This window comes from Klebsiella sp. PK18 (assembly GCF_057784655.1).
The window spans coordinates 112,588-168,829 of record NZ_CM173493.1 but is presented as its reverse complement, the minus strand read 5'-3'; the positions used below and the strand labels follow the sequence as shown (position 1 = coordinate 168,829).

Here is a 56,242-nt window from a genome sequence, read left to right as displayed (position 1 = left end):
GTGCAGCGCCGTCACCAGGTCGGCCTGCAGACGGTCGACCCGCGCCTGATAGCGTGCCGGGTCAATGGTAAAAAGCACCTCACCCTTTTTGACGCGCTGATTCGCTTTGTCGGTGACGCTGTTAACCACTCCGGTAACCTGCGGCGTAATAGGAATAGATATCACCGCCTTTTGCGCCAGAAAGGTGTAAGGGTGGTTATAGTTCATTAATAAAATAAGCGCGCTAACAATAAATACGCCCCCCAGCGCCGCGGTAGGTACCGTCCATTTATTTACCGGTATTTTGAAGATTTTAAATATCGACCAGGCGATGGCCACGTAGGTCAAAATTATCAACAGATCCATAGATTATTTCTCCGCCGCAGAGGTGGACTGCGGCCGCTGGATGGCCGCCACCTGGTGTTCAAGGTCGCTCAGTCGTTGGCGAAGCTGTTGTATATCGGTCTCTTTTTCAGGTTCATCAGGGGCCGTATTCGCCTTATGCTGCATGCCCCAGCCGCGCTCAGGCTGGTACAACGTGGCCCAAATCCATAAAAACGGCCAGATGACGTGGAGAGTAAAAAGACTGACCCATCCGGCGACATGAATAGCATCGGAATGAGGGTGGTTGCGTTTTTTGGCGATCAAATATGGAATATCGTGAATAATGATAATCCCATAAAAAATGACCAGAAAAACGAAGATCAGAACGCCCAGCGCAAAATAATTGAGAAACATAATTCCCTCGGCTTTACGCTAATAATTTATATGAATTTTATTCACGACCCACTGACATTCGGGCCGCTATTTTGAGCATAATTCACGCCTTTCATTTTTGCCATCCGGCGTAAAAAAGTTATTCGGCAGTTAAGGTTGCTTAGTTACAGAGCCACCTCGCCCTGGCCGCAAAACCGGGCCGAGATCACAGCGGCAAAAATCCACCGTGAAATTCTTTGTGATCAAAATCACAAACAAACAACAAAACCACGAAACAAAATTGTGACAAATATCACACAAAAAGGCAGATCAGCGGCTAAAAAGGCGCTGTGTTGTTTTTTTACACAGGAATTATGTGATCAACATCACTACAAAAAGCGCTTTGCCCCCTATATTCATGTGATCCGTATCACACAAAAGGGCGCTGGCTGGACAGCTAAACGATTCAGTGCCAGATTTCGCACTATCAATCAGGGCCCGGCTACCTCTGCCGCCACATTAACAACAAACCTCGGGCTTTAAGCCTGCGCGATACGCAAAACAGAAGAAGGGGTGTTTTATGTCATCCGATATCAAGATCAAGGTGCAAAGCTTTGGTCGTTTCCTCAGCAATATGGTGATGCCGAATATCGGCGCGTTTATCGCGTGGGGTATCATCACCGCGCTTTTCATTCCGACAGGGTGGTTGCCAAACGAAACGCTGGCGAAGCTGGTCGGTCCGATGATCACCTACCTGCTGCCGCTGCTGATCGGTTACACCGGCGGTAAATTAGTCGGCGGCGAACGTGGTGGCGTGGTCGGGGCGATCACCACCATGGGCGTTATCGTCGGCGCGGATATGCCGATGTTCCTCGGCTCAATGATTGCCGGCCCGCTGGGCGGCTACTGCATCAAGAAGTTCGATAACTGGGTAGACGGTAAGATCAAATCCGGTTTTGAAATGCTAGTGAATAACTTCTCCGCTGGCATCATCGGGATGATCCTCGCCATTCTGGCCTTCCTCGGCATTGGCCCGGCGGTTGAAGTTCTGTCGAAAATTCTGGCGGCTGGCGTTAACTTTATGGTGGCGCACGACATGCTGCCGCTGGCGTCTATCTTCGTGGAACCGGCAAAAATCCTGTTCCTCAATAACGCCATTAACCACGGTATCTTCTCGCCGCTGGGTATTCAGCAGTCCCACGAGCTGGGTAAATCTATCTTCTTCCTGATTGAAGCTAACCCGGGTCCGGGGATGGGCGTTCTGCTGGCGTACATGTTCTTTGGTCGCGGCAGCGCAAAACAGTCAGCAGGCGGGGCGGCTATCATCCACTTCCTGGGGGGTATCCATGAAATCTACTTCCCGTACGTGCTGATGAACCCACGTCTGATCCTGGCCGTTATCCTCGGCGGGATGACCGGTGTCTTCACCCTGACCATCCTCAATGGCGGTCTGGTCTCTCCGGCTTCCCCTGGCTCTATCCTGGCGGTGCTGGCGATGACGCCGAAAGGCGCCTACTTCGCTAACATCGCCGCGATTATCGCAGCGATGGCGGTCTCCTTCGTGGTCTCTGCGGTTCTGCTGAAGACCAGCAAGGTAAAAGAAGAAGACGATATCGAAGCCGCAACGCGTCGTATGCATGACATGAAAGCGGAATCCAAAGGCGCCAGCCCGCTGGCGGCCGGTAATGTCACCAACGACCTGAGCCATGTGCGTAAAATCATCGTCGCCTGCGACGCCGGGATGGGTTCCAGCGCCATGGGCGCCGGGGTACTGCGCAAGAAAGTGCAGGATGCCGGACTGAGTAACATCTCGGTTACCAACAGCGCGATCAATAACCTGCCGCCGGATGTTGACCTGGTCATCACTCACCGTGACCTGACCGAGCGGGCGATGCGCCAGGTACCACAGGCGCAGCATATTTCGCTGACCAACTTCCTCGACAGCGGTCTGTACACCAGCCTGACTGAGCGTCTGGTCGCGGCCCAGCGCCACATCGAGAATGAAGTGAAAGTTACCGATAGCCTGAAAGACAGCTTTGATGATGGCGACAAAAACCTGTTCCAGTTGGGTGCGGATAACATATTCCTCGGGCGCAAAGCAGCCACCAAAGAAGAAGCCATTCGCTTCGCCGGCGAGCAGCTGGTGAAAGGCGGCTACGTCGAGCCGGAATATGTGCAGGCGATGCTGGACCGCGAAAAACTGACCTCGACCTATCTCGGCGAGTCCATCGCGGTACCGCACGGCACCATCGAAGCGAAAGACCGTGTGCTGAAAACCGGCGTCGTCTTCTGCCAGTACCCGGAAGGCGTGCGCTTTGGGGAAGATGAAGACGATGTCGCCCGTCTGGTCATCGGCATCGCGGCCCGCAACAACGAGCATATTCAGGTTATCACCAGCCTGACTAACGCCCTGGATGACGAAACCGTGATTGAGCGCCTGGCGAAAACCACCAGCGTCGACGAAGTTCTGGCACTGTTGAATAAATAACCAAAACGGTCCATTCCCTCTCCCTTTGGGAGAGGGTTTGGGTGAGGGGAAAAGCCTCACCCCAGCCCTCTCAGGTAAAAACATTAATTGAAGGTTAATACTATGAAAGCATTACATTTTGGCGCAGGTAATATCGGACGTGGCTTTATCGGTAAATTGCTGGCCGACGCGGGCATTGAACTGACGTTCGCCGATGTCAATCAGACCGTACTTGATGCCCTGAATGCCCGTCATAGCTATCAGGTTCACGTCGTCGGTGAGAACGAGCAAGTGGATACTGTCTCCGGCGTCAATGCCGTCAGCAGCATCGGCGATGAGGTTGTAGACCTGATCGCTGAGGTGGATCTGGTCACCACCGCCGTCGGTCCCGTCGTACTTGAGCGCATCGCCCCGGCCATCGCCAAAGGGCTGGCGAAGCGCAAAGCGCAGGGCAGCGAACGTCCGCTGAACATTATCGCCTGCGAAAATATGGTGCGCGGCACCACGCAGTTAAAAGGCCACGTGTTTAACGCGCTGGCGGAAGAAGATAAAGCGTGGGTTGAAGCCCATATCGGCTTTGTCGACTCCGCCGTTGACCGTATTGTGCCGCCATCGGCTTCCGCCACCCATGACCCGCTGGAAGTCACCGTGGAAACCTTCAGCGAGTGGATTGTCGATAAGACGCAGTTCAAGGGCGCGCTGCCGACTATCCCGGGAATGGAATTAACTGATAACCTGATGGCATTTGTCGAACGCAAGCTCTTCACCTTGAACACCGGGCATGCTATAACCGCCTACCTCGGAAAACTGGCGGGCCACCAGACGATTCGCGACGCGATCCTCGACGAGAAAATTCGTGCCGTCGTGCAGGGCGCGATGGAAGAGAGCGGCGCGGTGCTGATCAAACGTTACGCCTTTGACCCGCAGAAACACGCGGCTTATATCCAGAAAATTCTTGGACGTTTCGAGAACCCGTACCTGAAAGACGATGTTGAGCGCGTTGGCCGTCAGCCGCTGCGCAAACTGAGCGCTGGCGACCGTTTAATTAAGCCGCTGCTGGGTACCCTGGAATACGGTCTGCCGCACCGCAACCTGGTGAAAGGGATTGCAGCGGCGATGCATTTCCGTAGCGAAGACGATCCGCAGGCGCAGGAGCTGGCGGCACTGATCGCCGACAAGGGGCCGCAGGCCGCGCTGGCGCAGATTTCCGGCCTGGATGCCGCAAGTGATGTCGTCGCGGAGGCCGTTAACGACTACAACGCGGAAAAATGATGCACAACCTGGCGCGACCAACGTCGCGCCCATTACGACTCCTGTCAGATATGCAGGCAATGATGGAAGAAACACAAGCATTTGAAAACCGTGTGCTTGAGCGTCTGAATGCTGGCAAAACCGTACGAAGCTTCCTGATCGCCACCGTCGAACTGTTAACGGAAGCGGTCAATATTCTGGTGCTTCAGGTGTTCCGTAAAGACGACTACGCGGTGAAATACGCCGTCGAGCCCTTGCTGGAGGGCAGCGGGCCGCTCGGCGATCTCTCTGTACGCCTGAAGCTGATTTATGGCCTTGGGGTGATAAGTCGTGCCGAATATGAAGACGCCGAACTGCTGATGGCCCTGCGCGAAGAGCTTAACCACGACGGCAATGAGTACAGCTTTACCGACGACGAAATTATCGGGCCGTTCGGCGAGCTGCACTGCGTCGCCGCCCTGCCGCCAACGCCGCAGTTTGATGATAGCGATGCCGAACTGCTGGCAATGCAGAAGCTGCGTTACCAGCAGATGGTGCGCTCAACAATGGTGTTGTCCCTGACTGAGCTGATTTCGCGAATCAGCTTAAAAAAAGCCTTCCAGAAATCAACGCTCTGACTCCGGCTCCGTCTGGTCGCAGGTCGGCCGGTAAAGCTGACGATAATATTCCAGACGCTGCAGAAACAACGCTTCCTTATCCTGGGGAATATCTCGCGGTATATGCTGCAGACGCGGAGATTTTTTCAAATACTCCATAAACGCCTGACTGGAAGCCATAAAATCAACCGCTTTATCGATTAAACGTGGTACGCCGTCGCCGATCTTTGCCATCACGTCCTCCTTTTGGGAATAATCTGATTAAGCATTAGCCAAATCACCGGCGCGGGTTAAGGAAAACGTGCTTATCTTCCGACGGGCTTCACAGAAATGAAATTAGAACGGGTATTAGGCGGAATATTAATAAAATTCAAATTATTAGCGAGCGCTGGTATAGCATTCTGCGGGCGATAAACGGCGAATTTTTGATAAATAGCTATCAACAATGACGGTCACAGCACATACTATAGGCGAATGAAGCCCCTTTATTAACAGATTAAGTCATCATGAAAGAAGTCGAAAAAAATGAAATCAAGCGCCTGAGCGACCGTCTCGACGCCATCCGCCATCAGCAGGCCGAGCTGTCGCTGGTGGAAGCCGCCGACAAATACGCCGAGCTGGAAAAAGAAAAAGCCACCCTGGAAGCGGAGATTGAACGTCTGCGTTCCGTCCAGAGCCAGAAGCTGAGCAAAGAGGCGCAAAAACTAATGAGCCTGCCGTTCCGCCGCGCGATCACCAAAAAAGAGCAGGCCGATATGGGCAAGCTGAAGAAAAGCGTTCGCGGTCTGGTGGTCGTCCATCCGATGACCGCCCTGGGCCGGGAAATGGGTCTGAAAGAGATGACCGGTTTCGCCCGCAGCGAATTCTGATCCCCTGCCCTCTCCGCCCGGAGAGGGTCATTCTGTCTTCACTTCCCACATTTTTACCCTCAGCCAGGTCGATTGGTCCTACCAATAATTTCATCTACCCCCCAGCAGTTCACAAATCCATCAAAATACATCACAAATACGTTGCTTAAGAGCAACATATGATTAACCATTCGTTGTCATCAACCCTGATACCCTTAATTGGCCGGGCCAATTTTACCTACGATGGGATCGGCAATGAGCGCAGACTCAGCCCTCCTCTCCTGGCGGCCCGATGGAGACCCTGCATGAATCTCTGGCAACAAAACTACGATCCCGCCGGTAATATCTGGTTATCCAGTCTTATCGCATCGCTACCGATTCTGTTTTTCTTTTTTGCGCTGATTAAGCTCAAACTGAAAGGCTACCTCGCAGCCACCTGGACCGTCGCTATTGCGCTGGCCGTCGCCTTGCTGTTCTATAAAATGCCGGTGGACCGCGCCTTAGCCTCGGTGGTCTACGGCTTCTTCTACGGCCTGTGGCCTATCGCGTGGATTATTATCGCCGCGGTCTTCGTCTATAAAATCTCGGTGAAGACCGGGCAGTTCGACATCATCCGCTCATCGATTCTGTCGATTACGCCGGACCAGCGCCTGCAGATGCTGATCGTCGGCTTCTCGTTCGGCGCCTTTCTCGAAGGGGCGGCGGGTTTCGGCGCGCCGGTGGCGATTACCGCCGCGCTGCTGGTCGGCCTTGGGTTTAACCCGCTGTATGCGGCTGGCCTGTGCCTGATCGTCAACACCGCGCCGGTGGCCTTCGGCGCGATGGGCATCCCGATCCTGGTCGCCGGCCAGGTGACCGGTATCGACAGCTTTGCTATCGGCCAGATGGTGGGCCGTCAGCTGCCGTTCCTGACCATTATCGTCCTGTTCTGGATCATGGCCATCATGGATGGCTGGCGCGGCATCAAAGAGACCTGGCCGGCGGTGATGGTGGCAGGCGGTTCGTTCGCTATTGCCCAGTACCTCAGCTCTAACTTCCTTGGCCCGGAGCTGCCGGACATCATCTCGTCGCTGGTCTCCCTGGTCTGTCTGACCCTGTTCCTCAAACGCTGGCAGCCGGTACGCATCTTCCGCTTCGGCGATATCGGCGCCTCGCAGGTGGATATGACGCTGGCCCGCACCCGCTACACGGCGGGACAAGTGATCCGCGCCTGGTCGCCGTTCCTGTTCCTGACCGCCACCGTGACCCTGTGGAGCGTACCGCCGTTTAAAGCGCTGTTCGCACCGGGCGGCGCAATGTATGACTTCGTCATCAATATTTCGGTGCCGTTCCTCGACAAAATGGTTGCCCGTATGCCGCCGGTAGTTAGCGCCGCGACGCCATACGCCGCGGTGTATAAATTCGACTGGCTGTCGGCAACCGGCACCGCCATTCTGTTCGCCGCCCTGCTGTCCATCGTCTGGCTGCGCATGAAGCCAAAAGACGCGCTGACCACCTTCGCCGGGACGCTGAAGGATCTGGCGCTGCCGATCTACTCTATCGGCATGGTGCTGGCGTTCGCCTTTATCTCCAACTACTCCGGGCTGTCGTCGACCCTGGCCCTGGCGCTGGCGCATACCGGCCACGCGTTTACCTTCTTCTCGCCGTTCCTTGGCTGGCTGGGGGTATTCCTGACCGGTTCGGACACCTCGTCTAACGCCCTGTTCGCCGCACTGCAGGCAACGGCCGCGCAGCAGATTGGCGTCTCCGATATTCTGCTGGTCGCGGCCAACACCACCGGCGGTGTCACCGGCAAGATGATTTCCCCTCAGTCGATCGCCATCGCCTGCGCAGCGGTAGGCCTGGTGGGTAAAGAGTCGGATCTGTTCCGCTTTACCGTCAAACACAGCCTGATCTTCACCTGCATGGTGGGCCTGATCACCACGCTGCAGGCCTACGTTTTAACCTGGATGATCCCGTGATAGTGATGCCTAAACGCCTGGCCGACGACGTGGCGCGTCGCGTCCGGGCGCTGATTGAAGAACAACAGCTGGAGGCGGGCATGCGACTGCCCGCTGAACGCCAGCTCGCCGCCCAGCTCGGCGTCTCGCGCAATTCCCTGCGCGAAGCGCTGGCGATGCTGGTCAATGAAGGCGTGCTGCTGAGCCGTCGCGGCGGCGGCACCTTCGTCCGCTGGCAGCATGAACCGTGGTCGGAGCAAAACATCGTCCAGCCGCTGAAGACGCTACTGGCCGATGACCCGGACTACAGCTTCGACATCCTCGAAGCCCGCCACGCCATCGAGGCCAGCACCGCGTGGCACGCAGCGATGCGGGCCACCGACGCCGATAAAGAAAAAATTCGTCTGTGCTTTGAAGCGACCCAGAGTGAAGACCCGGATATCGCCTCGCAGGCGGATGTCCGCTTCCATCTGGCCATCGCCGAAGCCTCGCATAACGTGGTGCTCCTGCAAACCATGCGCGGTTTTTTCGACCTGCTGCACTCCTCCGTTAAGCAGAGCCGCCAGCGCATGTATCTGGTGCCGCCGGTGTTTGCCCGCCTGACTGAACAGCACCAGGCCGTTATGGAGGCTATTGTTGCCGGTGACGCCGAGGCGGCGCGGCAGGCGATGATGGGCCACTTAGGTTTTGTCCACGCCACGATTAAACGTTTTGATGAAGACCAGGCCCGCCAGGCGCGAATTACCCGCCTGCCCGGTGACCACAATGAAAATTCCAGGGAGAACTCGTGATGATTATTTCCGCCGCCAGCGACTATCGCGCCGCCGCACAGCGTATCCTGCCGCCGTTTCTGTTCCACTATATCGACGGCGGCGCCTACGCCGAACATACCCTGCGCCGTAACGTCGAGGACCTGTCCGATGTGGCCTTGCGCCAGCGTATTTTGCGCAATATGTCGGATCTGAGTCTCGAGACCACTCTGTTCAATGAGAAGCTGGCGATGCCGACGGCGCTGGCGCCGGTCGGGCTGTGCGGCATGTACGCTCGCCGCGGCGAAGTGCAGGCCGCCGGCGCGGCGGACGACAAAGGCATTCCGTTCACCCTCTCTACCGTTTCCGTTTGCCCGATTGAAGAGGTCGCCCCGACCATCAAACGCCCGATGTGGTTCCAGTTATACGTCCTGCGCGACCGCGGCTTTATGCGCAATGCGCTGGAGCGCGCCAAGGCCGCCGGCTGCTCGACGCTGGTCTTTACCGTCGATATGCCGACCCCTGGCGCCCGCTACCGCGACGCCCATTCCGGCATGAGCGGCCCGAACGCCGCCCTGCGCCGCTACTGGCAGGCGGTGTCTCATCCGCAGTGGGCGTGGGACGTCGGCCTTAACGGTCGCCCGCACGATCTGGGCAATATCTCCGCCTATCTCGGCCAACCGACCGGTCTGGAGGATTACATCGGCTGGCTGGCGAATAACTTCGATCCGTCGATTTCATGGAAAGACCTCGAGTGGATCCGCGATTTCTGGGACGGTCCGATGGTGATCAAAGGGATCCTCGATCCGGAGGACGCCCGAGACGCGGTGCGCTTCGGCGCTGACGGCATTGTGGTCTCTAACCACGGCGGCCGCCAGCTCGATGGCGTGCTCTCCTCGGCCCGCGCCCTGCCGGCAATTGCCGACGCGGTGAAAGGCGACATCACTATTCTCGCCGACAGCGGCATCCGCAACGGGCTCGACGTGGTGCGGATGATCGCCCTGGGCGCCGACAGCGTGCTACTGGGCCGCGCTTACCTGTACGCCCTGGCGACCCACGGTAAGCAGGGCGTGGCGAATCTGCTGAACCTGATCGAAAAAGAAATGAAAGTGGCGATGACCCTGACCGGGGCGAAAACCATCCGTGAAATCAGCCGTGATTCGCTGGTGCAGAACGCCGAAGCGCTGCAGACCTTCGATGCGCTCAAGCAGAATAACGCCGCGTAGGCGGCGGCGTCATTCTCTCCCCTCACCCTAACCCTCTCCCTCAGGGAGAGGGGACTGTCCGGCAGACAGGTTAGCGGCGGCGTTTCCCTGAGCCTCTGTCCACGAGAAGTATCGACTGATGGGTGAGTCCTTTACCCGCACCCTCCGATCCACCGACCGGCGCCGGTTTTCCCCCTCTCCCTCAGGGAGAGGGCCGGGGTGAGGGTTCGCCAAATATCTGCTATTCTGCCCCCCGCAATTAAGGGGGCAGTATGCTGAACATCGTGTTATTCGAACCAGAGATCCCGCCGAACACCGGGAATATTATCCGCCTGTGCGCCAACACGGGCTTCAGTCTGCATATCATTGAGCCGATGGGCTTTACCTGGGACGATAAACGCCTGAGACGCGCCGGACTGGACTATCACGAGTTCACTGCCGTGCAGCGCCATGCGGATTACGCGGCGTTTCTCGCCAGCGCGCAGCCACAGCGGTTGTTCGCCCTGACCACCAAAGGCACGCCGGCGCACAGCGCAGTGAGCTATCAGGATGGCGATTTCTTGATGTTTGGCCCGGAAACCCGCGGTCTGCCGGCCAGCATCCTCGATGCCCTGCCGCCAGAGCAGAAAATCCGTATTCCGATGATGCCGGACAGCCGCAGCATGAACCTGTCCAACGCGGTGTCGGTGGTGGTGTATGAAGCCTGGCGCCAGCTGGGGTATCCGGGCGCCGTGTTGCGCAGCTAACCTGAGCCATTCCCGGATGGCGGCGCACCGCGCCTTATCCGGGCTACATATCTAAGCTTAACAGCGGCAAATGGCAATACATCAAATCCCGTCGCCGTACTCGAAGGTGTGGTGGATGCCGTTGAAATGCTGATCCATGTCCATCGCCGGCTTGTCGCTCTCCGGCTTGCCAACGATGCGCGCCGGTACGCCCGCCGCGGTGGTGTGCGGCGGAACCGGCTGCAATACCACCGAACCGGCGCCAATCTTCGCCCCACGTCCCACTTCGATATTACCGAGGATCTTCGCCCCGGCGCCAATCATCACGCCTTCGCGAATTTTCGGGTGACGGTCGCCGCTGGTTTTACCGGTACCGCCGAGGGTGACCGACTGCAGGATAGAGACGTCATCTTCAATCACCGCCGTTTCGCCGACCACAATGCCGGTGGCGTGGTCGAGCATGATCCCGCGGCCGATTTTCGCCGCCGGGTGGATATCCACCTGGAAGGAGACGGAGACCTGATTTTGCAGGAAAATCGCCAGCGCACGTCGGCCCTGAGTCCACAGCCAGTGGCCGATACGGTAGGCCTGCAGCGCATGGAAACCCTTCAGGTAGAGCAGCGGCGTGGAGTATTTATCCACCGCCGGGTCGCGCGTGCGCACCGCCTGAATATCGCAGGCGGCGGAGGCGATCATTTCCGGATCGGCGGCATAGGCCTCTTCGACCACTTCGCGAATGGCGATCGCCGGCATAATCGGCGAAGCCAGCTTGTTGGCCAGCATATAGCTCAGCGCACTGCCCAGATTTTCATGCTTGAGTAGCGTAGCGTGGTAAAAACTGGCGAGCATCGGCTCACAGTCAGCCAGAGCCCGGGCTTCGGCTTTAATATTATTCCAGACGATATCCAGTTCTTCACACGGCATTGCATACTCCAGACGATATGATAATGACCTGCCAGTTCTGCGCTGGCAGGGTCATTCAGGTGACAAAGGAAAGCTAATTGCTGCTGCGCTCGTCCTTGCGGGCGCGACCCAATAAGGTCAATGCTGCCTCGCGCGCAATTTTTCCGCAATACAATACCTGATAAATTTCCTCGGTTATTGGCATTTCGACACCTAAACGCTGTGCCAGAACGCGAACTTCCTTGGTATTGCGGTAGCCTTCGACCACCTGGCCAATCTTGTCCTGGGCGCTCTGCACGTCCATACCCTGGCCGAGCATCATGCCGAAGCGACGGTTACGGGACTGGTTGTCGGTGCAGGTGAGCACCAGGTCACCGAGACCGGCCATGCCCATAAAGGTTTCCGGATCGGCGCCCAGCGCCGCGCCGAGACGGGACATTTCCACCAGCCCACGGGTAATCAGCGCCGTACGCGCATTGGCGCCGAAGCCGATGCCATCCGACATACCGGCCCCGATGGCAATGACGTTTTTCACCGCGCCGCCGAGCTGCACGCCGATAAAGTCCGGATTGATGTAGACGCGGAAACTTTTGCCGCAGTGCAGCAGGTGCTGCAGATCCTCGGCAAACTGCGGATCCGTCGCTGCCAGCGAAATCGCCGTCGGCAGACCGGCGGCCAGCTCTTTGGCGAAGGTTGGCCCCGAGATCACCGCCAGCGGGATATCATCGCCCAGCGCTTCACGCGCTACGTCCTGCAGCAGGCGGCCGGTTTCAGCCTCGAGGCCTTTGGTCGCCCACACCAGACGTGCGTCAGGACGCATCAGCGGTTTAATCTGACGTAATACCTGGCCGAACACATGGCTTGGCACCACGACAAGGATGTCGCGGCTGGCGGCCAGCGCGGTGGCCAGGTCGCTCTCAAGATGCAGCGTATCCGGGAAAGGCACATCGGGAAGGAACGCGGCGTTGCAGCGATCGTGTTGCAGCGTCGCGATATGTTTCGGGTCATGGCCCCAGAGCACAACGTGGTGGCCATTTCTTGCCAGGGTGATGGCAAGAGCGGTGCCGTAAGAGCCGGCACCGATCACAGTCATTGCAGCATTAAGTGCGTTCATCAGGCATCCTGATGTTGTTCAGCACCTTCGCCAGCCTGCTGCTGCAGATAGTTCATAAACAGCGCGTCGAAGTTCACTGGCGCAAGGTTAAGTTGCGGGAAGGTGCCGCGGGAAACCAGGCTGGTGATGCACTCACGCGCGTACGGGAACAGAATGTTCGGGCAGTATGCGCCGAGGCAGTGCGCCATCTGGGTGCCTTCGATGCCGTCGATGGAGAAAATACCGCCCTGCTGTACTTCACAGAGGAACGCGGTTTCTTCGCCCAGCGCGGCGGTCACGGTCACACGCAGCACCACTTCATAAACGCCTTCAGCCAGCTGGGTGGAGGCGGTATCCAGATCAAGTTTAACTTCCGGCTGCCAGTCTTTCTGGAAAACTTGCGGCGCGTTCGGCGCTTCAAAAGAGATATCTTTGGTATAGATACGCTGGATCTGGAAGGTCATTTCGGTGCTGTTTTGTTCTGACATAGTAAAACCCTTTCGTGTTGTCCTTAAATACGCGCTTCCGCCAGGGAAAGCGCGCAAAAATTAGCGCAAGAGGGGATCAAGTCCACCACGTGAATCAAGCGCATACAAGTCGTCACAGCCGCCAATGTGCTGCGCATCAATAAAAATCTGCGGAACCGTCGTCCGTCCGCTGCGCTGGATCATCTCCTCACGCTTCGCGGCATCGCCATCGATCGGCAACTCATGGAACGTTACGCCTTTGCTGTTCAACAGCGCTTTCGCGCGTACGCAGAACGGGCAGGTCGCTTTGGTGTAGATCTCAATATTGGCCATGACTTTACTCCTGTTTTTACCCTGGGGTTTTACGCCGCAGCCTGAGCTTCCCCTCACGTCAGGCATGAAGGGGAAAGCGCGGCGGCATTACCACGCGAGGTAAGTTATTTGCCGCGTACCAGAGGAAGGTTTTCGCCGCTCCAGCCTGCGATGCCCTCTTTCAGTACAAAGACTTTTTCAAACCCGGCTTTGTTCAGCGCGCTGGCTGGCTCTTGCGCCTGCATGCCGGAACCGTCTACCACAATAATGGGTTGCGATTTGTGTTTTTCCAACTCGCCGACGTTATTGGCTTTGATATCGGCAGGCAGCAGGTTGATGGCGCCGGCAATATGGCCTTTACGGAAATCGTCACGCTGACGCAGGTCGACCACCACCGCATCTTCTTTATTGATAAGACGCGTCGCTTCACCACGGGTGATGACTTTAACTTTCGACATCAACCCTTTAAAGGTGGTGAACAGTACCGCACCCAGCAGCGCGATCCACGCGATGCTCAGGACCGGGTGACGGCCGATGAATTGCATAATTTCTTGCATGGGGGGTTACAACTCCCGACTAAGTGATAAAAAACCAGGGAAGGAGTATACCTGTGCATTGCGGCAAATACAGCCAGTGAGCGCGATGTAATGTATTTTCTGCGGGCGGTCACGAAAAAAAAGCCGCCTTCATCATCGCCTCTGACGCCGCCCCTTCCCTTTCTTTGATCTTTCACGGGGATTTAAACGATTCAGCTGTAGTAAAATTACGCAAAATTTCTGTCTTTGAGCATGAGGTTGTCGCAATGTCGGTTTCTAAAAAACCTATGGTACTGGTGATTCTGGATGGCTACGGCTATCGCGAAGACCAACAGGATAACGCCATTTACAGCGCTAAAACGCCGGTAATGGACGCCCTGTGGGCCAAACGTCCGCATACCCTGATCGATGCATCTGGCCTGGAAGTCGGCCTGCCGGACCGTCAGATGGGGAACTCCGAAGTAGGCCACGTCAACCTGGGCGCCGGTCGTATCGTCTACCAGGACCTGACCCGTCTCGATGTTGAAATTAAAGAACGCACCTTCTTCGCCAACCCGGTACTCACCGCCGCGGTCGATAAAGCGGTTGCCGCCGGTAAAGCGGTCCACATCATGGGCCTGATGTCTCCGGGCGGCGTCCACAGCCACGAAGATCACATCATGGCGATGGTGGAGCTGGCAGCAGAGCGCGGCGCTGAGAAAATCTATCTGCACGCCTTCCTTGATGGCCGTGATACGCCGCCGCGCAGCGCGGAAAAAACGCTGGCGACATTCGAAGCCAAATTTGCCGCGCTGGGCAAAGGCCGCATCGCGTCTATTATTGGCCGCTACTATGCCATGGATCGCGATAACCGCTGGGATCGCGTGGAACAAGCTTATGATCTGATGACCCTGGCGAAAGGCGAATTCCAGGCCGATACCGCCGTCGCGGGTCTGCAGGCCGCCTACGCCCGTGACGAAAACGACGAATTCGTCAAAGCCACCGTTATCCGCGCCGCCGGCCAGGCCGATGCCGCGATGGAAGACGGCGACGCGCTGATCTTCATGAACTTCCGTGCTGACCGCGCGCGTGAAATCACCCGCGCCTTCGTCAACGCCGACTTCGACGGCTTCGCGCGTAAGAAAGTGGTTAACCTCGACTTCGTGATGCTCACCGAATACGCCGCCGACATCAAAGTCGCCTGCGCTTATCCGCCCGCCTCACTGGCTAACACCTTCGGCGAGTGGATGGCGAAGCACGATAAAACCCAGCTGCGCATCTCCGAAACCGAGAAATACGCTCACGTCACCTTCTTCTTCAACGGCGGCGTAGAAGAGCCGTTTAAAGGCGAAGAGCGTATTCTGATTAACTCACCAAAAGTGGCAACCTACGATCTGCAGCCAGAAATGAGCTCCGCCGAGCTGACCGAGAAACTGGTCGCCGCTATCAAAGGTGGCAAATACGACACCATCATCTGTAACTACCCGAACGGCGATATGGTTGGCCATACCGGGGTGATGGAAGCGGCAGTGAAAGCGGTTGAAGCGCTGGATCACTGCATCGACCAGGTGACTCAGGCGGTGGAATCCGTTGGCGGCCAGCTGCTGATCACCGCCGACCACGGCAACGCCGAGCAGATGCGCGACCCGGCCACCGGTCAGGCGCACACCGCCCATACCAACCTGCCGGTTCCGCTGATCTACGTCGGTAACAAAGCGGTCAAAGCGGTCAATGGCGGTAAACTTTCCGACATCGCCCCGACCATGCTGTCGCTGATGGGAATGGAAATCCCGCAAGAGATGACTGGCAAGCCGCTGTTCATCGTGGAATAATCCTTCCCCATGAGGGGAAAGGCGACGTATTCAACTACATGGATCGCAACGGCAGTTCGATCCGTCCTTTACGCCAGCGCGCTCAGCGCTGGCGTATTGCTGTGCGCGTCATCTGCGCACGCCGACGATCGCGATCAGCTAAAGTCCATCCAGGCCGACATCGCCGCCAGGCAGCGGGCGATTAAGCAACAGCAGCAGCAGCGCGCAAGCCTGCTCGCCCAGCTCAAAGCGCAGGAAGAGGCGATCGCCGCCGCGGCCCGCAAACTGCGTGAAACCCAGGACAGCCTGAACCAGCTCAATAAGCAGATTGACGAGATGAACGCTTCTCTCGCGAAGCTGGAGCGTCAGCGCGCGTCTCAGGAGCGTAACCTCGCTGCGCAGCTTGACGCCGCGTTCCGCCAGGGGCCGCATACCGGCATCCAGATGGTGCTGAGCGGTGAAGAGGGCCAGCGCAATCAGCGGATGCAGGTCTACTTCAGCTATTTCAACCAGGCCCGTCAGGAGACTATTGCGGAGCTGAAGAAAACGCGCGAAGAGATGGCGGTGCAAAAGTCGATGCTCGAAGAGAAGCAGAGCCAGCAGCAGACGCTGGTCTACGAGCAAAAAGCCCAGCAGGCGAAGCTGGAGCAGGCGCGTAACGAACGGAAAAAGACCCTTTCCGGTCTGGAGTCCGCCATTCAGCAGGGTCAGCAACAGTTAAGTGAATTGCGGGCTAACGAATCGCGCCTACGCGGTCGTATCGCCCAGGCGGAGGCTGCCGCCAAAGCCCGAGCCGATCGGGAAGCTCGCGATGCGCAGGCGGTGCGCGACCGCCAGCAGGAAGCATCGCGCAAAGGCACCACCTATAAACCAACGGAAAGCGAGCGTTCGCTGATGTCACGCACCGGCGGGCTGGGCTCGCCGCGCGGCCAGGCGTTCTGGCCGGTTCGCGGTCCGCTCCTTCATCGATATGGCGAACAGCTGCAAGGTGAACTACGTTGGAAAGGGATGGTTATCGCCGCGTCTGAAGGCACCGAAGTCAGAGCCATTGCCGATGGTCGGGTCATTCTGGCCGACTGGCTGCAGGGCTATGGTCTGGTGGTGGTGGTCGAACATGGCAAAGGCGACATGAGCCTGTATGGCTATAACCAAAGCGCGCTGGTCAGCGTCGGTACGCAGGTTCGTGCCGGTCAGCCTATCGCGCTCGTAGGCAGCAGCGGCGGTCAGGGCCGTCCGTCGCTCTATTTCGAAATTCGCCGCCAGGGTCAGGCGGTCAATCCACAGCCGTGGTTGGGAAGATAAGTTTTGCTTCAATTTCGCGCAATTGCTCTTGCCGTAGCCGGTTCGCTGGCTCTGGCGGCGCCAGCGTTCGCTGGCAAACTCTCCATCGTTATTGACGATTTTGGCTACCGCCCGCAGACCGAGAATCAGGTGCTGGCGCTGCCGTCAACTATCTCCGTCGCCGTGCTGCCGAACGCGCCGCACGCCCGGGAAATGGCCACGAAAGCGCATAATCTGGGCCATGAAGTGCTCATCCACCTGCCGATGGCGCCGCTCAGCAAACAGCCGCTGGAAAAAGACACCCTGCGTCCCGAAATGAGCAGCGAGGAGATCGAGCGCATCATTCGCGAGGCTTACGGCAAAGTTCCCTACGCCGTCGGGCTGAATAACCATATGGGCAGCGCGATGACCTCCAACCTGTTTGGTATGCAGAAGGTGATGCAGGCCCTGGAGCGCTACAATCTCTATTTTCTCGATAGCGTCACCATCGGCAACACCCAGGCCATGCGCGCCGCGCAGGGCACCGGGGTGAAGGTGATTAAGCGCAAGGTGTTTCTTGACGATACGCAGAATGAAGCCGATATCCGCACCCAGTTCAATCGCGCCATCGCCCTGGCGCGGCGCAACGGTTCGGCAATAGCCATTGGCCATCCGCATCCGACAACGGTGCGGGTGCTGCAGCAGATGGTCTATAACCTGCCGCCGGATATCACGCTGGTGCGCCCGAGCAGCCTGCTCAACGAGCCACAGGTCGACAACTCGACGCCAAACTACGCTCAGCCGCCCGCGCAACAAACGCCGCCGCAGCAGCAGAAGCCGCGTAATCCGTTCCACGGCGTGAAGTATTGCAAGCCGAAGCGCCCGCTGGAGCCCGTGAACGCCAGCCGCTTCTTCACTATCCTCAGCGACAGCATCAGCCAGAGCGCGCTGGTCCAGTACTATCGCCTCAAATGGCAAGGCTGGGACAATCCCGGCAACTAGACCACTCAGGGGTCCGTTCGCTTTTGCGCGACGGGCGCCTGGTTATCTTCGTGGGCGTACCACGCCTTAAAATATTTGAGAAAGCTGTAAAACGTGGCGTACAGGCCGGTGACCACGCCGACTTTGCCATAGCGCCACGCTCCGCTAAAGAGATACCACTTAAAGAAAGCGCCAATGGCGCTGACGATCCCCCGCGTCAGCGAAGGTTTGATCTGCTGGTACTTCACCAGCCGGGTGGTATAGCTGTTTAGCTTATTAAACACTTCATGCAGCGAATAAAAGGTGTCATGGCGTACAAAGCCCGGCAGCCTGACGGAGCGTGCGTGTCCGACCACCTGGTCATCCACCGGCCGGTCGTTAAACCGCGCCTGCTGGCGGTTAAAGAGACGCACCGGGTAATCCGGCGAAGAAATAGGGTAGATCGTTCGCACCTGCGTGCCGAGCACAAACCAGTAGCGCGGCAAACGCCAGGCGCAGGTTGGGTCTGGCTCCTCGCCCGCTTTTAACGCCTGAATGGCCGCCACCACGTCGTTATCAAGAATCTCATCGCTATCCATACACAGCACCCAGTCATGGCTGGCCAGCCCGATGGCATAGTTCATCTGGGCGCCGTGGGCTTTATAGGCATGATGATGGACGGTGAGACCAAACTGCTGACAAATAGAGACCGTTTCGTCGGTGCTGCCGGAGTCGACGACGATACATTCATCGGCCACCTTCAGCAGCGGCGGCAGCACCTCCATCAGCAGGCGCGCAGAGTTACAGGTCAGTAAGCATACGGAGAGTTTAAGCATGATAGTTACAAAGTTAAACCGCGACTAAACACACTGTATAAGCGAATAACCGTAAAATCGATGTAGAAATTGTGCGCTTAATATTAAGCAGGCTAAAAATGTTATCCAAATCTAAATTAAGGCGCCCGCAGGCGCCTTTTTTGCTGATTTTTACAACAGCCCGGAGGCGTTATTCCCAGCTCAGAACCACTTTACCGGACTGGCCGGAGCGCATCGCGTCAAAACCTTTCTGGAAATCATCAATGCCGAAGCGGTGGGTGATGATCGGTGAAAGGTCCAGACCAGACTGGATCAGCGCCGCCATTTTGTACCAGGTTTCGAACATTTCGCGACCATAGATCCCTTTAATAAACAGCCCTTTGAAGATGACCTTGGTCCAGTCGATGGACATATCCGACGGCGGGATACCCAGCATCGCGATACGGCCGCCGTGGTTCATGGTATCGAGCATGCTGCGAAACGCCGGCGGCGCGCCGGACATCTCCAGGCCCACGTCGAAACCTTCGGTCATGCCCAGCTCGGCCATCACGTCGTTGAGGTTCTCTTTCGCCACGTTCACCGCGCGGGTGACGCCCATTTTGCGCGCCAGCTCCAGACGGTACTCGTTGACGTCGGTGATCACCACGTTACGCGCGCCGACGTGTTTCGCCACCGCCGCCGCCATCACGCCGATCGGACCGGCGCCGGAAACCAGTACATCTTCCCCGACCAGATCGAAGGAGAGCGCGGTGTGCACCGCGTTGCCGAACGGGTCGAAGATAGACGCCAGGTCATCAGAGATATTGTCGGGGATTTTAAAGGCGTTAAAAGCCGGGATCACCAGATACTCGGCAAAGCAGCCCGGGCGGTTGACGCCCACGCCGATGGTGTTGCGGCACAAATGGGTGCGGCCCGCGCGGCAGTTGCGGCAGTGGCCGCAGGTGATATGCCCTTCGCCGGAGACGCGGTCGCCAATCTTAAAGCCGCGCACTTCCTGACCAATCCCCACCACTTCGCCGACGTATTCGTGACCGACCACCATCGGCACCGGAATGGTCTTCTGCGACCACTCATCCCAGTTGTAGATGTGCACGTCGGTTCCGCAAATGGCGGTCTTGCGGATTTTAATCAGCAGATCGTTATGGCCGACTTCCGGTTCCGGTACGTCGGTCATCCAGATGCCTTCTTCCGCTTTCAGTTTGGATAACGCTTTCATCTCACACCCTTATTAGGCGATGACGCCCAGTTGTTTGCCGATGCGGGTAAAGGCTTCCACCGCACGCTCAATTTGTTCAGGGGTATGCGCCGCCGACATCTGGGTGCGAATACGCGCCTGGCCTTTCGGTACCACCGGATAGAAGAAGCCGGTGACATAGATCCCTTCTTTCTGCAGCTCGCGGGCAAAGTTCTGCGCCACCACCGCTTCACCCAGCATCACCGGAATGATGGCGTGGTCGGCGCCCGCCAGCGTGAAGCCTGCCGCGGTCATTTTTTCGCGGAACAAACGCGCGTTAGCCCACAGCCGATCGCGCAGGTCTGCACCCTCTTCAACCATCTCCAGCACTTTGATGGAGGCGGCCACAATGGCCGGCGCCAGAGAGTTGGAGAACAGATACGGACGGGAACGCTGGCGCAGCCACTCAACCACCTCTTTGCGTGCGGCGGTGTAGCCCCCGGAGGCGCCGCCCAGCGCTTTACCCAACGTGCCGGTGATGATGTCGACGCGACCCATCACGTCGCAATATTCATGAGAGCCGCGGCCGTTTTCGCCGACGAAGCCGACGGCGTGGGAGTCATCGACCATCACCAGCGCATCGTATTTATCCGCCAGGTCGCAAACGCCTTTCAGGTTGGCGATGACGCCATCCATTGAGAAGACGCCATCGGTGGCGATCAGCACGTGACGCGCGCCGGCCTCGCGCGCTTCTTTCAGACGCGCTTCCAGCTCCTGCATGTCGTTGTTGGCATAGCGGAAGCGCTTCGCTTTACACAGGCGCACGCCGTCGATGATCGAGGCATGGTTCAGGGCGTCGGAGATAATGGCGTCTTCCGGCCCGAGCAGCGTTTCAAACAGGCCGCCGTTGGCGTCAAAGCAGGAGGAATAGAGGATCGCGTCTTCCATACCGAGGAAATCGGCCAGCTTCTTCTCCAGCTGCTTATGCGTATCCTGGGTGCCGCAGATGAAGCGTACCGAGGCCATCCCGAAGCCGTGGCTGTCCATGCCGAATTTCGCTGCGGCAATCAGTTCCGGGTGGTTCGCCAGACCCAGATAGTTATTGGCGCAGAAGTTAATCACATGGCTGTCGCCGACGGTAATGTCCGCCTGCTGCGCCGAGGTGATGATCCGCTCTTCTTTGAACAAGCCTTCGGCCCGAGCGGTTTCCAGATTACTCGTTAACTGTTTGTAGAAATCACCACGCATTGCAACTCTCCAGATTCGGCAAAATTTGGCACATATTACCCAAAGCTATACGCTGATACGAGATGATGCAGGCCTGAATGAATTATTTGCAGCATAAATCACGTCAGCCCAGCACCTTATTCTGCGAATGGCTGTAGGCTTGCTCATGTGGTGATATGATATGAGCATTCATGCCCGGATTGTCTTCGGGCTCCCAACTTCAAAGGTACAGTTATGATCATCGTTACCGGCGGCGCAGGCTTTATCGGCAGCAACATCGTTAAAGCGCTGAATGACAAAGGCATCACCGACATTCTGGTTGTCGACAATCTGAAAGACGGCACCAAGTTTGTGAATCTGGTTGACCTGAACATCGCTGACTACATGGATAAAGAAGACTTTCTGATCCAGATAATGGCGGGTGAAGAGTTCGGTGAAATCGAAGCGATCTTCCACGAAGGCGCGTGCTCTTCCACCACAGAGTGGGATGGCAAGTACATGATGGATAACAACTATCAGTACTCTAAAGAGCTGCTGCACTACTGCCTGGAGCGCGAAATCCCGTTCCTGTACGCCTCTTCCGCCGCCACCTACGGCGGGCGCACCAGCGACTTCATCGAGTCCCGTGAGTACGAACAGCCGCTGAACGTCTACGGCTACTCCAAATTCCTGTTCGACGAATACGTCCGCCAGATCCTGCCGGAAGCCAATTCGCAGATCGTCGGCTTCCGCTACTTCAACGTCTACGGGCCGCGCGAAGGCCACAAAGGCAGCATGGCGAGCGTCGCTTTCCACCTCAACACCCAGCTGAATAATGGCGAAAGTCCGAAACTGTTCGAAGGCAGCGACGGCTTCAAGCGCGACTTCGTCTACGTGGGCGACGTGGCAGACGTCAACCTGTGGTTCTGGGAAAACGGCGTGTCCGGGATCTTCAACCTTGGCACCGGCCGCGCGGAATCCTTCCAGGCGGTTGCCGATGCGACCCTGGCTTTCCATAAAAAAGGCAGCATTGAGTACATCCCGTTCCCGGACAAACTGAAAGGCCGCTACCAGGCATTCACCCAGGCCGATCTGACTAACCTGCGCAAAGCGGGCTATGACAAACCATTCAAAACCGTTGCCGAAGGCGTAACGGAGTATATGGCCTGGCTGAATCGGGATGCGTAAGAGATAACATGAAAATTCTGGTGGTAGGCCCGTCTTGGGTGGGCGACATGATGATGTCGCAAAGTCTTTATCGTACGCTCAGGGCGCGCTATCCCCAGGCGATTATCGACGTGATGGCGCCAGCCTGGTGCCGTCCGTTGCTATCGCGCATGCCGGAAGTGAATGAAGCGATCCCGATGCCGTTGGGCCACGGCGCGCTGGCTATCGGCGAACGCCGCAAGCTCGGCCATAGCCTGCGCGAGCGTCGCTACGATCGCGCTTACGTGCTGCCGAACTCGTTTAAATCGGCATTAGTCCCCTTCTTTGCCAACATCCCGCTGCGCACCGGCTGGCGCGGCGAGATGCGCTACGGCCTGCTCAACGACGCCCGGGTGCTGGACAAAGACGCCTGGCCGCTGATGGTGGAACGCTACGTGGCGCTGGCCTACGACAACGGCGTGATGCGCTGCGCCAAAGATCTGCCGCAGCCGCTGCTGTGGCCGCAGCTGCAGGTCAACGATGGCGAAAAATCACAGGCCTGCAACGCCTTTAATCTCTCAAACGAGCGGCCGATCATCGGCTTCTGCCCCGGCGCGGAATTCGGTCCGGCCAAACGCTGGCCGCACTATCACTATGCCGCGCTGGCGAAAAAGCTTATCGACGATGGCTATCAGATTGCGTTATTCGGCTCGGCGAAAGATAACGAGGCCGGCAAAGAGATCATCGCCGCCCTCAGCAGCGAGCAGCAGGCCTGGTGTCGTAATCTGGCGGGTGAAACCCAGCTGGAGCAGGCGGTCATTCTGATCGCCGCCTGTAAAGCTGTAGTGACTAACGATTCGGGGCTGATGCACGTCGCCGCCGCGCTGGACCGCCCGCTGGTGGCGCTGTATGGCCCGAGCAGCCCGGACTTCACCCCGCCGCTGTCGCATAAAGCGCGGGTTATCCGCCTGATTAGCGGCTACCACAAGGTGCGCAAAGGCGATGCCGCGGAAGGCTATCATCAGAGCCTGATCGACATCACCCCAGAACGCGTCCTGCAAGAGCTGAACGAACTGTTAGCGGAAAAAACCGAGCACGAGGAAGCGTAACGGATGCGGGTATTGATCGTAAAAACCTCGTCCATGGGCGACGTGCTACACACGCTGCCCGCGCTAACCGACGCTGCGCAGGCCATCCCCGGCATTCGCTTCGACTGGGTGGTTGAAGAGGGTTTCGCGCAGATCCCCTCCTGGCATGAAAGCGTCGAGCGGGTGATCCCGGTGGCGATTCGCCGCTGGCGTAAAGCCTGGTTTTCCGCGCCGATTAAAGCGGAGCGTCAAGCCTTCCGCGAGGCCGTTCAGGCGGTAAAGTATGACGCCATCATCGACGCCCAGGGGCTGGTGAAAAGCGCCGCGCTGGTTACTCGCCTGGCGCACGGCGTCAAGCACGGTATGGACTGGCAAACGGCCCGCGAGCCGCTGGCGAGCCTGTTTTACAACCGCCGCCACCATATCGCGAAACAGCAGCATGCAGTGGAGCGTACCCGTGAGCTGTTCGCCAAAAGCCTTGGCTACGCGAAACCCCTGACCCAGGGGGATTACGCCATTGCGCGCCATTTCCTGCAGCACGAGGCTAGCGCTGCCGCGCCCTATCTGGTGTTTCTGCACGCCACCACCCGCGATGATAAACACTGGCCGGAAACCCGCTGGCAGGAGCTTCTCGATCTGCTGGCCGACAGCGGCGTCCGCATTAAGCTGCCGTGGGGCGCCCCGCACGAAGAGGCGCGGGCAAAACGACTGGCGGAAGGCCGGGAGTATGTTGAAGTGCTGCCGCGCATGAGCCTTGAGCAGGTGGCGCAGGTTCTGGCCAGCGCCCGGGCTGTCGTCTCGGTCGATACCGGACTGAGTCATTTGACCGCCGCGCTGGATAAACCGAACTTCACGCTCTACGGCCCGACCGATCCGGGGCTGATTGGTGGATACGGTAAAAACCAGCATATCGTCAGGCCGGAAAACAGCACCAGCACCAGCGATATTCCGGCCAGCCGGGTTCATCTTCTCCTGCAAAATCAGGGGCTGCTCTGATGGGATCCCTGTTTAAACAGATCTACCGCTATACGCGCCCTCGCGCTTATCGCCACAATGAAAATCTGTGGCCTTTTACCCGTATTACGCGCGCGCCAAGCGGCGAAATCAGCGCGTTACGCTATAAAGGGAAAACGGTGCCGCTGGTCAGCCTGAGCGCGCTGAAAAACAGCATGCAGGGCGAAGTCCTGCTGACCGCCACCGGCCCCTCAACCCGCAATATCGATTTTTCCCTGTTGTCGAAAACGATCCCGGTGATGGGCGTCAATGGCGCCTGGCATCTTGCCGACCGGCTACACTTTTCGCTCTATACCATCGTCGACATGGAATTTTTCGATAAGAAGCCTGATATTATCCGCGCCATTGTCAGCCAGCCGGAGATTCTGCTGTTCACCACCATGCACGGGATCGCCAAAATCCTCGATCGCTATGGGGACGCACTACGCTGCCGTTTGGCGTTGATTGAGGACGGTTGCTATAAGATTTACCAGCCGAAAGTCGCCAGCGAAGCGATAAAGCGCACTTACCAGCAGAATGCGGCGATGTGCTTTCATCCTCAGCGCCCGGATATCTGTTTTAGCACCGATATTCGCCAGGGCATCTTTGATGCCGGCACGGTGGTCTACTGGGCGCTGCAAATTCTCGCCTGGCTGGGCTTCAATACTATCCTGGTGAGCGGCCTGGATATGACCAACTTTAACCAGCCGCGATTCTACGAAACACAACAAGAAAAATTGCCTTCTTACCTGGCAACAAAAGTGGATACCCTCGTCATGCCCTCCTTTGCGCATGCCGCGCAGGTACTGCAGCAACGTCAGATTCGGGTGATTAATTTTTCCCCAGAAAGCGCTGTGCCGGATACTATCTTCGAAAAGGTTGCGTTTAATGAGTACTTTAAAAGTGAGTAACTTCGCCAGACAGGGTTACTCGATTGTCTTTCCTTTGTTTTTATTTTTCAGCGCGATTTTTTGCATGTCCACCCGGACCAATAATCTGCTGCATTTATCGATCCTGCTGCTATTGCTGTCGCTGGTACGCCAGGAAAACCGCCAGGCGCTGGCCGGGGTGTTACGCGAGCAGTGGCAGACCTGGACGCTGCTGGCAGCTTTCTTTATCTATTACGCCCTCAGTAACCTGTGGGGACATACGCCACAGCATATTGACTCGCCGATCACCCACGGCGTGTATCTGACGGGGTATCTGTTGCTGATGACGATGCTGCTCAGCGACGAACGAACCCGCCGCCTGGCCATGCTGGCGGTGGTTGGCGGGATCACCGTGCTCTCCCTGTGGACGCTGATTATCGACCATACGCTGGTCCTCACCGAACGAGCGGTCTCCCCCGAGAACCCCGGACCAACGAACGTTATCGACCTTGCCGGTTACTGCGGCATCGGCATTTTAATCTGCGGCATGCTACTGAAAGAAAAAGCCAGCCACTGGCTCTATCTGCCGGTGGTCATCATGCTGGTGATGCTGCTGCTCACCCAAAGCCGTGGGCCGATCATCGCCCTGGTGCTGGCGGTCGGCTGCACGTTGCACCTGCACGTCTTCACCCGCCGCAACCTGCTGATCGCCGCGGCGCTGGCTGTGCTGGTAGCGCTGCTTTTGGTCATGACGCCGGTGGGCGACATGCTGCTCGCCCGTTTCGAAGAGCTTGGCACCCAAAGCGGGCTGCGCCTGAGCATCTGGCATCATACGCTGTCGGAGATGGCCAGCCAGCCGTGGCTGGGGCGCGGTTTCAGCTATGAACTGGATTTCATCAACTACAGCGGCGAGCACATCACCACCACCCACAGCGTGTATATGGGCGCCCTGCTGAAAGGCGGCATCCTGGGGTTACTGCTGCTGCTGGCGGTCATTGCCTGCGGGCTATGGCAGGCGTGGCGCAAGCGCCACACCGACAGCCGCTACAGTCTGGCGATCCTGTTTTACGCGCTGGTGTTTATGGCCTCGCAGGGGATGTTTATCATCAGCAACCCCCGGGAAACCTGGGTGCTGTTCTGGCTGCCGCTGGGCATCGCGCTCAGCAAAGGGCTGGCGGAAAAACGCTAACAAAAAGGGCCGTCAGCGGCCCTTTTTTATATTCACTTTTAAATCAACTGCGGGCGGCGACCAGCCGGTCGGCCTGCTCTTTAATCACGGGCCACACCGACTCAATCGCCACATCGGCGACATTCGCTTCTTCACAGACGATCTGTTTCGCCTTGTCATAGCCCGGCGCCCAGATGTGATAGCCGGGCAGCCCGGTATCCTTGAGTTTGCGCTTGTTATAGACCGCCACCATCGGTTTATCGAAGGCCCGGGCGATATGCACGATCGAGGTGTCTGGCGTAATGACTAAATCACAGCTGCGGATCACTTCGACGGCGGAGTTGATGGTGCTGTCGGCGATATACAGCGCCATATCCAGCTCCAGCTGGCGGATTTTCTCACTACGCCCCACCATCACGATACAGACCCGGTAAGGTAGGGCGCGTAACCGCTCGACCAGGGTCGCCACCTGGTGACGACAGAAGTCTTTATCCTCGGACGCGGTAAAAGGGTTAATGGCGATACGCAGTTCGACCTCTCCGGCCTGGGAAAGCAAGCGAGCCACTTTCTCCCGCTCATGGCGGCAGCCGGGGAGATGATAGTGATACGGATGGTCGTCAACGATGCCAAACAGTTTCACCACCTGTTTATAGCGCTGGGAAATATGGCTGTTGCTGTCAAAAAAAGCGATCGAATGATCGTAAAGTTTATATTGATCTTTATTAAAACCAATCACGCTGGCCGCCCGTAAATCGGCGAGTAATTTAAAGCGTTCATAGCTGGTGACGTCATCAAAATCGATAACTGCATCAAAACCTACCGCCCGCAACGTATTTAAGGACATGCGCGGCCGATATAAATATACTTGCTGAATGAATTCTGAGCCTGCTAATATTTCGCAGCATATTGGTCCGGTTAACACCGAAACCTGATATCCCCGTTCGGCCAGTATTCTGGCGCAGCCGGTCGTGACCACCATATCCCCGACTTTATCGTCCAGGCGCAATAGCAGTACGCGGCGGACAGCAGCTGGGTCGAAGGCTTTACGCGCCGGCTTATTTCTGTATCGATAGTTAATTAAATTAAATTTAATGCCGCGGAAAAAAGCATTCTTTTTCCGCGTTAATTGTTTAAGGATACGCATACGGTACCTTGAGCTGTGTTAGCGCTGTGTGATTTTCCGCTGGTAATATTCTGCCAACGTCATGCCCTTCACCTGCGGCGCCAGCCAGCTAAAAAAGGCTTCAAGGTCAGCGTATAAACGCTCAATATCCCGTTCATTCTGGAACGTGGGGCTGCCGCCGGGCATATACTCTGAAGAGTGGAGCATATATTCCACGTAGTCATTGCCCTGCGTCAACGTTTGTTCGACGACTTTTTTCATCGTCTCCACGTTGCCGCCCATCGGACGCAGCCAGTGTACGGAGGGGGAACGCACTTTACCCCGCAGGCGATCGTAGCCCTGCTTCACGCTGTTCATCCACGCTGAGTGCTTGTACTGAATGCTCATCGGCACTTCCAGCAGCGGAGAGTGGCCTTCGCGGCTGATATCATTTTCATCGAGAAAATAGGCATGCTGCGGGAAGCGGCGATAATCGGTCCCGCCATCGCCCTGCGGCGCTCCCTTGGCGGTCTTCCAATTCACCCGCGGGGTCACCGAGCAATCGACCTGATAACCGTGCTCCACCAGCAGACGCGCATAGCGCTCGTCAAAGGCCCAGCGCCCGGCGCGATGGCTGACCATTTTGGTCTGGAAAGTATCCTCCAGCAGATGCGTCATATAGTCGACCTTCTCACGCATCATGGCATCGCTGTATTCAATGAGATAAGGCTTATGCCGCCAGTCATCGGCGGTCAGCGGCTCGGTCGGCGGGCTGTTCCACGCATGCAGATGCATGCCGACTTCCGCGGTGCCGCGGGCAATCACGTCTCTGGCGAATTCGATATAAAAGGGGTCGATGGCCATTTCATAGTTGGTCAAATAGACCGGTTTAAAGCCATACTTTTCGCAAAGCTGCTGAAAACGCGGGAGATAACGCGCATTCTCGGTGGTGATGCTGTCATGTTTTTGCCAGAGGTTATCGCCCTCTGTATCAATCGTGATGAGAAATGCGGGATTGTGCACGAAAACGTCCTCAGGCCATACGTATCGGGTCATGGTAGAGCAATACAACGCTTCTCTCAATCTGTCTGATCCCCTAGAATCGGAACCCTTATCCTGGATGAAGAACAGAGTATGACGCCTGAAACCCTCTCCCGCGGCCCGTTGAACCCGGCGCGGATCCTGGTCATTAAGCTGCGCCATCATGGCGACATGCTGCTGATCACGCCGCTTATTCACGCGCTGAAACAGCAGTATCCCGCCGCCAGCGTGGATGTGCTGCTGTATGAAGAGACCCGGGATATGCTCGCCGCCAACCCCGATATCCATCATATTTATGGTCTCGATCGCCGCTGGAAAAAGCAGGGAAAAAGGCATCAGTTGAAGATGCAATGGCAGCTCATTCAGACGCTGCGTCAGCAGCGATACGATATGGTGCTTAACCTTGCTGACCAGTGGCCGAGCGCGATTATCAGCAAACTGACCGGCGCCGCGACGCGGATTGGTTTTGATTTTCCGAAGCGCCGCCACCCGGTCTGGCGCTATTGCCACACCGCGCTGGCCTCCACCCAACAGTACAACCAGCTGCATACGGTACAGCAGAATCTCTCTATTCTCGCTCCGCTCGGTCTCCCGTTGAACGACGCGCCGGCGCGGATGGGCTACAGCGAAGCAGACTGGGCCACCAGCCGCGCCCTGCTGCCGGAGGAGTTCCGGGAAAACTACATCGTCATCCAGCCAACGTCGCGCTGGTTCTTTAAATGCTGGCGCGAAGATCGTATGAGTGCGCTGATCAACGCGCTGTCTGCCGAGGGGTACGCGGTGGTGCTCACCTCCGGCCCCGACGATCGAGAGAAGAAGATGGTGGACACCATCATCGCCGGTTGCCCGCAGGCGCGTCTGCACTCTTTAGCCGGCCAGTTAACGCTGCGCCAGCTGGCGGCGGTGATCGATCACGCCCGCCTGTTTATCGGCGTCGACTCGGTGCCGATGCATATGGCTGCGGCGCTCGGCACTCCGCTGGTCGCCCTGTTCGGCCCCTCGAAGCTGACCTTCTGGCGTCCGTGGCAGGCGAAAGGCGAGGTGATCTGGGCCGGCGACTTCGGTCCACTGCCCGATCCGGACGCCATCAACACCAACACCGAAGAACGTTATCTCGATTTAATTCCTACCGACGCCGTGATCGCAGCGGCGAAAAAGGTACTGGCATGAGTAAATTCAGGCTGGCTCTGGTGCGGCAGAAGTACCGCCCGGACGGCGGCGCAGAACGGTTTGTCTCCCGCGCGCTGGAAGCCCTCGACAGCAGTCATCTGCAGCTGAACGTCATCACCCGCGAATGGCAGGGGCCGGTGAAACCGGACTGGCAGATCCATATCTGTAACCCACGTAAATGGGGGCGCATCAGCCGCGAGCGCGGCTTTGCCAACGCCGCGCGCGCGCTCTGGCAGCGTGAGTCTTTTGACCTGGTGCAGAGCCATGAACGTATTCCCGGCTGCGATCTCTACCGCGCTGGCGATGGCGTTCATCGCCGCTGGCTGCAGCAGCGCTCGCGCATTTTACCGGCCTGGAAAAGCCGCCTGCTGTTCGCTGACCGTTACCACCGCTACGTCATGCAGGCGGAGCGCGAGATGTATGAAGACTCACACCTGCGCGGGGTGATCTGCAACGCCGAGATGATCAAGCGCGAGATCATCGAAGACTTTGGCCTGCCGGCGGAGAAGATCCACGTTATTTACAACGCCATTGATAACCAGCGCTTCCTGCCGCCGGACGAAGACACCTTTGCCGCCTTACGCGCCAAATGGCAGCTACCGCTGCAGGCAACCTGCCTGATCTACGTCGGCTCCGGCTTTGAGCGCAAAGGACTGGCGGCGGCAATCCGCGCCATCGCCCCCACCGATCGCTATCTGCTGGTGGTTGGCAAAGATAAGGATCAGCCGCGCTATCAGGCGCTGGCGAAGAGTCTCGGCTGCGAAGCGCGGGTGCGCTTCTTCGGCATGCAGTCGGAGACGCTGCCCTTCTATCAGATGGCCGATGGTCTGCTGCTGCCCACCCTCTACGATCCGTTCCCCAACGTCATTCTCGAAGCGATGGCCTGCGGTCTGCCGGTGATCACCACCACCGGCTGCGGCGGGGCGGAGTTTATCGTCGACGGCCACAACGGTTACGTCTGCGACGCCCTGGATATCCCGGCGCTGCAGCAGGCGGTGATGGCCCTGCCTGCCCGCGCGCTGGGCTCCGCGCAAGGTGGTCGCGCCCGCGAGCGCATCATGGCCTGCACCAGCGAGCGACTCTCAACCCAGCTGCTTTCTCTTTATCAGGATCTGGTGAAATAACGATGCGCATCTTATTTGTGATTGACGGTTTACCCGGCGGCGGCGCGGAAAAAGTGGTCCTGACCCTGGCAGCACAGTTCCTGCGCGACGGCGATCGGGTGTCGCTCATTTCGCTGCGCGATGTCTGCGAGTATCCGTTGCCCGAGGGTCTCGACTATCAGGTGGTGGCCGATCGCTGCCGTAAACCGTGGCGCAAGCTGACCGAGCTGTCCCGCCGCGCCCGCCAGCTGGACGCCGCGGTCATCCGGGCCGAACAGCAGGGGCAATTTGACCTCGTGCTTTCCAACCTGCACAAAACCGACCGCATCGTCGCCCGCAGCCGGGCGCTGCGCGAGCGTAACGTCTGGTTCTGCCTGCACGGCGTATTCTCTGCCTCCTATCTCGGGCACCGCACCGGCTTTGACCGCTGGATGAAGCAGCAGAAAATTAAGCGAATTTACCAGGGTCGCAACGTGGTGGCGGTTTCCGACGCCGTGGGACGCGATCTGGTGGAAGCCTTCGCCCTGCGTCCGGCACAGCTGAAAACCATCTACAACCCCTTCGATATCGCCACTCTGCGCGCCGAGGCGGAAGCCGAGAGCGAGCGACCGGCCGGTGACTATCTGATTCACGTCGGCCGCTTCCATCCAGGCAAACGCCACGACCGCCTGCTTGAAGCCTATGCGCAAAGCGGCATTGACGCGCCGCTGGTGCTGTTAGGCCAGGGAAAACCGGAGCAAGAGCAGCGCCTGCGCCAGCTGGCCAAAACGCTGCAGGTTGACGATCGGGTGTGGTTCAAGGGTTTTCAGAAAAACCCCTTACCGTGGATCAAAGGCGCACGGATGCTGGTTTTAAGCTCCGATAGCGAAGGATTCGGCAATGTGGTGGTGGAAGCGCTGCTGTTGCATACGCCGGTTGCCAGCACCCGCTGCCCCGGCGGCGTCACCGAGATCCTCACCGGCGAACTTGCCCGCGGTCTGGCGGATCTGACCAGTCCGGCGCTGGCTCAGACGATGCAAAGCATTTACCATAACCCGCCGACTATCGACGACGCCGCGCTGGAAAAATTCAGCGTCGTGTCCATTTGTCAGCAGTACCGTCAGCTGCAGCGCACCTGACGCCGTTAGTTAACCAGGATCGAAGATTTATGAGTCAAACGCCTTTATTGAGCATCGTGGCTGCCGTCTACAACGGTGAGAAATTTCTTGCGCAGTTCTTTGAGTGCCTTGAACAGCAGCAGCTGGAAAGCTATGAACTGATCCTGGTGAACGATGGTTCGACAGACAACAGCCTGGCGGTGATCGCCGAATGGCGGGATCGGCTGCAGAACGTCCAGGTACTGGAGCAGGAAAACCAGGGCGTCTCGGTCGCGCGCAATACCGGCCTCGCCGCCGCCAGCGGCAAATATCTGGCGTTTCCGGATATCGACGACAAACTCTATCCGGGCATGTATCGCACGCTGCTGGAGATGGCCGAGAAAGAACATCTCGATATCGCGACCTGCAACGGCACCTACGTGTATGAAAAGCGCCGCGAGAGCCACCCGATCTTCCCGCTGGATCGCCTGCCCTCGACCGGCGTGCTGCCGGGTCATGTCTGGCTCAAGCAGGCCCTGGACTCGCGGAAGTTTCTACACGTCACCTGGCTCAACATCTATCGCCACGACTTTATCCGCCAGCATCACTTCCATTTCGAGCCCGGCCTGCGCCATCAGGATATCCCGTGGACGACAGAGGCGCTGCTGGCCGCGGAGCGCGTGCAGTACACCAGCCAGCAGTTCTATGATTACTACATCCACTCTGAGTCGGTGTCGCATAAGCCGGACAACGACGACACGCTGATGCGTTCGGCGCGCCACTATATGAAGATTCTGGAGATGCTGGAGGCGATCAACCAGCGCTACCCGGATAAAGTGCGCCATATCGCCGCCTGTCGCTGGCAGATCGCCAAAGAAGGCCTGGGGATTATCCACACCTTCGACAGCATGAAAGATGAGTCGAAAAAGCATGTTATTATTAAAGAATTCTTCGACCGCGGTATCTGGCGGTTAATCTGGAAAAACGCCTGTACTTTCCGTTTACGCTGGCGCCTGGGACGCCGTTATCTGCGTATTAAGCGTTATCGCCACGCGGTATAGACCAAAAACCCGCTGTTTCCGCCAAAGAGATAGCTTTACGCGGGCTAAATGCTTAGAATTTGCCCGCCAAAACAGAGAACGGATAAATAGTTTGGAATTGCTTTATACCACCCTACTTTACCTTATTCAGCCGCTGGTGTGGCTGCGGCTGCTGCTGCGCAGTCGTAAGGCTCCTGCCTATCGTAAACGCTGGGCGGAACGCTATGGCTTCTGTCAGAACAAGGTAGAGCCGGATGGCATTCTGCTGCACTCCGTTTCCGTCGGAGAAACCCTGGCCGCCATTCCGCTGGTTCGCGCTCTGCGCCACCGCTACCCTTCGATGCCGATCACCGTCACCACCATGACGCCGACCGGCTCCGAGCGCGCCATGTCGGCGTTCGGCAAAGATGTCCATCACGTCTATCTGCCCTACGATCTGCCCGGCGCCATGAACCGCTTCCTGAATACCGTTCAGCCGAAGCTGGTTATCGTGATGGAAACCGAGCTATGGCCGAATATGGTGGCCGCGCTGCATAAGCGTAAGATCCCACTGGTGATCGCCAACGCCCGCCTTTCTGAACGTTCCGCCAAAGGCTATGCCAAACTGGGCGGTTTTATGCGCCGCCTGTTAAGCCGTATTACGCTTATCGCCGCGCAGAATGAAGAGGATGGCAACCGCTTCCTTGCTCTCGGACTGAAGCGCAACCAGCTGGCGGTCACCGGAAGTCTGAAATTCGATATCTCCGTCACCCCGGAGCTGGCGGCCCGCGCGATTACGTTGCGCCGCCAATGGGCGCCACACCGCAAGGTCTGGATTGCCACCAGCACTCACGACGGCGAAGAACAAATCATCCTGCAGGCGCATAAAAAACTGCTGGAGACCTTCCCGAACCTGCTGCTGATCCTCGTTCCCCGGCATCCGGAGCGCTTCCCCGACGCGCGTGAGATGGTGCAAAAGGCCGGAATGAGCTTTACTCTGCGCAGCACCGGCGAGATCCCCTCCTCCAGTACCCAGGTGGTGATTGGCGATACCATGGGTGAACTGATGCTGCTCTACGGCATTGCCGACCTCGCCTTCGTTGGCGGCAGCCTGGTGGAGCGCGGCGGCCATAACCCGCTCGAGCCGGCGGCGCATGCCATTCCGGTGCTGATGGGGCCGCATACCTTCAACTTCAAAGATATCTGCGCCAAGCTGCAGCAGGATGATGGCCTGATCACGGTCACCGACGCCGACTCGCTGGTCAGGGAAGTGTCCACGCTCCTGACCGATGAAGACTACCGCCTGTGGTATGGCCGTCACGCGGTGGAAGTGCTGCACCAGAACCAGGGCGCGCTGTCGCGTCTGCTCAAGTTACTGCAACCTTACATGCCGCAACGGAGTCATTAATGTCGAACCGGCTTTCCGTGGTGATGATCGCCAAAGATGCAGCGGAGCTGCTGCCGGATTGTCTGGACTCCGTTAGCTGGGCAGATGAAATCATCGTCCTCGACTCTGGCAGTACCGACAACACCGTCGAGCTGGCCCGCCGCCTCGGCGCCCAGGTCTATACCCATACCGACTGGCGAGGCTATGGTATTCAGCGCCAGCGCGCGCAGGACTATGCCACCGGCGACTGGGTGTTGATGATCGATACCGATGAGCGCGTCACGCCAGAACTCAGGCAGGCTATTCTTAAGGTGCTGGCAGCGCCGCAGCGCGGCGCTATCTACAGCATCGCTCGTCGCAACTACTTTCTCGGACGCTTTATGCGCCACAGCGGTTGGTATCCCGATCGCGTGCTGCGCCTGTACGAACGCGCCCGTTACCGCTATAACGATAATCTGGTCCATGAATCGCTGGACAGCCTGGGCGCTGAGGTCATTCCGCTAACCGGCGATCTCCTGCATCTGACCTGCCGCGACTTCGCTGGCTTCCAGCAAAAACAGCTGGCGTATGCTGCCGCGTGGGCGCTTGAGCGCCACCGCAAGGGCAAGAAGACCTCGATGGCGGGCATTTTCAGCCATACCCTGGGCGCGTTCCTGAAAACGCTGCTGCTGCGCGGTGGGGTGCTGGACGGTAAGCAGGGCTGGTTACTGGCGATGGTCAACGCGCAGTATACGTTTACGAAATATACCGAGCTGTGGGCGCTGAGCCACGGCTACTCGGAGAAAGGGTAATCATGAGCACAAAAGCGATCTATCCGGGTACCTTTGATCCCATCACCAACGGTCATATCGACATTGTCACCCGCGCGGCGAGCATGTTCGATAAAGTGGTGCTGGCTATCGCCGCGAGCCCGAGCAAAAAGCCGATGTTTACCCTCGACGAGCGTATCGCGCTGGCCACTCAGGCAACAGCGCATCTGGTTAACGTGGAGGTTATCGGCTTTAGCGACCTGATGGCCAGTTTCGCCCGCGCGCAGCAGGCCAATATTTTAATTCGCGGCCTGCGGGCGGTGGCGGATTTCGAGTATGAGATGCAGCTGGCCCACATGAACCGCCACCTGATGCCAACGCTGGAGAGCGTGTTCCTGATGCCGTGCAAAGAGTGGTCGTTTATCTCTTCCTCACTGGTGAAGGAAGTGGCGCGTCACCAGGGCGACGTTTCTCATTTCCTGCCAGCTAACGTCCACCAGGCGCTATTGAATAAGCTGAAGTAACGCATCTATCTGCTGGGGCATGAGCCACGCAGGCTGGCGCTGCACTGCGCCGCCCATCCACACCGGCTCTGTCCCGGTCTTTGTGCCAGGTGGCGCTACGCTGACCTGGCCTACAAACGTTCCTGTTCCTGAGAACTACTTCTGGCACTGACGGCAATAAAAGGTCGCCCGCTGGGCATGTTTGGTCCCGACAACCGGCGTGCCGCAGATCCGGCACGGTTCGCCCTTGCGGCCATAGACCTGCAGCTCCTGGGCAAAATAGCCCGGCTTGCCATCGCTTTGCAGGAAATCCTTCAGCGTGGTGCCGCCCTGCTCTATCGAACGCAGCAGGACCAGCTTAATCACTTTCACCAGCTGCTCACACTCTTCCCGCGACAGTGAAGAAGCCAACCTGTCGGGATGGATCCCGGCCGAGAACAGCGACTCGCTGGCGTAGATATTGCCGACCCCTACCACCAGCTTGTTATCCATCAGCCAGGGTTTGATCGCAGTTTTTTTCTTCGCGCATTTCTGCTGAAGATAGTCGGCGTTAAATTCATCGCTGAGCGGCTCCGGGCCAAGGTGGGCCAGTACCGGATGGTCTTCCAGCGTTTTGGTCCACAGCCAGGCGCCAAAGCGGCGCGGATCGGTATAGCGCAGCACCTTGCCATTACTCATGACCAGGTCAACGTGATCGTGTTTTTCGGCCGGTAGCTCTTCGCTCAGGATACGCAGGCTTCCCGACATCCCGAGATGGACGATGATCCAGCCGTCCGGCAGTTCCAGAAGCAGGTATTTGGCACGACGCCGCACGCTGAGCACTGGTACATCGCTCAGGCGATAAATCTCTTCGGAAACCGGCCAGCGCAGCCGTCCGTTGCGCACGACGGCGTGCAGAATGGTTGCGCCAACCAGGTGCGGCTCGATGCCGCGGCGGCTGGTTTCAACCTCTGGTAATTCAGGCATGATTTTCCTCATCTACATAGGCAGGCGTCACTATTTTACCTCGTTCAGGAGGCAACGACGCGATTAGTGGAGAAAATTCACGCCAACGGTCATCCGCCTGCCATCAGGCTGCGGTTTAAAGTTCCAGCGCCACAGCATATTGACCGCCTGCGCATCATACTGTTCCACTTCGCTGCTTTTGCTGATGAGAACCAGCGTCGGCATGCCAGTATCATCGATATCAACGGTCAGTTCCGCCCGCCGTTCGTCCGGCCTCTGCGGCGCCTTCCACTCCACGTTGAAGAGAGCGGCATTCAACACCTCATCCCGATCGATATCAACCGTCATGCGCGGCGCTGGATCCAGGGGAGTGACGGTTTCCTGACGATCCAGTTTTTTACTGGCAGGTAAGATCGCCGCGGCCTTCGCCGTATCTTCCCCTTTAGCTCTTTCCCCAAGGATATCGCCATAGTCGGCGTAGACCTTTGCCGAAAGAATCGCCTTACGTAGCCCCATGCCAACCCGCATCAGTAGCTTCGTTTTGATATTCGCTATTTTCTGCTCGGTATCCTCGGTAAGCGGCTGTAGCAGCATGGAAGCGATCATCGCGCCCATATACAGCTCAGGATCGCGCTCGGCCCACACGCTCCCCCAGGCCATCCACACCTGCGGATCCTCTGGCGCCAGCGCCAGCAGCTGCGACCATGCTGCCCGCTTCTCCTCAAAGGAAGCGTAACTTTTTCTGAACGCCAGATCTTTGAGTAGCGGCGCGTAGTACGGGTGCGTCTCCACCAGGGCTTCCATCGCCTCCGTCATTTCAGTAAAGCTTTCCATTCTGCCTTTGGGCGTTTTATCGCGTTTTTTGAGGTAGATAAGCTGTAACTGATGCGCCTCTTCCGCGCTCAGTCTCTGTTGCGGAAACAGCGCTTGCATTCGCGTAAATCGCGCCATCATTTCCTTCCTGGCGCTTTCCATTCCCGTTTTATTATGGCGAGCGGCCAGCCGGGAAATGCGCATCGCCCGCGCCTCCATCTCCCCATAGTATTCTTCCGGCGGTACGCGATCGCTGATAAAGCTCACTGGCATCAACACGCGTTTTCCCTGCCGGTGAGAACCAAAACGCCACTCCTGTGCATAGTGCAGCGCCGCCTGGTCGAACTCGGGAACGCCGCTGCTGCATTCAACGACCACGTTTAACAGCTCGCCGCTGGCGTCGGTATCCAGCGAGAGTATGGTCGTCGCTGACTTGATATATTTATGTATCGCCGGATACAGCATCGCCTGCAAACTCTCTTTCCTGATGCCATAGCGCTCCGTATCAATGCTGACATGGCCAGGAAAGCGTTCGTTAATCGGGCTGACGCTACGCACGGGGGCAGTTTTAAACACGATTGATTTTGCCAAAGGCAGCACCTTGCTCGCTTCACCCTGTTCTGTTGCATACTTATCCAACGGCAAGTCGCAGGAGCGCGTCTGCATCCGCGCCTGCAAAATGAGCAGGATTTGCCGATCTTCCACCGGCATTTGCGCGATGTATGCTGCCAGCCGCTGCTGTAGCGCAGGCTGCCGCGGGCTCTCCTTCAGACCCTCCGCCATTAACAATCCGGTCGTAATGCTCTTTGTGAACGGCTGAAACTGCGATTTTCGCACCCGCTCATCATCGCGGGCCTGGATCAGCGCGACTGCCCAGCCCAGCCAGGCATCCGGGTTTTCCGGCGCAATGGCGATGGCCCGGCGAAACGCCGTTTCCGCCTGCGCTTTATCCGCCTCGCTCGTCAGCGTCAGGATGGCCGTGGCCAGCGTCAGATCGCCCCGGTCCGGCATCCAGGCCAGATACTCCATCATTTTAGGTAATGCTTTCGCTTCCCGTTCACGATAGCCCAGCGCCTGCTGCCAGAGCGCATCCGCGGCGGCGGCATCTTCGTCATTCCAGCCAAGCGGCAGCGCCCACAGCGTTTTTTTCTGCGCGAGAAATTGCTCGGTGATGTTGTGCTGATTCAACGGCCCCCCACGCAGCGCTATCTGAATAAAACGAGCATGGCGGTCATAGAGAAAATCGCTCCAGGCGGGCGTTTCCAGCTGATTCATACTCTGCCAGCGCCGCTGGTTTTGTTCGCCAAAAGGCACCTTGCATAAGGTAATGCCGATGACAAAAACAATCTGCGCCACAGCAACAATCAGATAGCCTTTATTGTGTCGGGTAACCGCCACCCACATCAGGGCAGAAAAATAGATCGTTCCCCCCAGCCACAGGCCATAGAGATATAAACGCTGGGGATCATTGAGCGCGGCAGGTAACAACGGCAGCTTATCCATTAAGCGAAATGGCGCGGACCACAGCAAGGAGACGAGTTCCGGCGCCACAAAAGCCATCAATAACGCGAAAAAGAGAATGAGATATCTTAATTTCAGCGTCATTTATGGCTGACTCCGAATAATGGACCGGAGTATCAGCGCCGCCACCCAGATAAAAATAATCAGTAACGCCGCAATATCGAACCATGCTGGACCAGAGCCGTTGAGCCGGGCAAAACTGCGCGCCAGCCCCCCCATGATCAGCGTACTCATCAGCGCTAGCGCGCCATGCCAGGCAAATGAAGGAACGTTGCTGCGAATACTGCGCCACAGCAGGGTTAACGGCCCCGGCCCGGTAGGTTGACGAGGTACGGCGGCGGCTGGCGCCCTGCGAGGCTTCTGCATTACCGGTGCGACCCGCGGGCGCACGGTTTCCGCTTGCTTACGCTGCTTTGCCTGCTTTATTCCCGCAACAACCTGTTTTTTCCGCGCGCAGACCAGGCATGGCATCCCGGCGAAATGCTGGTGTTTTTGATGACAAAGAATAATTTTTTGCGTGCTACGTAGCGCATAAGGACGCAGCACCTGCGCCCATTCATCGGCGGAAGGTCGTCGGGCGGGCGAATCGCTAAATGCGCGATCGAATAGCTTACGCAGCTCAACCGGCAGCAAATGGTGGGTACTTGCCGGCACCGGTGAGATAGTCGTTGCTGCGTTGATCCCGTAGGCATAGCAGCCAGCGGCGATACGGCCGGGTAAATCATCCGGTACCTTCGCCATTTGCGAGCGACCGCTGTAGGGATGAATACCATGGTTGAGCAGTTGGAAAATGATCACCGCCAGCGAGAAACGATCCTGCGCTTCTTCCTGCTCACCGGGCACCTGCCCAATACGCTGAAACTCCGGCGCCAGATAATCCGGCGTGAACTGCCCTGCAGGGAAACGCTCTCCCTCGCCCTGAATGCTAAAGCCATCGCAGTCCAGCAGCGCGATATAAAGGCTGTCGCGATAGAACCGCAGGTTGACTGGCTTCATGTCGATAACCCGGTGCTGTCGCGCATGCAGCGTAGAGACCAGGGTAGCAAGGTTACAAGCCAGGCTCACTTTCGCACCGATGCCTTCCGGCAGATGGTGCGCCTTCGCCTGCCGCGCCTGTAAAATATACTCCAGCTCAATGGTGCGCTGGGTGTCGAGAACCGGCATGACAAAGCCCACTACGCGCTTGCGCTCGTCGTAGAGCAAATAGTCGGGCCATGCCAGCTGGACAATCGACTCGCCTTCCGCGGGGGCGGGGATCTCAGGCCGCTGCGCCAGCATGGCGCTGAGCTTGCGTTGGTAGTAAGCGGTATCGGTCTGCGGATGGTAAAGTTTAGCAACGCGGGAAGGGTCATCCGCCAGGAAATAAACACTCCCCGCGCCGCCGCTCTTGATCAGTTTCCCCAGACGTACCGTGCGGCGCTGTCCGTCATAGCAGGCTGGCAGCTTTTTATGCTTCATGACGCAGGGCTACCAGAAGTGTCTTGTCATCACCGGTTATCGCCCAGGTGCGCGGGTCGTCCAGCGTGGCGCGCAGCGCTTCGCTTCCTTCAGCCTCTGAAACCTGCTGCACATAACGCAAAACCGGATCGATAAACGGAGAGAACAGCGCATCCCCACGCCGATTGAGTGCGAACGGCTGCACGCCGTCAGTCATCATCACCAGTCTCGTGGCTCTGCCAGAAAACTGGCTGATATGTAAATGCTCCCGCCAGTCGTCGCTGGTCAGGAACCAGGTCTGGTTAGCGTATTCGCCGTTTTCAGGCAGGGAGAAGTGCTGTTCGGCATCCAGGCTTAACGCCGCAGCGCCATCGCCAATATGCACTATCACAGAGGCGGTCTCTCCCAGCCAGGCAGCCAGAACGGTACAGGCAAAATCGCCCGCGGAAATTTCCCGCTCCTGCGCCTGTAGCAGCACGGTCTCGCGCACACTACCGAGCAGCGTCGCCAGCTGATTTTCATCCGGCGCCGTGATGAATGTCGCCAGGCGATCGGCCAGCGCATGCGCGACCAACGCTGCGCCCTGCTCGCTATACGCGGCAGAGCCCGCCCCATCGCATACCACGGCGACAAGCCGATCGCCCAGATGGCGATAGCAAAAGGCATCCTGGCAGGGAAGTTGATTTTGTCGGTGGCTGCTACCCATGACCGACGCTGCGTATACGCGCCAGTTCATGGTGTCAGACCGAAATTTCGGACCAGCTATCCGTCGGCGGTAGCTGTGCTTTACCGCCCGGTGTCGACTGCGACACCACCTGCATACTGGCGCTGAGCCAGAGGAATAGCTCGCGGAACTGCAATCCCTTCAGCTGCTTCACGCCGTTAATGCCGCTACGGCTGAACTGCCCCATCGACTCAGTTGCTTCGTGTCCTACGCTAATCGGAAACACAGCGACTTTATTTGCCGCCTGCGCATCACGGCACGCCTGCGCTGCCGCCTGCCAGTTGTCGGTGGGCTCGCCATCCGACATTAAAAACAGCCATGGCCGGGTATAGGGGACGCCAGCCGCTTTCAGGCGCTGTTTTTCCGCTTCAATTTCGCCCAGCGCCAGGCTAACGGCCTGCCCGGTGGGCGTCAGGCCACTGGCCTCAAGCTCGGGGGCAATGAAGTCCATCGCATCACACCAGTCGCCATACAGCTCGCATTCATCATAGCCGCCGTATTTGATCACCAGCAGGCGAACGCGCTTAGCGGCGATGACATCCTGCTTAAGTTCCTCTTCCAGCAGCTTTAATCCCTGATTCAGCTGGGCGATTGGCTGGCCCTGCATGCTGCCTGAGCAATCGAGGACCAAAATTAACGGTGTGCGCTGTTCGCTGTTATCGATAAATGAAACATCTGGAATAAAAGAGGCCATAACAATCCCTGTCGCTGGTTTTCTGTACCGGAAGAATAGACAGACTATACAAGCAAGACAAGAAAAACCTTTATATTCATTATGTTAATTGATTTGTAGTAAATAATTAAAAGAGGGATATATGATAAGTTTTGAAGGTGTTTTGCCTGAATAATGGCAATAAAAAACCCCGCCGGGGCGGGGTTTTCATTACAAGAAAGCGAAAATTATTTGATTTTAGCTTCTTTGTAGATAACGTGCTGACGTACAACCGGATCGTACTTTTTCAGTTCCATTTTTTCCGGTTTGGTACGCTTGTTCTTCGTGGTGGTGTAGAAGTGACCAGTACCAGCGGAAGAAACCAGCTTGATTTTCTCACGAATACCTTTAGCCATGATTTATTTCCTCTAAGTACTTAGTACTTTTCGCCACGGGCACGCAGTTCAGACAGAACTGTATCGATGCCTTTCTTATCGATTACACGCATACCTTTAGCAGATACGCGCAGGGTGACAAAACGCTTCTCGCTCTCAACCCAGAAACGGTGAGAGTGCAGGTTCGGCAGGAAACGGCGTTTAGTCGCGTTCAGTGCGTGGGAACGGTTGTTACCGGTCACCGGACGCTTGCCAGTAACTTGGCAGACTCGGGACATGTCTATTCTCCAAAAATCAAATTAGCTCGAGCTTCGTATGGGGTATTGGCGCCTCGTCAGGCTTTACAGCCTGGTCATCGCAGTTCAATGTGAACTCTCGACTGCCAGGCCCAAATGCCAAACCCGAGATTCTCAAAGGTGGCGTAGTATACGCTGACTCGGCGATGTGCTCAAGTCCCGAACAGACAAAGATCCCGAAGGATCGCCAGTTCGGGGCTAAATCCAGCCACGCTCGGCAAAAGATACATACGCACCGCGGCCGATAACCAGATGGTCAAGCACGCGTATCTCCATGAATCGACAACATTTTACCACCCTTTCGGTAATCAGCCTGTCTGCCTGGCTCGGCTCCGGACTACCGGAGGGATGATTATGCGCAAGGATCACGGCGGCAGCGTTCACTTTGATGGCTTCGCGTACAATTTCTCGCGGATGCACCTCAACGTGGCTAAGAGTACCAGAAAAAAGGCGACTATGTTTCAACACCCGATTCTGATTATCTAAAAAGATCACCATAAAGATCTCGCGCTCCTCTTCCGTGAGCTGGCTTTGTAAAAATTCCCGCGTCGTCGAGGGGCTGACCAGCGCAGCCTCCTCGACCAGCTGTGAGCTAAAATAGCGTCGCGCCAGCTCGGCAATACCCTTCAGTTGCGCATATTTCGCCAGCCCCAGTCCATCCACGGCAATCAACTGCGCTTTATCCGCGGAAAGCAGAGCGTAGAGCGAGCCAAAACGCTGCAGTAACGCCTGCGCATAGCTGAGCACATCCTGACGACGCGTGCCGACGCGCAGAAACAGCGCCAGCAGCTCAACATCCGTTAGCGCTTCGATGCCGTACTGCAACATCTTCTCTCGTGGCATCAGATTTTCCGTTTCGTCCATGCGCCCTCCTGGGTGAATTTGCCTATCCTGGCACAGCCTGACGGCGCTGCCGACCCGCTGCTTTTCACCCTGCGTAGCCGCTCGCAAAGTGAATGCCCACCAGAGGCACGACGACGACAGGATTGTGATAAGATGCGCGGATTCTGGTCTACGGCAACAGGAAGACATCATGATGACTCTGGCGGGTAAAAAAATCGTCCTGGGCGTCAGCGGCGGTATCGCGGCGTATAAAACCCCGGAACTGGTGCGCCGACTGCGCGAACGCGGCGCGGAGGTGCGTGTCGCGATGACGGAGGCGGCAAAAGCGTTCATCACCCCACTCAGCCTGCAGGCGGTATCCGGCTATCCGGTTTCCGACAGCCTGCTCGATCCGGCGGCGGAAGCGGCCATGGGCCATATTGAGCTCGGGAAATGGGCCGACCTGGTGATCCTCGCCCCGGCAACCGCTGATTTAATCGCCCGCGTGGCGGCCGGCATGGCCAACGACCTGGTGTCGACGATCTGTCTTGCCACCCCTTCCCCGGTTGCCGTGGTGCCCGCCATGAACCAGCAGATGTATCGCGCGCAGGCCACCCAGCAGAATCTGCAGACGCTGGCTTCCCGCGGCCTGCTGCTGTGGGGACCGGACAGCGGCAGCCAGGCCTGCGGCGACGTCGGCCCGGGGAGAATGCTCGATCCGTTAACCATCGTGGAGATGGCCGCGCAGCATTTCGCCTCCCCTGTCAAAGATTTGCAACATCTCAACCTCATGATTACCGCGGGCCCGACCCGTGAGCCGTTGGATCCGGTGCGTTACATCAGCAACCACAGCTCAGGCAAAATGGGCTTCGCGATTGCCGCCGCCGCCGCGCAGCGGGGCGCGAACGTGACCCTGGTCAGCGGCCCGGTATCACTACCGACACCGCCGTTTGTGCAGCGCATTGATGTCACTACCGCACTGGAAATGGAAGCCGCCGTCCAGGCCGGCGCTCAGCAGCAGCATATTTTTATTGGCTGCGCCGCGGTGGCGGATTACCGCGCCGCCGTCATCGCCGAAGATAAAATTAAAAAACAAGGTGATGAATTAACAATAAAAATGATTAAAAACCCGGATATCGTGGCCGGGGTTGCGGCGCTAAAAGCCCATCGCCCTTACGTCGTTGGGTTTGCCGCCGAAACGAATAATGTGGAAGAATATGCGCGGCAAAAACGTGCCCGCAAAAACCTCGACCTGATTTGCGCTAACGATGTTTCTCAGCCTGATCAGGGCTTTAATAGCGATAACAACGCATTACACCTTTTCTGGCAGGATGGGGAAAAGCGCTTACCACTTGAGCGCAAGGAACTCCTGGGCCAATTATTACTCGACGAGATCGTGACCCGTTATGATGAAAAAAATCGACGTTAAGATTCTGGACCCGCGTGTCGGCCAGCAATTTCCGCTGCCGACCTATGCCACCTCCGGCTCCGCCGGACTTGACCTGCGAGCCTGTCTCGACGACGCCGTAGAGCTGGCGCCGGGTGCAACCACGCTGTTGCCGACGGGCCTTGCGATTCATATCGCCGATCCCTCTCTGGCGGCGGTAATTCTGCCACGCTCCGGCCTGGGCCATAAGCATGGCGTAGTACTGGGCAATCTGGTGGGCCTCATCGACTCCGATTACCAGGGGCAACTGATGGTGTCCGTCTGGAACCGCGGTCAGCAGAGCTTTATTATCGAGCCGGGCGAACGTATCGCGCAGATGGTCTTTGTGCCGGTCGTGCAGGCGGAATTTAACCTGGTGGAAGAGTTTGACGCCACCGACCGCGGCGAAGGCGGCTTCGGTCACTCAGGGCGTAAATAAGCCCAGCAACACGGAACCTGCATCCCAACGCGCATAACGCAATAACATCACCGCAAACTCCGGTTTGCGGTCGCGTTGTGGATGTCTGCCTGACAAGTGCTTATTTTCAGGGGTATTTTAAAACATGGCAGAAAAGCAAACTGCGAAACGGAATCGTCGCGAAGAAATACTTCAATCTCTGGCGCTCATGCTGGAATCCAGCGATGGTAGTCAACGTATTACCACCGCGAAACTGGCGGCTTCCGTCGGCGTCTCCGAAGCCGCGCTGTATCGCCATTTTCCCAGCAAAACCCGCATGTTTGACAGCCTGATCGAGTTCATTGAAGACAGTCTGATTACGCGCATCAATTTGATTTTGAAAGATGAAAAGGACACGACCGCGCGCCTGCGCCTGATCGTTCTGTTGATTCTTGGGTTTGGCGAGCGTAATCCTGGGCTGACGCGTATCCTCACCGGGCACGCGCTGATGTTCGAACAGGACCGGCTACAGGGCCGCATCAACCAGCTTTTTGAGCGCATCGAAGTGCAGCTGCGTCAGGTGATGCGCGAGAAAAAAATGCGTGAAGGCGAAGGCTACACCCTCGACGAAACCCTGCTGGCCAGCCAGCTGCTGGCCTTCTGCGAGGGTATGCTGTCGCGCTTTGTGCGCAGCGAGTTCAAATATCGTCCGACGGATGATTTCGAGGCCCGCTGGCCGCTGGTCGCCGCACAGCTGCAGTAAATCCTCACATGCAGCCGCCAGGCTGCATGATTCTCCTCGCAATCTGCGTAAGTTTGTTGCAAATCCCAGGGCCATTGGTTGAATTGCCCAATGCGCGTTTCCGCTTTCCTTTCCTACTATCCAGCTTGCTGATCGTTTCACCCTCCCCCAACACCACCCGACAAGGAGAGATTTGATGGCGACGTCACGGCGGGATTTATTGAAGATAGGCGGGTTGGCAACCGCATCGCTACTAGTCAGTCAAAAAAGCTTCGCAGCATGGGCCCCTTCTGAACGCTATCCTGACCCACGCATCGTGGCCGTCGATGACAGCTTTCGTCGCTATATGCTTGCCAGCGCAAAGGTTGAACGCATCGCCAGCGGCTTCCGTTGGGCGGAAGGCCCGGTCTGGTTCGGCGACATGCGAATGCTGCTGTGGAGCGACATTCCGAATAACGCCATCATGCGCTGGGATGAAATCAGTGGAGAAACCAGCGTCTTTCGCTACCCGGCCAATTATAGCAATGGCCACGCCCGCGACAGACAGGGGCGCTTAATCAGTTGCGAGCACGACACCCGCCGCATTACGCGTACCGAATACGATGGATCTGTCACCGTACTGGCCGATAGCTACCAAGGTAAGCGCCTCAATTCCCCAAACGATATCGTTGTGAAGTCAGACGGTACCATCTGGTTTACCGACCCGCCATTTGGCATCAGCGGCTTTTACGAAGGCCACAAAGCAACGCCAGAATTGCCGCAAAACGTCTATTGCCTGGAGCCGGAAAGCCGCAAACTAAGCGTGGTATTGGGCGACATAAAAGGGCCAAATGGTTTGTGTTTCTCGCCGGACGAAAAGACCCTGTACGTGGTGGAAAGCCGGGCGACACCGAACCGCTTAATTCTGGCGTGGGACGTGGAAGGCAATACGCTGAAAAATAAACGGGTGTATCTCGACTGTGGCAACGGTACCGCCGATGGGATCGCCTGCGACGCAGACGGCAATCTGTGGTGCGGATGGGGAAGCGGAAACGAAGAACTCGACGGCGTGCGGATCTTTAACCCTCAGGGTAAGCATATCGGCACCATTCAACTGCCGGAGCGCTGCGCGAACTTGTGTTTTGGCGGCGAACAGCGCAATCGGCTGTTTATGGCGTCCAGTACGTCAATCTATTCGCTGTACGTCAATGCGCAGGGCGCTAAGCTGGTATAGAGGAAATATCCGGCAGCCGAGGCTGCCGGATGCATCATCAGATGCCGTAGGCTTCACGATAGGCACGAACTGACGCCAGATATTCCGCCATCTCGGGTTTCTCTTCCAGATAAGCAATCAGCTCTTTCAGAGTGATGATTGAGATAACCTGGCAGCCGTAATCCCGCTCCACTTCCTGAATAGCGGAAATCTCGCCGCGGCCGCGCTCCTGACGATCCAGGGAGATCAGTACGCCCGCCAGCTGGGCGCCCTGGGCCTGGATAATCTCCATGGATTCGCGGATCGCCGTACCGGCGGTGATCACGTCATCCACCAGCATCACACGCCCCTGCAGCGGGCTACCGACCAGGTTGCCGCCTTCGCCGTGGGTTTTTGCCTCTTTGCGGTTAAAGCAGTAAGGCAGATCGCGGTCATGATGCTCAGCTAACGCCACCGCGGTGGTGGTGGCGATCGGAATACCTTTATAGGCCGGGCCAAACAGCAGGTCGAACTCAATCCCGGAATCCACCAGCGCCTCGGCATAAAAACGGCCCAGCAGTGCCAGATCGCGCCCGGTGTTAAACAGGCCGGCGTTGAAGAAATAGGGGCTCTTGCGCCCGGATTTCAGCGTGAACTCGCCAAACTTAAGAACCTGCTTGCTAAGCGCAAACTCAATAAACTGGCGCTGATACGGCTTCATGGATTCGCTCCTTTTGGTACTTTCATCATTGTCAGACTACGCGCTCATCCTTTGCAGGTGTAATGAAGGATGAAGCGCAAAAAAAAGGCGACTTCTCAGTCGCCTTAATCATTAATTTTCTAACGCCGCCTTCTGCGTCGTGATAATGGATTCGATCCCCCCTCGGGCTAACGCCAGGAGAGTGAGGAGCTCTTCATGGGTGAACGGCTCGCCTTCTGCCGTCCCCTGCACCTCAATAATGCGGCCATCTTCGGTCATCACCACGTTCATGTCGGTTTCCGCTGCGGAATCTTCGATGTACTCCAGATCGCAAATGGCTTCGCCGTTAACGATACCAACGGACACCGCGGCAACCATCCCCTTCATTGGGTTGGTTTTCAGCTTGCCGGCTGCCACCAGTTTGTTCAGCGCATCGGCCAGCGCCACGCAGGCCCCGGTAATCGACGCCGTACGGGTGCCGCCATCGGCCTGCAGCACATCGCAGTCGAGTGTGATGGTGAATTCACCCAGCGCTTTCAGGTCAACCGCCGCGCGCAGCGCGCGAGCGATCAGACGCTGAATTTCCATCGTCCGGCCGCCCTGCTTGCCTTTTGCTGCTTCACGCGCGTTACGCGTGTGCGTTGAGCGCGGCAGCATGCCATATTCAGCGGTGATCCAGCCCTGCCCCTGTCCTTTCAGGAAACGCGGAACGCCTTCGTCAATGGAAGCGGTGCACAACACTTTGGTATCACCGAATTCGACCAGCACGGAGCCTTCAGCGTGTTTTGTGTAATTACGGGTCAGGGTGACGGGACGCACCTGATTAGCGCTACGGCCTGCTGGACGCATGATAGAAATCTCCGGCTTGAAACGAATGTGGGGCGCATTATACGAATTTCATGGCGAAAAGCCTATGCCAACACGTGCCGGGCACGCACATAATGTCAGTCCAGTGTTTTACGATAAGATTTCAACCCCACGCCAATCACTATCACCGCCAGGCCGATCAGTGGCAAAAGGTCGGGTAATAATGCCATCGCAGAATAGCCTTTCAGCATGATGCCCTTAACCAGTCGGATGAAATAGGTCAGCGGTAAACAGGAGCCAATGGCTTTCGCCCAGTCAGGCATACTAATAAAGGGGCTGATAAAGCCGGAAAGCATAATGGAAGGAATAAAGTAAAATGACGACATTTGCAGCGCCTGCAGTTGGTTTTGTGCCAGGCCAGAAATACCAATGCCAATTGACAGGCAGAGGAAAACATATATTAACAGCACAAAAAAAAGCAGAAAAACGCTACCATGAAGGGGAATATCGAACAATAGCACAGCGGCAATCAGAATTAACGTCGCCTGGAACAAACCGATGACAACAAAAGGCGTTATCTTCCCGACAATGACCTCAAACCCGGTCAAAGGAGAGACCAGTAAATTTTCTAACGCCCCGTTTTCTCGCTCACGGGTAATAGACAGGGCGGTCATCAGGATCAAGGTGGTACTGAGTATCGATCCCATAATACCTGGAATAGTATTAAACTGGGTAATCCCCTCAGGGTTAAACATCCGATGGATAATAAGCTCGAAATCATCCTCTTTTTGCGAGACACGCATGTCGCCCGGCAAATCGTGTTGAAACATCGATTTCGCCACCTGTACAAGGGCACTTAGCGCATTCCCCGTGGTTATCGGATCGATGGCATCCCCCTGAATTAACAGCTGAGGCTTTTCTCCACGCAGCATCTTGCGCGTAAACCCCTCAGGAATTGTCACGATAAAAGTGACATCTCCCCGAACGAAAGCTTTCTGCGCCGCCTCTTCTGAATCGACAGGAATCATTGAAAAATACCCTGTATTTTGCGCTTCCGTCACAAAAATATGACTCATGCGTTCGGTATCGTAATTTAATAACGCGGTAGGAAGATTATGGGGATCCATATTGATCGCATAGCCAAGAATGATCAGCTGAAAAATAGGTGTCAGGAGCACCATACTAATGCTGACTTTATCACGACGTAATTCGTGGATTTCCTTAATAACCACGCCGATCCAACGGGTAAAGGAGAAGCTTAAATTAATTTTTTTCACAATCGTTTTTCATCAAGTAGGTAAATGCATCTTCAAGATTGGTAGCCACCTGACAGAACTCATAGCCCTGTTGTGTAAATGCAAAAAGCGTGGACTTTAATTTGGCTTCATCTCTGGAAGTAATATAAAGCTGATTGCCAAAAATGACCGTTTGCTCAATATCCGGCAAGCGTTGTAGCTGGTTTTCAAGCAGCGTCAGACCGGTGCCACTGGTTCGCATGGTGATCAGATTCTGGGACGCGATAATCGACGAAATAGTGCCATTCGCCAACAGACGGCCATAAGACAGATAGGCAACCTTATGGCAGCGCTCGGCCTCATCCATATAATGCGTGCTCACCAGGATTGAGATCCCTCTGTCCGATAACTGATGCAGCATTTGCCAGAACTCTCGCCGCGCTTTCGGATCCACGCCAGCGGTTGGTTCATCGAGAAACAACAAAACGGGTTCATGCAACATGCAAGCGGCGAGGGCCATTCTTTGCTTCCAGCCGCCAGAAAGCTCCCTGGCCTGCTGATGCTGTCGGGTAGTGAGGCCTAACTCTGAAAGCGCGCGTTCAACCCGGGCTTTACGTTGGTCGAGGCTATACAACCGCGCGATAAAAAGTAAGTTTTCCCGGATGGTTAAATTTCCCCACATTGAGAAATACTGGGTCATATAACCTATCTTTTTTTTTATTTTTTCCCGCTGCGTAAAGATGTCCATGCCCAGACAAGAGCCTTCACCTGAATCCGGGGTAATCAAACCACACATCATCCGAATCGATGTTGTTTTCCCGCTACCGTTCGGCCCAAGAAAACCATAAATTTCGCCTTTTGCCACCTGCAAAGAGAAATCCTTTACGACGTGATGCTCACCAAAATACTTATTGAGATTTTTTACATCAATACAAAGATTATTCATTACCAATAACCTCCACATCAAACGGCTGGCCGATTTTCATCCGCTCAGCCTGCTTCCGGGCAGGAACAGCCTCAGCCATAAAAATGAGTTTCTCCCGGCGTTTCGTACTATAAATAACCGGAGGCGTAAATTCCGCTTCAGGACTGATGTAGTTAATCACGCCAGCAATGGGCTCAGCGCAACCATCGCATATCAGTTTTACCTTAGTTCCGATTTTAAATTTACCAAGCATCGCCTCGGGTATAAAAAAGCGTACTTTTATATTCTCAGGAGGTAACAGACTAATTATTGGTCTGCCGGCAGTGGGCCGTTCACCAGCGCGATAAATAATATCGAAGACTTTAGCATTGACCGGAGAAACAATCGTCGTTTGCTGGACATCCCAAAGCGCCTTATCACGTTCGAGTTTTGCCGCGGCCACCATCGAGAGCTGTTTGCTAATCTCATCCTGACGGGCAGGCAGTTGCCGCGCTTTGAGTTGATTAATTAACTCTTCAACCTGCGCGCCTTTTTGCGTTAACTCATCCCGGATATCCTCCCATTCTGCGAGCGAGATGGCGCGACTGGCGTAAAGATTACGATACCGCTCAAGCTGACGCTTTACCTGGGATTCCGCCGATCGTGCTTTTTTAATCTGGGCACGAATAATATCCAGCTCTTCAGGCCGTTCTCCCGACTCCAGATTTCGCAATAATGCGCTCTCTGCAGAAAGTTTTTCCTCAGCTCGCAGGAAAATATTTTGCGCATCAAAGGACTCAATCTTCACTAACTCTTGTCCAGGCGTGACATTATCTCCTTTCTTAATGAATAGCTGTTCAATTTTTGCAGTGGAAGAATAAGAAAGATAGACAAATTCGCCATGTGAATAACCAGATAACCTGTTCTCCGGTTTGTTATCACACCCCGTTATCATCAGCATCGCTATCACAACAATAAATATAGTTACTGGCTTTTGCATTAAAACGCATCCGTACGCATAGAGTTTTTCATTACTGATGTCTGGATTGAATTATTCTCATTCCAAACCCTAACGTTATCGTCAGTTTAATCCTTTAAATAATGCTTAAAGTATATTTCATTCAATTTATCGAGAGCACTCAGGTTTAAACCAGCGATCGAGTGAAAAGCATCATCTTTTGTGAATGCAAGAATCGACGATCCGCCTGGAGAAAACCATTTAGCGCTCTGTTTAAAAGGCCATGGTAGTTCATAACCTTTTTCTCTCAGTAAATCGTTAAGCACACGCCAGTCGTCTCTAAAATCATTTCCGGAAAATGGGCTATCACTTTGTGCATCTTCTGCAGTGAATAATTGAATTGGCGTACAAAAGTTAACCGAACTGGGAAAGTACATATTATAAAAGCTTACAATGAGTTTCTGTACCTCTTCAGGAAAAGAGCCGGGGATCGTCAACACACCTAACAAATATTTATAGTCTGGATATCTTTTTATAAAATCAAATATCCCGCGCCATAAATAATCAAGAACATTACTTTTTTGATAAGGCTTCTGGATAAATCCACGGCCGATTTCCACACACTGGCTTAAACAGGAATAGGCATTATTATGGTACTTGAACAGGCTGTTGCTATAGAGGCCTGTTATTCCATGTTGCGCTAACTGCTCACCAACGGGTATTAGACGATAGGCACCCAGTATTTCTTCATCAGAAGGATCCCATAAAATGACATGGTAATAGGTTTCATCAAAAACATCATTATCTCTGTCTTTACCGGATCCAGCGCCAATATCGCGATAACAGCGCTCGCGTAAGCGCCCTAGCTCATCAATAATGGGTGAGTCTCCGAGGGTATTGCAGCGAAATATCAATAATTTTCTACCATCATCAAATTGTCTTAATACTTCGCACTCTTCTATTGCGTTTATTAAACTCTCTCGACTACCTGTTAATTGTTGCGGAGAAACCGTATCTACCAGCGCCGGGCCATTCTCTCCGATGCTCTGGAGATGCATCAAGCATACACTTGACGCGGCAGACAGATCTTTATTAAATCGATTAAACGAAGATAAGGCTATTTGCTGCCCTACTTTGATTTTCATGGTCTTACCACGATGGCGTAGCGCTTCACGAATAATCATTATATTTGACAGTTGCCGCCAGACCGTCGCAGCTAAATAATAAGTTTTGCTGTTTGATCCCATAATATGGACAGGTACCAGCGCCGCGTTGTTTCTCATCGCCAATTGTAAAAAACCGGGATTCCATTGGTGTTCCTGTAAACCTGAAAGAGACCAGCTAGCCAACTTACCTGCAGGACAAATAATCAACACACCACCGTTCTTCAGGTGATCGTTCATTTCCCTGAATTTCTTATGGCTCATCTTACCAGCCATATTCTCAATACCAATGGTAAGTTCTGCCACCTGTGGGAATATCATTGGCAAAATATGGTTAGCCACTATTTTTATATCTTTCCTGACCTGAGCGATAGTATGTATTAAAGCAATACCATCCATTACCGTCGGATGATTTGAAATAACAACTGTAGCACCCTGTCGGGGTATATTATTAAAGTCAGAGTATTCCGTTTCACATTGGACGTTAAAAAAATCAATGACCGAACTAACCCAATGCACACCATTTTTATCAATTAACCGTTCGTCGTTTATTAAACGAGAGAATATCTTATTGCCAAATGCGGCTCTGAAAACCCATTTTTTCCAGTGTGGAATATTGGTATCTGGGAAAAACTCTCTAATGACTCTGTCAAAGATAGCGTTCATATTAAAATCCTTTTTATAGAACTAATCCAAAACGACTATACTCGTGATCCTTCTGTCGGACAATACCGCCCAAAATGAAAACCCACTAATACAAAATTAATGAATATAGTTGAAGTGATAATATTCATGAAGACAATATAAACAATAACAGGTTTAATATATTCGCCGCAATAAATTCAAAAAAAGAATACATAATACTTAAAGATAATATACCGTAGTATTTCCAGTGGTTATATTTGGCACGAAAGCATCACTCTGATCAGATTTTCCGACAAGAAACTAGCTCGTATAGCATCATCTGTATTTGATGTTCACGCCAAATAACATAAAACCATTAACTACAGCAAAAAGTAATATCTCCCCGCGGTCAACAAAGCGCAGGAAAACCATTTCTTCAGTAAGCCCAAATAATTAACCACATATAACTTAACAGCGTCATTGACGTAAAATCGCTAATACAAAACGTCTTATTTTTACCCACAACAGAAGCATACCGCTCGCTTAACTTAGTAATTGCATGAAATAGATTGTGGCTATGCCCCTCAAAACAATCGCCATCCAGGTATTTCATCACTATTCCTGTTAAGTCACCGCCCGCATAGCTATAATCCTTGCATTCATTATTACGAAAACAGGAACGTCTATGATCCGCAGTATGACCGCCTATGCCCGCCGTGAAATCAAGGGTGACTGGGGTAGCGCCGCATGGGAGCTGCGCTCGGTAAACCAGCGCTATCTGGAAACGTACTTCCGCCTGCCGGAGCAGTTCCGTAGTCTGGAGCCCGTGGTACGCGAGCGCATTCGCGCCCGCCTGACTCGCGGTAAAGTCGAATGCACCCTGCGTTTTGAACAAGATCCCAGCGCTCAGGGTGAACTTATCCTCAACGAAAAGCTGGCTAAACAGCTGGTCAACGCTGCCAACTGGGTGAAAATGCAGAGCGATGAAGGGGAAATCAACCCGGTTGATATCCTGCGCTGGCCGGGCGTGATGGCCGCCAAAGAGCAGGATCTCGACGCCATCGCCGCCGACATTCTGGCCGCTCTTGATGGCGCGCTGGACGACTTCATCGTCGCCCGCGAAACGGAAGGCCAGGCCCTGAAAGCGCTTATCGAGCAGCGGCTTGAAGGGGTGAGCGGCGAAGTGACCAAAGTTCGCGCCCATATGCCGGAAATCCTCCAGTGGCAGCGCGAGCGTCTGGTTGCCAAACTGGAAGACGCGGAAGTGCAGCTGGAAAATAACCGTCTTGAGCAAGAGCTGGTGCTGATGGCGCAGCGTATCGACGTTGCCGAAGAGCTGGACCGCCTCGAAGCGCACGTTAAAGAGACCTACAACATTCTGAAAAAGAAAGAGGCTGTGGGTCGCCGTCTCGACTTTATGATGCAGGAGTTCAACCGTGAGTCGAACACCCTGGCGTCAAAATCGATTAACGCCGAGGTCACCAACTCCGCGATTGAGCTGAAGGTACTGATCGAGCAAATGCGCGAACAGATACAGAATATCGAGTAACGCTTTCTCACCCATCCAGGCACTACCGTATAAAAGGTCATGATCAATCATGGCCTTTTTATTTATCTCTCCCGCCGGCTGACGATAAGAATCTACGTATAAAAATAGTCGTCCAGTTTTCGGTTGTGGCAAATGAGCCCAACGCGGCACAGTCTGGGGACACACCGCCGCGGGAGAAAAGAATGAACTTCAACGCGCTTCACCAGCAAAACCAACCGTTGTTGCTTGCCAACGCCTGGGATGCCAGCAGCGCTCAGGCCGCTCAGCAGGCCGGTTATCAGGCGCTGGGCTCCTCCAGCGCTGCTATCGCCGCAATGTTAGGGTATGAAGATGGCGAAGAGATGAGTTTTGACGAGCTGTTATATATCGTCTCACGCATCAAAGCTGTTAGCGAACTGCCGTTAAGCGTCGATTTAGAGGCGGGCTACAGCGCCACAACCAGCCACATCATTGACAATATCCAGCGTCTGGCGCATCTCGGCGTGAGCGGAATAAACCTCGAGGATAGTCATGTGGTGAATAATACGCGTCGTCTTGACGATGCCGTGGTCTTTGCCGCCAAAATCCAGGAAATCACCCACGCTTGTCCCGATATGTTTGTTAATGTCCGCACCGATACCTTTCTTCTCAACATACCAAATGCACTGGATGAGACGCTCTATCGCGGTCAGTTATACGCTAACCATGGTGGATGCGGTTTTTTTGTGCCTTGCGTCACCCGCGCGGAAGATATTACCGCCATTGTCCGCCACGTGCCTTTACCCTTAAACGTAATGTGTATGCCTGAGCTGGCAGACTTCAGTACCTTATCGGCACTGGGCGTAAAACGAATTTCGATGGGCAATTTTATTCATGCTGCCACACAGGCCAGACTGAAAGACTTATTATGTCAGGTGCAAGCTAACTACTCTTTCTCGGGTGTTTTTTGACCATGAAAATTACCGACAGCATCCAGTGCGATATCTGGTATCAGGCGCTGCTTGAACGCGCTGTGGAGTTTACCGGCGTCTTTTTCGTTGGCGTGAAAACCACCGGCGTTTTTTGTATCTCGGTCTGTCGGGCGCGAAAACCCAGGCGGGAAAACGTCGAATTCTATAATGACGTTAAATCCGCGCTGGATGCCGGGTTCCGGCCATGCAAAGTCTGTCGCCCGACGGAGAATGCCCGGACAGCCCCCGCCTTTGTTGAGCAAGCGCTCCGCCTGCTGCGAGAAGACCCGAAGGTTCGTCTCAGTGATAGCGAACTACGTCAGCACGATATTAGCCCGGAACGCGTTCGCCGCTGGTTCCTGCAAAACCACGGGATCACCTTTCAGGCTTTTCAACGGATGCAGCGCGTTAATATGGCGCTTCAGGAGCTGAAAGCAGGCCGATCAACCACCGATGTCGCTTTCGATAGCGGCTATGAGTCCTTAAGCGGTTTCGGCTATACCTGCAAAAAATTGACCGGTTCCGCACCCAGCGCGCAACGCCAGGTTGTTTTAATTCATCGTTTTACCACCCCGTTAGGGCCAATGTTTGTTTGTGCAACGCAGCGGGGGATTTGTCTGCTGGAGTTTGTCGACAGACGAGCGCT

Annotated in this window: 57 protein-coding genes (2 of these 57 running past the window's edge); 30 read left to right on the top strand and 27 right to left on the bottom strand. The window is 55.9% G+C overall.

Translation table 11 applies throughout. The features are described from left to right. Positions 1–345 carry the beginning of an HlyD family secretion protein gene (locus tag AC3EMD_RS00825; RefSeq protein WP_302073884.1) on the bottom strand. The gene continues 792 nt to the left of window position 1, outside the view, so 345 of the gene's 1,137 nt are visible here — the first part of the coding sequence; it begins with the start codon at positions 343–345; its stop codon lies off the left edge, out of view. 3 nt (positions 346–348) lie between these two features. Next, entirely contained in the window at positions 349–717 is a 369-nt protein-coding gene (locus tag AC3EMD_RS00820) for a DUF3302 domain-containing protein (RefSeq protein WP_004152044.1), read from the bottom strand. Positions 718–1,255: 538 nt separating this feature from the next. On the opposite strand from AC3EMD_RS00820, the gene mtlA reads away from it, so the two are divergent. From mtlA to mtlR, 3 genes are all read left to right on the top strand, one after another. Next, positions 1,256–3,163: a PTS mannitol transporter subunit IICBA gene (mtlA, locus tag AC3EMD_RS00815; RefSeq protein WP_004173919.1), complete on the top strand. Its 1,908-nt coding sequence runs from the start codon at positions 1,256–1,258 to the stop codon at positions 3,161–3,163. Between the two features lie 102 nt (positions 3,164–3,265). Next, positions 3,266–4,414 (top strand): mannitol-1-phosphate 5-dehydrogenase, encoded by a 1,149-nt coding sequence (mtlD, locus tag AC3EMD_RS00810; RefSeq protein WP_008806863.1) that lies wholly within the window; start codon positions 3,266–3,268, stop codon positions 4,412–4,414. After that, positions 4,414–5,010, top strand: coding sequence for a mannitol operon repressor MtlR (gene mtlR / locus AC3EMD_RS00805; protein WP_002922401.1), 597 nt, complete (start codon positions 4,414–4,416; stop codon positions 5,008–5,010). The genes mtlD and mtlR overlap by 1 nt, the downstream gene beginning before the upstream one ends. Here mtlR and AC3EMD_RS00800 read toward each other — a convergent pair. Next, a complete protein-coding gene (locus AC3EMD_RS00800) occupies positions 4,999–5,223 on the bottom strand; it encodes a hypothetical protein (protein ID WP_012540317.1) in 225 nt (74 codons plus the stop codon). The genes mtlR and AC3EMD_RS00800 overlap by 12 nt on opposite strands. 272 nt (positions 5,224–5,495) lie before the next feature. Between AC3EMD_RS00800 and AC3EMD_RS00795 the strand changes: the two genes are divergently transcribed. The 5 genes from AC3EMD_RS00795 (at position 5,496) to trmL (ending at position 10,477) form a co-directional block, all read left to right on the top strand. Further along, positions 5,496–5,858, top strand: coding sequence for a YibL family ribosome-associated protein (locus AC3EMD_RS00795; protein ID WP_008806861.1), 363 nt, complete (start codon positions 5,496–5,498; stop codon positions 5,856–5,858). Positions 5,859–6,142: 284 nt separating this feature from the next. Beyond that, on the top strand, positions 6,143–7,798 hold the full coding sequence (gene lldP, locus AC3EMD_RS00790; protein WP_008806860.1) for an L-lactate permease: 1,656 nt from the start codon (positions 6,143–6,145) through the stop codon (positions 7,796–7,798). Beyond that, a complete protein-coding gene (gene lldR / locus AC3EMD_RS00785) occupies positions 7,795–8,568 on the top strand; it encodes a transcriptional regulator LldR (protein WP_008806859.1) in 774 nt (257 codons plus the stop codon). The genes lldP and lldR overlap by 4 nt, the downstream gene beginning before the upstream one ends. Beyond that, positions 8,568–9,752, top strand: coding sequence for an FMN-dependent L-lactate dehydrogenase LldD (gene lldD / locus AC3EMD_RS00780; RefSeq protein ID WP_143832768.1), 1,185 nt, complete (start codon positions 8,568–8,570; stop codon positions 9,750–9,752). The genes lldR and lldD overlap by 1 nt, the downstream gene beginning before the upstream one ends. A gap of 251 nt (positions 9,753–10,003) precedes the next feature. Continuing rightward, positions 10,004–10,477, top strand: a complete 474-nt coding sequence (gene trmL, locus AC3EMD_RS00775; protein ID WP_004205043.1) for a tRNA (uridine(34)/cytosine(34)/5-carboxymethylaminomethyluridine(34)-2'-O)-methyltransferase TrmL — start codon at positions 10,004–10,006, stop codon at positions 10,475–10,477. A gap of 81 nt (positions 10,478–10,558) precedes the next feature. On the opposite strand, the gene cysE is transcribed toward trmL, so the two are convergent. The 5 genes from cysE to AC3EMD_RS00750 all read right to left on the bottom strand — a co-directional run bounded on the left by cysE (position 10,559) and on the right by AC3EMD_RS00750 (position 13,788). Continuing rightward, positions 10,559–11,380 (bottom strand): serine O-acetyltransferase, encoded by an 822-nt coding sequence (cysE, locus tag AC3EMD_RS00770; RefSeq protein ID WP_002922426.1) that lies wholly within the window; start codon positions 11,378–11,380, stop codon positions 10,559–10,561. 73 nt (positions 11,381–11,453) lie between these two features. Next, positions 11,454–12,473, bottom strand: a complete 1,020-nt coding sequence (gene gpsA, locus AC3EMD_RS00765) for an NAD(P)H-dependent glycerol-3-phosphate dehydrogenase (protein ID WP_008806857.1) — start codon at positions 12,471–12,473, stop codon at positions 11,454–11,456. Further along, positions 12,473–12,940, bottom strand: coding sequence for a protein-export chaperone SecB (gene secB, locus AC3EMD_RS00760; protein ID WP_002922428.1), 468 nt, complete (start codon positions 12,938–12,940; stop codon positions 12,473–12,475). Before secB ends, gpsA begins: the two co-directional genes overlap by 1 nt. A gap of 60 nt (positions 12,941–13,000) precedes the next feature. Beyond that, complete coding sequence (grxC, locus tag AC3EMD_RS00755; protein ID WP_008806856.1) at positions 13,001–13,252, bottom strand: glutaredoxin 3; 252 nt, start codon at positions 13,250–13,252, stop codon at positions 13,001–13,003. Between the two features lie 104 nt (positions 13,253–13,356). After that, a complete protein-coding gene (locus AC3EMD_RS00750; protein ID WP_008806855.1) occupies positions 13,357–13,788 on the bottom strand; it encodes a rhodanese-like domain-containing protein in 432 nt (143 codons plus the stop codon). Between the two features lie 245 nt (positions 13,789–14,033). Between AC3EMD_RS00750 and gpmM the strand changes: the two genes are divergently transcribed. Genes gpmM through AC3EMD_RS00735 form a run of 3 tightly spaced genes read left to right on the top strand, consistent with a single transcriptional unit; the run spans position 14,034 to position 17,819 of the window. After that, positions 14,034–15,578: a 2,3-bisphosphoglycerate-independent phosphoglycerate mutase gene (gene gpmM / locus AC3EMD_RS00745; RefSeq protein WP_008806854.1), complete on the top strand. Its 1,545-nt coding sequence runs from the start codon at positions 14,034–14,036 to the stop codon at positions 15,576–15,578. 9 nt (positions 15,579–15,587) lie between these two features. Continuing rightward, the gene (gene envC, locus AC3EMD_RS00740) at positions 15,588–16,859 is read left to right on the top strand and encodes a murein hydrolase activator EnvC (RefSeq protein WP_008806853.1); all 1,272 of its coding nucleotides are present in this window, start codon (positions 15,588–15,590) and stop codon (positions 16,857–16,859) included. 3 nt (positions 16,860–16,862) lie between these two features. Next, entirely contained in the window at positions 16,863–17,819 is a 957-nt protein-coding gene (locus tag AC3EMD_RS00735; RefSeq protein ID WP_008806852.1) for a divergent polysaccharide deacetylase family protein, read from the top strand. Positions 17,820–17,824: 5 nt separating this feature from the next. Here the strand turns inward: AC3EMD_RS00735 and AC3EMD_RS00730 are convergent, their stop codons facing one another. The 3 genes from AC3EMD_RS00730 to kbl form a co-directional block, all read right to left on the bottom strand. Then, a complete protein-coding gene (locus AC3EMD_RS00730; protein ID WP_012540315.1) occupies positions 17,825–18,613 on the bottom strand; it encodes a glycosyltransferase family 2 protein in 789 nt (262 codons plus the stop codon). 169 nt (positions 18,614–18,782) lie between these two features. Further along, on the bottom strand, positions 18,783–19,808 hold the full coding sequence (gene tdh / locus AC3EMD_RS00725) for an L-threonine 3-dehydrogenase (RefSeq protein ID WP_004205051.1): 1,026 nt from the start codon (positions 19,806–19,808) through the stop codon (positions 18,783–18,785). Positions 19,809–19,820: 12 nt separating this feature from the next. Next, positions 19,821–21,014: a glycine C-acetyltransferase gene (gene kbl, locus AC3EMD_RS00720; protein ID WP_302073883.1), complete on the bottom strand. Its 1,194-nt coding sequence runs from the start codon at positions 21,012–21,014 to the stop codon at positions 19,821–19,823. A 213-nt stretch (positions 21,015–21,227) separates the two neighbouring features. On the opposite strand from kbl, the gene rfaD reads away from it, so the two are divergent. The 5 genes from rfaD to AC3EMD_RS00695 are packed head-to-tail and all read left to right on the top strand — an operon-like array spanning position 21,228 to position 26,257. Continuing rightward, positions 21,228–22,160, top strand: a complete 933-nt coding sequence (gene rfaD, locus AC3EMD_RS00715; protein ID WP_008806849.1) for an ADP-glyceromanno-heptose 6-epimerase — start codon at positions 21,228–21,230, stop codon at positions 22,158–22,160. Between the two features lie 8 nt (positions 22,161–22,168). Continuing rightward, positions 22,169–23,227: an ADP-heptose--LPS heptosyltransferase RfaF gene (rfaF, locus tag AC3EMD_RS00710; RefSeq protein ID WP_008806848.1), complete on the top strand. Its 1,059-nt coding sequence runs from the start codon at positions 22,169–22,171 to the stop codon at positions 23,225–23,227. 3 nt (positions 23,228–23,230) lie between these two features. Continuing rightward, positions 23,231–24,202 carry a lipopolysaccharide heptosyltransferase RfaC gene (gene rfaC / locus AC3EMD_RS00705; RefSeq protein WP_302073882.1) on the top strand — a complete coding sequence of 324 codons (972 nt, stop codon included), beginning with the start codon at positions 23,231–23,233 and terminating at the stop codon, positions 24,200–24,202. After that, complete coding sequence (locus AC3EMD_RS00700) at positions 24,202–25,110, top strand: sugar glycosyltransferase (protein WP_012540313.1); 909 nt, start codon at positions 24,202–24,204, stop codon at positions 25,108–25,110. Before rfaC ends, AC3EMD_RS00700 begins: the two co-directional genes overlap by 1 nt. Next, a complete protein-coding gene (locus AC3EMD_RS00695) occupies positions 25,088–26,257 on the top strand; it encodes an O-antigen ligase family protein (protein WP_022064893.1) in 1,170 nt (389 codons plus the stop codon). Before AC3EMD_RS00700 ends, AC3EMD_RS00695 begins: the two co-directional genes overlap by 23 nt. Before the next feature lie 43 nt (positions 26,258–26,300). Here the strand turns inward: AC3EMD_RS00695 and AC3EMD_RS00690 are convergent, their stop codons facing one another. Together AC3EMD_RS00690 and AC3EMD_RS00685 are read right to left on the bottom strand one after the other, a co-directional pair. Beyond that, positions 26,301–27,380, bottom strand: a complete 1,080-nt coding sequence (locus AC3EMD_RS00690; RefSeq protein WP_055323287.1) for a glycosyltransferase family 9 protein — start codon at positions 27,378–27,380, stop codon at positions 26,301–26,303. A gap of 18 nt (positions 27,381–27,398) precedes the next feature. Next, complete coding sequence (locus AC3EMD_RS00685) at positions 27,399–28,361, bottom strand: polysaccharide deacetylase family protein (protein ID WP_012540311.1); 963 nt, start codon at positions 28,359–28,361, stop codon at positions 27,399–27,401. 111 nt (positions 28,362–28,472) lie between these two features. Between AC3EMD_RS00685 and rfaQ the strand changes: the two genes are divergently transcribed. The 7 genes from rfaQ (at position 28,473) to coaD (ending at position 35,407) form a co-directional block, all read left to right on the top strand. Continuing rightward, positions 28,473–29,549, top strand: coding sequence for a putative lipopolysaccharide heptosyltransferase III (gene rfaQ / locus AC3EMD_RS00680; protein WP_302073881.1), 1,077 nt, complete (start codon positions 28,473–28,475; stop codon positions 29,547–29,549). Then, a complete protein-coding gene (locus tag AC3EMD_RS00675; RefSeq protein WP_032733939.1) occupies positions 29,546–30,673 on the top strand; it encodes a glycosyltransferase family 4 protein in 1,128 nt (375 codons plus the stop codon). The genes rfaQ and AC3EMD_RS00675 overlap by 4 nt, the downstream gene beginning before the upstream one ends. A 2-nt stretch (positions 30,674–30,675) precedes the next feature. Next, positions 30,676–31,770, top strand: coding sequence for a glycosyltransferase (locus tag AC3EMD_RS00670; RefSeq protein WP_008806840.1), 1,095 nt, complete (start codon positions 30,676–30,678; stop codon positions 31,768–31,770). 29 nt (positions 31,771–31,799) lie between these two features. Further along, positions 31,800–32,789 (top strand): glycosyltransferase, encoded by a 990-nt coding sequence (locus AC3EMD_RS00665; protein ID WP_008806839.1) that lies wholly within the window; start codon positions 31,800–31,802, stop codon positions 32,787–32,789. Positions 32,790–32,880: 91 nt separating this feature from the next. Next, a complete protein-coding gene (waaA, locus tag AC3EMD_RS00660) occupies positions 32,881–34,155 on the top strand; it encodes a lipid IV(A) 3-deoxy-D-manno-octulosonic acid transferase (RefSeq protein ID WP_008806838.1) in 1,275 nt (424 codons plus the stop codon). Further along, positions 34,155–34,925: a glycosyltransferase family 2 protein gene (locus tag AC3EMD_RS00655; protein WP_012967058.1), complete on the top strand. Its 771-nt coding sequence runs from the start codon at positions 34,155–34,157 to the stop codon at positions 34,923–34,925. Before waaA ends, AC3EMD_RS00655 begins: the two co-directional genes overlap by 1 nt. A gap of 2 nt (positions 34,926–34,927) precedes the next feature. Beyond that, positions 34,928–35,407 carry a pantetheine-phosphate adenylyltransferase gene (gene coaD / locus AC3EMD_RS00650; RefSeq protein ID WP_008806836.1) on the top strand — a complete coding sequence of 160 codons (480 nt, stop codon included), beginning with the start codon at positions 34,928–34,930 and terminating at the stop codon, positions 35,405–35,407. A gap of 135 nt (positions 35,408–35,542) precedes the next feature. Here coaD and mutM read toward each other — a convergent pair whose 3' ends face one another. From mutM to radC, 8 genes are all read right to left on the bottom strand, one after another. Beyond that, positions 35,543–36,352 carry a bifunctional DNA-formamidopyrimidine glycosylase/DNA-(apurinic or apyrimidinic site) lyase gene (mutM, locus tag AC3EMD_RS00645; protein WP_039102646.1) on the bottom strand — a complete coding sequence of 270 codons (810 nt, stop codon included), beginning with the start codon at positions 36,350–36,352 and terminating at the stop codon, positions 35,543–35,545. Positions 36,353–36,415: 63 nt separating this feature from the next. Continuing rightward, positions 36,416–38,749, bottom strand: coding sequence for an energy transducer TonB family protein (locus AC3EMD_RS00640; RefSeq protein WP_302073880.1), 2,334 nt, complete (start codon positions 38,747–38,749; stop codon positions 36,416–36,418). Further along, on the bottom strand, positions 38,750–40,123 hold the full coding sequence (locus AC3EMD_RS00635) for a DNA-binding protein (RefSeq protein ID WP_046882239.1): 1,374 nt from the start codon (positions 40,121–40,123) through the stop codon (positions 38,750–38,752). Next, positions 40,113–40,838, bottom strand: coding sequence for a PP2C family serine/threonine-protein phosphatase (locus tag AC3EMD_RS00630; protein WP_032740336.1), 726 nt, complete (start codon positions 40,836–40,838; stop codon positions 40,113–40,115). The genes AC3EMD_RS00635 and AC3EMD_RS00630 overlap by 11 nt, the downstream gene beginning before the upstream one ends. Positions 40,839–40,842: 4 nt before the next feature. Beyond that, positions 40,843–41,520 carry a vWA domain-containing protein gene (locus AC3EMD_RS00625; protein WP_032740337.1) on the bottom strand — a complete coding sequence of 226 codons (678 nt, stop codon included), beginning with the start codon at positions 41,518–41,520 and terminating at the stop codon, positions 40,843–40,845. A 206-nt stretch (positions 41,521–41,726) separates the two neighbouring features. Then, positions 41,727–41,894, bottom strand: a complete 168-nt coding sequence (gene rpmG, locus AC3EMD_RS00620; protein ID WP_002922510.1) for a 50S ribosomal protein L33 — start codon at positions 41,892–41,894, stop codon at positions 41,727–41,729. 20 nt (positions 41,895–41,914) lie between these two features. After that, a complete protein-coding gene (gene rpmB, locus AC3EMD_RS00615) occupies positions 41,915–42,151 on the bottom strand; it encodes a 50S ribosomal protein L28 (protein WP_002436699.1) in 237 nt (78 codons plus the stop codon). 216 nt (positions 42,152–42,367) lie between these two features. Further along, positions 42,368–43,033 carry a RadC family protein gene (radC, locus tag AC3EMD_RS00610; protein WP_012540307.1) on the bottom strand — a complete coding sequence of 222 codons (666 nt, stop codon included), beginning with the start codon at positions 43,031–43,033 and terminating at the stop codon, positions 42,368–42,370. A 172-nt stretch (positions 43,034–43,205) separates the two neighbouring features. Here radC and coaBC point away from each other — a divergent pair, with 172 nt between their 5' ends. The 4 genes from coaBC to AC3EMD_RS00590 all read left to right on the top strand — a co-directional run bounded on the left by coaBC (position 43,206) and on the right by AC3EMD_RS00590 (position 46,769). Then, the gene (coaBC, locus tag AC3EMD_RS00605) at positions 43,206–44,420 is read left to right on the top strand and encodes a bifunctional phosphopantothenoylcysteine decarboxylase/phosphopantothenate--cysteine ligase CoaBC (RefSeq protein WP_032691473.1); all 1,215 of its coding nucleotides are present in this window, start codon (positions 43,206–43,208) and stop codon (positions 44,418–44,420) included. Next, positions 44,398–44,856 (top strand): dUTP diphosphatase, encoded by a 459-nt coding sequence (gene dut / locus AC3EMD_RS00600; RefSeq protein WP_012540306.1) that lies wholly within the window; start codon positions 44,398–44,400, stop codon positions 44,854–44,856. Before coaBC ends, dut begins: the two co-directional genes overlap by 23 nt. Positions 44,857–44,980: 124 nt before the next feature. Further along, a complete protein-coding gene (gene slmA, locus AC3EMD_RS00595; RefSeq protein ID WP_008806831.1) occupies positions 44,981–45,577 on the top strand; it encodes a nucleoid occlusion factor SlmA in 597 nt (198 codons plus the stop codon). Between the two features lie 175 nt (positions 45,578–45,752). Beyond that, positions 45,753–46,769, top strand: coding sequence for an SMP-30/gluconolactonase/LRE family protein (locus tag AC3EMD_RS00590; RefSeq protein ID WP_008806830.1), 1,017 nt, complete (start codon positions 45,753–45,755; stop codon positions 46,767–46,769). 37 nt (positions 46,770–46,806) lie between these two features. On the opposite strand, the gene pyrE is transcribed toward AC3EMD_RS00590, so the two are convergent. The 6 genes from pyrE to AC3EMD_RS00560 all read right to left on the bottom strand — a co-directional run bounded on the left by pyrE (position 46,807) and on the right by AC3EMD_RS00560 (position 53,160). After that, entirely contained in the window at positions 46,807–47,448 is a 642-nt protein-coding gene (pyrE, locus tag AC3EMD_RS00585) for an orotate phosphoribosyltransferase (RefSeq protein WP_008806829.1), read from the bottom strand. 111 nt (positions 47,449–47,559) lie between these two features. Continuing rightward, positions 47,560–48,276 carry a ribonuclease PH gene (gene rph / locus AC3EMD_RS00580; protein ID WP_002922602.1) on the bottom strand — a complete coding sequence of 239 codons (717 nt, stop codon included), beginning with the start codon at positions 48,274–48,276 and terminating at the stop codon, positions 47,560–47,562. A gap of 95 nt (positions 48,277–48,371) precedes the next feature. Next, entirely contained in the window at positions 48,372–49,511 is a 1,140-nt protein-coding gene (locus AC3EMD_RS00575; RefSeq protein ID WP_012540305.1) for an ABC transporter permease, read from the bottom strand. Beyond that, positions 49,498–50,415, bottom strand: a complete 918-nt coding sequence (locus AC3EMD_RS00570; protein ID WP_016161962.1) for an ABC transporter ATP-binding protein — start codon at positions 50,413–50,415, stop codon at positions 49,498–49,500. The genes AC3EMD_RS00575 and AC3EMD_RS00570 overlap by 14 nt, the downstream gene beginning before the upstream one ends. Further along, entirely contained in the window at positions 50,408–51,373 is a 966-nt protein-coding gene (locus AC3EMD_RS00565) for an HlyD family secretion protein (RefSeq protein WP_008806826.1), read from the bottom strand. The genes AC3EMD_RS00570 and AC3EMD_RS00565 overlap by 8 nt, the downstream gene beginning before the upstream one ends. 86 nt (positions 51,374–51,459) lie before the next feature. Continuing rightward, the gene (locus AC3EMD_RS00560) at positions 51,460–53,160 is read right to left on the bottom strand and encodes a bifunctional lysophospholipid acyltransferase family protein/GNAT family N-acetyltransferase (protein WP_302073879.1); all 1,701 of its coding nucleotides are present in this window, start codon (positions 53,158–53,160) and stop codon (positions 51,460–51,462) included. A gap of 643 nt (positions 53,161–53,803) precedes the next feature. Between AC3EMD_RS00560 and AC3EMD_RS00555 the strand changes: the two genes are divergently transcribed. The 3 genes from AC3EMD_RS00555 to AC3EMD_RS00545 form a co-directional block, all read left to right on the top strand. Beyond that, positions 53,804–54,667 (top strand): YicC/YloC family endoribonuclease, encoded by an 864-nt coding sequence (locus tag AC3EMD_RS00555; protein ID WP_008806823.1) that lies wholly within the window; start codon positions 53,804–53,806, stop codon positions 54,665–54,667. A gap of 182 nt (positions 54,668–54,849) precedes the next feature. Further along, positions 54,850–55,596, top strand: a complete 747-nt coding sequence (locus AC3EMD_RS00550) for an isocitrate lyase/PEP mutase family protein (RefSeq protein WP_044649745.1) — start codon at positions 54,850–54,852, stop codon at positions 55,594–55,596. A gap of 2 nt (positions 55,597–55,598) precedes the next feature. Continuing rightward, positions 55,599–56,242: the 5' portion of a bifunctional transcriptional activator/DNA repair enzyme AdaA gene (locus AC3EMD_RS00545; protein WP_012967052.1), read on the top strand. Its footprint extends 415 nt past the window's final position; only the first 644 of its 1,059 coding nucleotides appear in the window; its start codon is at positions 55,599–55,601; its stop codon lies off the right edge, out of view.

Excerpts from the sequence above, each read along its gene's own strand:
- dut (WP_012540306.1), top strand. The coding sequence starts at position 44,398 with ATGATGAAAAAAATCGACGTTAAGATTCTGGACCCGCGTGTCGGCCAG.
- AC3EMD_RS00625 (WP_032740337.1), bottom strand. The coding sequence starts at position 41,520 with ATGGCCTCTTTTATTCCAGATGTTTCATTTATCGATAACAGCGAACAG.
- rfaF (WP_008806848.1), top strand. The coding sequence starts at position 22,169 with ATGAAAATTCTGGTGGTAGGCCCGTCTTGGGTGGGCGACATGATGATG.
- lldP (WP_008806860.1), top strand. The coding sequence starts at position 6,143 with ATGAATCTCTGGCAACAAAACTACGATCCCGCCGGTAATATCTGGTTA.
- rph (WP_002922602.1), bottom strand. The coding sequence starts at position 48,276 with ATGCGTCCAGCAGGCCGTAGCGCTAATCAGGTGCGTCCCGTCACCCTG.
- AC3EMD_RS00570 (WP_016161962.1), bottom strand. The coding sequence starts at position 50,415 with ATGAATAATCTTTGTATTGATGTAAAAAATCTCAATAAGTATTTTGGT.
- mtlR (WP_002922401.1), top strand. The coding sequence starts at position 4,414 with ATGCACAACCTGGCGCGACCAACGTCGCGCCCATTACGACTCCTGTCA.
- coaBC (WP_032691473.1), top strand. The coding sequence starts at position 43,206 with ATGACTCTGGCGGGTAAAAAAATCGTCCTGGGCGTCAGCGGCGGTATC.
- tdh (WP_004205051.1), bottom strand. The coding sequence starts at position 19,808 with ATGAAAGCGTTATCCAAACTGAAAGCGGAAGAAGGCATCTGGATGACC.
- grxC (WP_008806856.1), bottom strand. The coding sequence starts at position 13,252 with ATGGCCAATATTGAGATCTACACCAAAGCGACCTGCCCGTTCTGCGTA.
- rfaC (WP_302073882.1), top strand. The coding sequence starts at position 23,231 with ATGCGGGTATTGATCGTAAAAACCTCGTCCATGGGCGACGTGCTACAC.
- envC (WP_008806853.1), top strand. The coding sequence starts at position 15,588 with ATGAGGGGAAAGGCGACGTATTCAACTACATGGATCGCAACGGCAGTT.
- AC3EMD_RS00560 (WP_302073879.1), bottom strand. The coding sequence starts at position 53,160 with ATGAACGCTATCTTTGACAGAGTCATTAGAGAGTTTTTCCCAGATACC.
- AC3EMD_RS00800 (WP_012540317.1), bottom strand. The coding sequence starts at position 5,223 with ATGGCAAAGATCGGCGACGGCGTACCACGTTTAATCGATAAAGCGGTT.
- gpsA (WP_008806857.1), bottom strand. The coding sequence starts at position 12,473 with ATGAACGCACTTAATGCTGCAATGACTGTGATCGGTGCCGGCTCTTAC.
- gpmM (WP_008806854.1), top strand. The coding sequence starts at position 14,034 with ATGTCGGTTTCTAAAAAACCTATGGTACTGGTGATTCTGGATGGCTAC.
- mtlA (WP_004173919.1), top strand. The coding sequence starts at position 1,256 with ATGTCATCCGATATCAAGATCAAGGTGCAAAGCTTTGGTCGTTTCCTC.
- rfaQ (WP_302073881.1), top strand. The coding sequence starts at position 28,473 with ATGACGCCTGAAACCCTCTCCCGCGGCCCGTTGAACCCGGCGCGGATC.
- trmL (WP_004205043.1), top strand. The coding sequence starts at position 10,004 with ATGCTGAACATCGTGTTATTCGAACCAGAGATCCCGCCGAACACCGGG.
- kbl (WP_302073883.1), bottom strand. The coding sequence starts at position 21,014 with ATGCGTGGTGATTTCTACAAACAGTTAACGAGTAATCTGGAAACCGCT.
- AC3EMD_RS00550 (WP_044649745.1), top strand. The coding sequence starts at position 54,850 with ATGAACTTCAACGCGCTTCACCAGCAAAACCAACCGTTGTTGCTTGCC.
- AC3EMD_RS00630 (WP_032740336.1), bottom strand. The coding sequence starts at position 40,838 with ATGAACTGGCGCGTATACGCAGCGTCGGTCATGGGTAGCAGCCACCGA.
- AC3EMD_RS00730 (WP_012540315.1), bottom strand. The coding sequence starts at position 18,613 with ATGCTTAAACTCTCCGTATGCTTACTGACCTGTAACTCTGCGCGCCTG.
- AC3EMD_RS00690 (WP_055323287.1), bottom strand. The coding sequence starts at position 27,380 with ATGCGTATCCTTAAACAATTAACGCGGAAAAAGAATGCTTTTTTCCGC.
- rpmG (WP_002922510.1), bottom strand. The coding sequence starts at position 41,894 with ATGGCTAAAGGTATTCGTGAGAAAATCAAGCTGGTTTCTTCCGCTGGT.
- AC3EMD_RS00795 (WP_008806861.1), top strand. The coding sequence starts at position 5,496 with ATGAAAGAAGTCGAAAAAAATGAAATCAAGCGCCTGAGCGACCGTCTC.
- rpmB (WP_002436699.1), bottom strand. The coding sequence starts at position 42,151 with ATGTCCCGAGTCTGCCAAGTTACTGGCAAGCGTCCGGTGACCGGTAAC.
- AC3EMD_RS00655 (WP_012967058.1), top strand. The coding sequence starts at position 34,155 with ATGTCGAACCGGCTTTCCGTGGTGATGATCGCCAAAGATGCAGCGGAG.
- AC3EMD_RS00670 (WP_008806840.1), top strand. The coding sequence starts at position 30,676 with ATGCGCATCTTATTTGTGATTGACGGTTTACCCGGCGGCGGCGCGGAA.
- pyrE (WP_008806829.1), bottom strand. The coding sequence starts at position 47,448 with ATGAAGCCGTATCAGCGCCAGTTTATTGAGTTTGCGCTTAGCAAGCAG.
- secB (WP_002922428.1), bottom strand. The coding sequence starts at position 12,940 with ATGTCAGAACAAAACAGCACCGAAATGACCTTCCAGATCCAGCGTATC.
- AC3EMD_RS00675 (WP_032733939.1), top strand. The coding sequence starts at position 29,546 with ATGAGTAAATTCAGGCTGGCTCTGGTGCGGCAGAAGTACCGCCCGGAC.
- mtlD (WP_008806863.1), top strand. The coding sequence starts at position 3,266 with ATGAAAGCATTACATTTTGGCGCAGGTAATATCGGACGTGGCTTTATC.
- AC3EMD_RS00750 (WP_008806855.1), bottom strand. The coding sequence starts at position 13,788 with ATGCAAGAAATTATGCAATTCATCGGCCGTCACCCGGTCCTGAGCATC.
- AC3EMD_RS00590 (WP_008806830.1), top strand. The coding sequence starts at position 45,753 with ATGGCGACGTCACGGCGGGATTTATTGAAGATAGGCGGGTTGGCAACC.
- AC3EMD_RS00695 (WP_022064893.1), top strand. The coding sequence starts at position 25,088 with ATGAGTACTTTAAAAGTGAGTAACTTCGCCAGACAGGGTTACTCGATT.
- radC (WP_012540307.1), bottom strand. The coding sequence starts at position 43,033 with ATGGACGAAACGGAAAATCTGATGCCACGAGAGAAGATGTTGCAGTAC.
- AC3EMD_RS00640 (WP_302073880.1), bottom strand. The coding sequence starts at position 38,749 with ATGACGCTGAAATTAAGATATCTCATTCTCTTTTTCGCGTTATTGATG.
- AC3EMD_RS00700 (WP_012540313.1), top strand. The coding sequence starts at position 24,202 with ATGGGATCCCTGTTTAAACAGATCTACCGCTATACGCGCCCTCGCGCT.
- rfaD (WP_008806849.1), top strand. The coding sequence starts at position 21,228 with ATGATCATCGTTACCGGCGGCGCAGGCTTTATCGGCAGCAACATCGTT.
- AC3EMD_RS00635 (WP_046882239.1), bottom strand. The coding sequence starts at position 40,123 with ATGAAGCATAAAAAGCTGCCAGCCTGCTATGACGGACAGCGCCGCACG.
- AC3EMD_RS00565 (WP_008806826.1), bottom strand. The coding sequence starts at position 51,373 with ATGCAAAAGCCAGTAACTATATTTATTGTTGTGATAGCGATGCTGATG.
- AC3EMD_RS00665 (WP_008806839.1), top strand. The coding sequence starts at position 31,800 with ATGAGTCAAACGCCTTTATTGAGCATCGTGGCTGCCGTCTACAACGGT.
- slmA (WP_008806831.1), top strand. The coding sequence starts at position 44,981 with ATGGCAGAAAAGCAAACTGCGAAACGGAATCGTCGCGAAGAAATACTT.
- cysE (WP_002922426.1), bottom strand. The coding sequence starts at position 11,380 with ATGCCGTGTGAAGAACTGGATATCGTCTGGAATAATATTAAAGCCGAA.
- lldD (WP_143832768.1), top strand. The coding sequence starts at position 8,568 with ATGATTATTTCCGCCGCCAGCGACTATCGCGCCGCCGCACAGCGTATC.
- coaD (WP_008806836.1), top strand. The coding sequence starts at position 34,928 with ATGAGCACAAAAGCGATCTATCCGGGTACCTTTGATCCCATCACCAAC.
- AC3EMD_RS00820 (WP_004152044.1), bottom strand. The coding sequence starts at position 717 with ATGTTTCTCAATTATTTTGCGCTGGGCGTTCTGATCTTCGTTTTTCTG.
- AC3EMD_RS00555 (WP_008806823.1), top strand. The coding sequence starts at position 53,804 with ATGATCCGCAGTATGACCGCCTATGCCCGCCGTGAAATCAAGGGTGAC.
- mutM (WP_039102646.1), bottom strand. The coding sequence starts at position 36,352 with ATGCCTGAATTACCAGAGGTTGAAACCAGCCGCCGCGGCATCGAGCCG.